General features: G+C 69.3%; 50 protein-coding genes, 1 pseudogene and 1 riboswitch (1 of these 52 only partly in view). Of the genes and pseudogenes, 26 read left to right on the top strand and 25 right to left on the bottom strand.

The features are described 5' to 3' along the window. Window positions 1-378 carry the 5' end (the start) of a DUF6801 domain-containing protein gene (locus tag ACLJRL_RS40275; RefSeq protein WP_410661676.1) on the bottom strand. The gene continues 1,173 nt to the left of window position 1, outside the view, so 378 of the gene's 1,551 nt are visible here — the first part of the coding sequence; it begins with the start codon at window positions 376-378; its stop codon lies off the left edge, out of view. Window positions 379-701: 323 nt separating this feature from the next. Here ACLJRL_RS40275 and ACLJRL_RS40270 point away from each other — a divergent pair, with 323 nt between their 5' ends. After that, entirely contained in the window at window positions 702-1,643 is a 942-nt protein-coding gene (locus tag ACLJRL_RS40270; protein ID WP_410661675.1) for an ATP-binding cassette domain-containing protein, read from the top strand. Then, complete coding sequence (locus ACLJRL_RS40265) at window positions 1,643-2,494, top strand: ABC transporter permease (protein WP_410661674.1); 852 nt, start codon at window positions 1,643-1,645, stop codon at window positions 2,492-2,494. Before ACLJRL_RS40270 ends, ACLJRL_RS40265 begins: the two co-directional genes overlap by 1 nt. A gap of 60 nt (window positions 2,495-2,554) precedes the next feature. Here the strand turns inward: ACLJRL_RS40265 and ACLJRL_RS40260 are convergent, their stop codons facing one another. Genes ACLJRL_RS40260 through ACLJRL_RS40240 form a run of 5 tightly spaced genes read right to left on the bottom strand, consistent with a single transcriptional unit; the run spans window position 2,555 to window position 15,220 of the window. After that, window positions 2,555-3,703 carry a glycosyltransferase gene (locus ACLJRL_RS40260; RefSeq protein ID WP_410661673.1) on the bottom strand — a complete coding sequence of 383 codons (1,149 nt, stop codon included), beginning with the start codon at window positions 3,701-3,703 and terminating at the stop codon, window positions 2,555-2,557. Beyond that, the gene (locus tag ACLJRL_RS40255; RefSeq protein ID WP_410661672.1) at window positions 3,700-4,485 is read right to left on the bottom strand and encodes an alpha/beta fold hydrolase; all 786 of its coding nucleotides are present in this window, start codon (window positions 4,483-4,485) and stop codon (window positions 3,700-3,702) included. The genes ACLJRL_RS40260 and ACLJRL_RS40255 overlap by 4 nt, the downstream gene beginning before the upstream one ends. 4 nt (window positions 4,486-4,489) lie before the next feature. After that, window positions 4,490-4,789, bottom strand: a complete 300-nt coding sequence (locus tag ACLJRL_RS40250; protein WP_410661671.1) for an acyl carrier protein — start codon at window positions 4,787-4,789, stop codon at window positions 4,490-4,492. Window positions 4,790-4,805: 16 nt separating this feature from the next. Then, window positions 4,806-8,876, bottom strand: coding sequence for a beta-ketoacyl synthase N-terminal-like domain-containing protein (locus ACLJRL_RS40245; RefSeq protein WP_410661670.1), 4,071 nt, complete (start codon window positions 8,874-8,876; stop codon window positions 4,806-4,808). Beyond that, window positions 8,873-15,220, bottom strand: a complete 6,348-nt coding sequence (locus ACLJRL_RS40240) for an SDR family NAD(P)-dependent oxidoreductase (protein WP_410661669.1) — start codon at window positions 15,218-15,220, stop codon at window positions 8,873-8,875. Before ACLJRL_RS40240 ends, ACLJRL_RS40245 begins: the two co-directional genes overlap by 4 nt. A gap of 303 nt (window positions 15,221-15,523) precedes the next feature. Here ACLJRL_RS40240 and ACLJRL_RS40235 point away from each other — a divergent pair, with 303 nt between their 5' ends. Both ACLJRL_RS40235 and ACLJRL_RS40230 read left to right on the top strand, forming a co-directional pair. After that, window positions 15,524-16,324 (top strand): SDR family oxidoreductase, encoded by an 801-nt coding sequence (locus ACLJRL_RS40235; RefSeq protein ID WP_410661668.1) that lies wholly within the window; start codon window positions 15,524-15,526, stop codon window positions 16,322-16,324. A gap of 2 nt (window positions 16,325-16,326) precedes the next feature. Then, window positions 16,327-17,304, top strand: coding sequence for an aldo/keto reductase (locus ACLJRL_RS40230; protein WP_410661667.1), 978 nt, complete (start codon window positions 16,327-16,329; stop codon window positions 17,302-17,304). Between the two features lie 32 nt (window positions 17,305-17,336). Here the strand turns inward: ACLJRL_RS40230 and ACLJRL_RS40225 are convergent, their stop codons facing one another. From ACLJRL_RS40225 to ACLJRL_RS40215, 3 genes are all read right to left on the bottom strand, one after another. Beyond that, the gene (locus tag ACLJRL_RS40225) at window positions 17,337-17,903 is read right to left on the bottom strand and encodes a TetR/AcrR family transcriptional regulator (RefSeq protein ID WP_410661666.1); all 567 of its coding nucleotides are present in this window, start codon (window positions 17,901-17,903) and stop codon (window positions 17,337-17,339) included. Continuing rightward, the gene (locus tag ACLJRL_RS40220; protein ID WP_410661665.1) at window positions 17,897-19,108 is read right to left on the bottom strand and encodes an MFS transporter; all 1,212 of its coding nucleotides are present in this window, start codon (window positions 19,106-19,108) and stop codon (window positions 17,897-17,899) included. The genes ACLJRL_RS40225 and ACLJRL_RS40220 overlap by 7 nt, the downstream gene beginning before the upstream one ends. Before the next feature lie 68 nt (window positions 19,109-19,176). Then, window positions 19,177-19,806: a TetR/AcrR family transcriptional regulator gene (locus ACLJRL_RS40215; RefSeq protein ID WP_410661664.1), complete on the bottom strand. Its 630-nt coding sequence runs from the start codon at window positions 19,804-19,806 to the stop codon at window positions 19,177-19,179. Between the two features lie 115 nt (window positions 19,807-19,921). Between ACLJRL_RS40215 and ACLJRL_RS40210 the strand changes: the two genes are divergently transcribed. Then, a complete protein-coding gene (locus ACLJRL_RS40210; protein ID WP_410661663.1) occupies window positions 19,922-21,121 on the top strand; it encodes an oxygenase MpaB family protein in 1,200 nt (399 codons plus the stop codon). 76 nt (window positions 21,122-21,197) lie between these two features. On the opposite strand, the gene ACLJRL_RS40205 is transcribed toward ACLJRL_RS40210, so the two are convergent. Further along, window positions 21,198-23,786 carry a glycoside hydrolase family 3 protein gene (locus ACLJRL_RS40205; protein ID WP_410661690.1) on the bottom strand — a complete coding sequence of 863 codons (2,589 nt, stop codon included), beginning with the start codon at window positions 23,784-23,786 and terminating at the stop codon, window positions 21,198-21,200. 335 nt (window positions 23,787-24,121) lie between these two features. Between ACLJRL_RS40205 and ACLJRL_RS40200 the strand changes: the two genes are divergently transcribed. Further along, window positions 24,122-24,922 (top strand): NmrA family NAD(P)-binding protein, encoded by an 801-nt coding sequence (locus ACLJRL_RS40200; RefSeq protein ID WP_410661662.1) that lies wholly within the window; start codon window positions 24,122-24,124, stop codon window positions 24,920-24,922. 6 nt (window positions 24,923-24,928) lie between these two features. Here ACLJRL_RS40200 and ACLJRL_RS40195 read toward each other — a convergent pair whose 3' ends face one another. Further along, entirely contained in the window at window positions 24,929-25,405 is a 477-nt protein-coding gene (locus tag ACLJRL_RS40195) for an RrF2 family transcriptional regulator (RefSeq protein WP_410661689.1), read from the bottom strand. Between the two features lie 112 nt (window positions 25,406-25,517). Here ACLJRL_RS40195 and ACLJRL_RS40190 point away from each other — a divergent pair, with 112 nt between their 5' ends. Further along, window positions 25,518-26,252 carry an SDR family oxidoreductase gene (locus tag ACLJRL_RS40190; RefSeq protein WP_410661661.1) on the top strand — a complete coding sequence of 245 codons (735 nt, stop codon included), beginning with the start codon at window positions 25,518-25,520 and terminating at the stop codon, window positions 26,250-26,252. After that, window positions 26,249-26,680, top strand: coding sequence for a cupin domain-containing protein (locus tag ACLJRL_RS40185; protein WP_410661660.1), 432 nt, complete (start codon window positions 26,249-26,251; stop codon window positions 26,678-26,680). The genes ACLJRL_RS40190 and ACLJRL_RS40185 overlap by 4 nt, the downstream gene beginning before the upstream one ends. Before the next feature lie 40 nt (window positions 26,681-26,720). Here the strand turns inward: ACLJRL_RS40185 and glpD are convergent, their stop codons facing one another. The 3 genes from glpD to ACLJRL_RS40170 are packed head-to-tail and all read right to left on the bottom strand — an operon-like array spanning window position 26,721 to window position 30,799. Continuing rightward, window positions 26,721-28,436, bottom strand: a complete 1,716-nt coding sequence (gene glpD / locus ACLJRL_RS40180) for a glycerol-3-phosphate dehydrogenase (RefSeq protein WP_410661659.1) — start codon at window positions 28,434-28,436, stop codon at window positions 26,721-26,723. A 4-nt stretch (window positions 28,437-28,440) separates the two neighbouring features. After that, the gene (glpK, locus tag ACLJRL_RS40175; RefSeq protein WP_410661658.1) at window positions 28,441-29,958 is read right to left on the bottom strand and encodes a glycerol kinase GlpK; all 1,518 of its coding nucleotides are present in this window, start codon (window positions 29,956-29,958) and stop codon (window positions 28,441-28,443) included. 25 nt (window positions 29,959-29,983) lie between these two features. After that, the gene (locus tag ACLJRL_RS40170) at window positions 29,984-30,799 is read right to left on the bottom strand and encodes an MIP/aquaporin family protein (RefSeq protein WP_410661657.1); all 816 of its coding nucleotides are present in this window, start codon (window positions 30,797-30,799) and stop codon (window positions 29,984-29,986) included. 151 nt (window positions 30,800-30,950) lie between these two features. On the opposite strand from ACLJRL_RS40170, the gene ACLJRL_RS40165 reads away from it, so the two are divergent. The 5 genes from ACLJRL_RS40165 to ACLJRL_RS40145 all read left to right on the top strand — a co-directional run bounded on the left by ACLJRL_RS40165 (window position 30,951) and on the right by ACLJRL_RS40145 (window position 37,161). Then, on the top strand, window positions 30,951-31,718 hold the full coding sequence (locus ACLJRL_RS40165) for an IclR family transcriptional regulator (protein ID WP_410661656.1): 768 nt from the start codon (window positions 30,951-30,953) through the stop codon (window positions 31,716-31,718). 13 nt (window positions 31,719-31,731) lie between these two features. Next, entirely contained in the window at window positions 31,732-33,684 is a 1,953-nt protein-coding gene (glpK, locus tag ACLJRL_RS40160) for a glycerol kinase GlpK (RefSeq protein WP_410661655.1), read from the top strand. Window positions 33,685-33,851: 167 nt separating this feature from the next. Beyond that, entirely contained in the window at window positions 33,852-34,121 is a 270-nt protein-coding gene (locus ACLJRL_RS40155) for a hypothetical protein (protein WP_410661654.1), read from the top strand. A gap of 480 nt (window positions 34,122-34,601) precedes the next feature. Beyond that, complete coding sequence (locus ACLJRL_RS40150) at window positions 34,602-36,197, top strand: purple acid phosphatase family protein (protein WP_410661653.1); 1,596 nt, start codon at window positions 34,602-34,604, stop codon at window positions 36,195-36,197. A 226-nt stretch (window positions 36,198-36,423) separates the two neighbouring features. After that, window positions 36,424-37,161, top strand: coding sequence for a serine hydrolase (locus ACLJRL_RS40145; protein WP_410661652.1), 738 nt, complete (start codon window positions 36,424-36,426; stop codon window positions 37,159-37,161). Here ACLJRL_RS40145 and ACLJRL_RS40140 read toward each other — a convergent pair. After that, the gene (locus tag ACLJRL_RS40140; protein ID WP_410661651.1) at window positions 37,118-37,756 is read right to left on the bottom strand and encodes a MerR family transcriptional regulator; all 639 of its coding nucleotides are present in this window, start codon (window positions 37,754-37,756) and stop codon (window positions 37,118-37,120) included. The two genes, ACLJRL_RS40145 and ACLJRL_RS40140, sit on opposite strands and share 44 nt — an antisense overlap. Window positions 37,757-38,007: 251 nt before the next feature. Between ACLJRL_RS40140 and ACLJRL_RS40135 the strand changes: the two genes are divergently transcribed. The 4 genes from ACLJRL_RS40135 (at window position 38,008) to ACLJRL_RS40120 (ending at window position 41,748) form a co-directional block, all read left to right on the top strand. Continuing rightward, window positions 38,008-38,871 (top strand): alkaline phosphatase family protein, encoded by an 864-nt coding sequence (locus tag ACLJRL_RS40135; protein WP_410661650.1) that lies wholly within the window; start codon window positions 38,008-38,010, stop codon window positions 38,869-38,871. A 68-nt stretch (window positions 38,872-38,939) separates the two neighbouring features. Further along, window positions 38,940-40,199: an MFS transporter gene (locus tag ACLJRL_RS40130; RefSeq protein WP_410661649.1), complete on the top strand. Its 1,260-nt coding sequence runs from the start codon at window positions 38,940-38,942 to the stop codon at window positions 40,197-40,199. Continuing rightward, window positions 40,196-41,185 (top strand): hypothetical protein, encoded by a 990-nt coding sequence (locus tag ACLJRL_RS40125; RefSeq protein ID WP_410661648.1) that lies wholly within the window; start codon window positions 40,196-40,198, stop codon window positions 41,183-41,185. Before ACLJRL_RS40130 ends, ACLJRL_RS40125 begins: the two co-directional genes overlap by 4 nt. Window positions 41,186-41,235: 50 nt before the next feature. Next, window positions 41,236-41,748, top strand: coding sequence for a VanZ family protein (locus tag ACLJRL_RS40120; RefSeq protein WP_410661647.1), 513 nt, complete (start codon window positions 41,236-41,238; stop codon window positions 41,746-41,748). On the opposite strand, the gene ACLJRL_RS40115 is transcribed toward ACLJRL_RS40120, so the two are convergent. The 4 genes from ACLJRL_RS40115 to ACLJRL_RS40100 all read right to left on the bottom strand — a co-directional run bounded on the left by ACLJRL_RS40115 (window position 41,712) and on the right by ACLJRL_RS40100 (window position 45,133). Continuing rightward, window positions 41,712-43,403: a flavin monoamine oxidase family protein gene (locus ACLJRL_RS40115; protein ID WP_410661646.1), complete on the bottom strand. Its 1,692-nt coding sequence runs from the start codon at window positions 43,401-43,403 to the stop codon at window positions 41,712-41,714. The genes ACLJRL_RS40120 and ACLJRL_RS40115 overlap by 37 nt on opposite strands. Then, complete coding sequence (locus ACLJRL_RS40110; protein WP_410661645.1) at window positions 43,400-44,170, bottom strand: carbon-nitrogen hydrolase family protein; 771 nt, start codon at window positions 44,168-44,170, stop codon at window positions 43,400-43,402. The genes ACLJRL_RS40115 and ACLJRL_RS40110 overlap by 4 nt, the downstream gene beginning before the upstream one ends. A gap of 202 nt (window positions 44,171-44,372) precedes the next feature. Further along, window positions 44,373-44,495, bottom strand: coding sequence for a hypothetical protein (locus ACLJRL_RS40105; RefSeq protein WP_410661691.1), 123 nt, complete (start codon window positions 44,493-44,495; stop codon window positions 44,373-44,375). A 74-nt stretch (window positions 44,496-44,569) separates the two neighbouring features. After that, window positions 44,570-45,133 (bottom strand): DinB family protein, encoded by a 564-nt coding sequence (locus ACLJRL_RS40100; protein WP_410661688.1) that lies wholly within the window; start codon window positions 45,131-45,133, stop codon window positions 44,570-44,572. Window positions 45,134-45,226: 93 nt separating this feature from the next. Here ACLJRL_RS40100 and ACLJRL_RS40095 point away from each other — a divergent pair, with 93 nt between their 5' ends. The 4 genes and pseudogenes from ACLJRL_RS40095 (at window position 45,227) to ACLJRL_RS40080 (ending at window position 48,196) form a co-directional block, all read left to right on the top strand. Then, window positions 45,227-46,201, top strand: a complete 975-nt coding sequence (locus ACLJRL_RS40095) for a helix-turn-helix transcriptional regulator (protein ID WP_410661644.1) — start codon at window positions 45,227-45,229, stop codon at window positions 46,199-46,201. Window positions 46,202-46,267: 66 nt separating this feature from the next. Then, window positions 46,268-46,663 (top strand): VOC family protein, encoded by a 396-nt coding sequence (locus ACLJRL_RS40090; RefSeq protein ID WP_410661643.1) that lies wholly within the window; start codon window positions 46,268-46,270, stop codon window positions 46,661-46,663. A gap of 107 nt (window positions 46,664-46,770) precedes the next feature. Continuing rightward, window positions 46,771-46,896 (top strand): annotated as a pseudogene (locus ACLJRL_RS40085) (transcriptional regulator); the annotation flags it as partial. Window positions 46,897-46,945: 49 nt separating this feature from the next. Continuing rightward, the gene (locus ACLJRL_RS40080; RefSeq protein ID WP_410661642.1) at window positions 46,946-48,196 is read left to right on the top strand and encodes a cation:proton antiporter; all 1,251 of its coding nucleotides are present in this window, start codon (window positions 46,946-46,948) and stop codon (window positions 48,194-48,196) included. Here the strand turns inward: ACLJRL_RS40080 and ACLJRL_RS40075 are convergent. After that, window positions 48,185-48,703 carry an SRPBCC family protein gene (locus tag ACLJRL_RS40075; RefSeq protein ID WP_410661641.1) on the bottom strand — a complete coding sequence of 173 codons (519 nt, stop codon included), beginning with the start codon at window positions 48,701-48,703 and terminating at the stop codon, window positions 48,185-48,187. The two genes, ACLJRL_RS40080 and ACLJRL_RS40075, sit on opposite strands and share 12 nt — an antisense overlap. 102 nt (window positions 48,704-48,805) lie before the next feature. Beyond that, window positions 48,806-49,441: a DUF4230 domain-containing protein gene (locus ACLJRL_RS40070; protein WP_410661640.1), complete on the bottom strand. Its 636-nt coding sequence runs from the start codon at window positions 49,439-49,441 to the stop codon at window positions 48,806-48,808. A 109-nt stretch (window positions 49,442-49,550) separates the two neighbouring features. On the opposite strand from ACLJRL_RS40070, the gene mptB reads away from it, so the two are divergent. Then, window positions 49,551-50,999 carry a polyprenol phosphomannose-dependent alpha 1,6 mannosyltransferase MptB gene (gene mptB, locus ACLJRL_RS40065; protein ID WP_410661639.1) on the top strand — a complete coding sequence of 483 codons (1,449 nt, stop codon included), beginning with the start codon at window positions 49,551-49,553 and terminating at the stop codon, window positions 50,997-50,999. On the opposite strand, the gene ACLJRL_RS40060 is transcribed toward mptB, so the two are convergent. Then, window positions 50,903-51,448 carry an SRPBCC family protein gene (locus ACLJRL_RS40060; protein WP_410661638.1) on the bottom strand — a complete coding sequence of 182 codons (546 nt, stop codon included), beginning with the start codon at window positions 51,446-51,448 and terminating at the stop codon, window positions 50,903-50,905. The genes mptB and ACLJRL_RS40060 overlap by 97 nt on opposite strands. A 59-nt stretch (window positions 51,449-51,507) precedes the next feature. On the opposite strand from ACLJRL_RS40060, the gene ACLJRL_RS40055 reads away from it, so the two are divergent. Together ACLJRL_RS40055 and ACLJRL_RS40050 are read left to right on the top strand one after the other, a co-directional pair. Continuing rightward, complete coding sequence (locus tag ACLJRL_RS40055; protein ID WP_410661637.1) at window positions 51,508-52,095, top strand: TetR/AcrR family transcriptional regulator; 588 nt, start codon at window positions 51,508-51,510, stop codon at window positions 52,093-52,095. A 49-nt stretch (window positions 52,096-52,144) separates the two neighbouring features. After that, window positions 52,145-52,213, top strand: a riboswitch (guanidine-III (ykkC-III) riboswitch). A gap of 11 nt (window positions 52,214-52,224) precedes the next feature. Next, entirely contained in the window at window positions 52,225-52,536 is a 312-nt protein-coding gene (locus ACLJRL_RS40050; protein ID WP_410661636.1) for a DMT family transporter, read from the top strand. An 88-nt stretch (window positions 52,537-52,624) separates the two neighbouring features. On the opposite strand, the gene ACLJRL_RS40045 is transcribed toward ACLJRL_RS40050, so the two are convergent. Together ACLJRL_RS40045 and ACLJRL_RS40040 are read right to left on the bottom strand one after the other, a co-directional pair. Next, entirely contained in the window at window positions 52,625-53,977 is a 1,353-nt protein-coding gene (locus ACLJRL_RS40045) for an alpha-lytic protease prodomain-containing protein (protein ID WP_410661635.1), read from the bottom strand. 95 nt (window positions 53,978-54,072) lie between these two features. Continuing rightward, window positions 54,073-55,056, bottom strand: a complete 984-nt coding sequence (locus ACLJRL_RS40040; RefSeq protein WP_410661634.1) for a LysR substrate-binding domain-containing protein — start codon at window positions 55,054-55,056, stop codon at window positions 54,073-54,075. Between the two features lie 168 nt (window positions 55,057-55,224). Here ACLJRL_RS40040 and ACLJRL_RS40035 point away from each other — a divergent pair, with 168 nt between their 5' ends. After that, window positions 55,225-56,532, top strand: coding sequence for a hypothetical protein (locus tag ACLJRL_RS40035; protein ID WP_410661633.1), 1,308 nt, complete (start codon window positions 55,225-55,227; stop codon window positions 56,530-56,532). A gap of 35 nt (window positions 56,533-56,567) precedes the next feature. Here ACLJRL_RS40035 and ACLJRL_RS40030 read toward each other — a convergent pair whose 3' ends face one another. Beyond that, entirely contained in the window at window positions 56,568-56,795 is a 228-nt protein-coding gene (locus ACLJRL_RS40030; protein WP_410661632.1) for a hypothetical protein, read from the bottom strand. Window positions 56,796-56,847: 52 nt separating this feature from the next. On the opposite strand from ACLJRL_RS40030, the gene ACLJRL_RS40025 reads away from it, so the two are divergent. After that, a partial coding sequence (locus ACLJRL_RS40025; protein WP_410659361.1) for a transposase occupies window positions 56,848-57,048 on the top strand: 201 nt, incomplete at its 3' end.

Below are 57,048 nucleotides of genomic sequence, written 5' to 3'. Positions count from 1 at the left end.
CGACTCCGGCACCGGGGTCACCGGGATCGCCAGCGGCAGGCCGAGGTTCAGCGTCTTGTCGACCGGATACTTCAGGACCGCGGCGGCCTTCGCGCTGCCTTCGATCGTGGTGGCCCCGACCAGCGAAAGTCCCGCGGTCGCGTCCGCCGGCACGGTCACGTCGACGTCGAACGTGATCGGGGTGGACGTCTTCCCGGCCACCGCGTCATCGGGCAGCACCGTGTCGATCTTCACGGTCAGCGTCTGATCGCCGATCAGGGGGAACGGACAGGTGTATTTCAGGGTCAGCGACGCAGGCGCTGCCGTGCTCGAGCCTGCCCCGATGACACCCAGGGTGGCAGCGACGGCGGCCACCGTGCCGACGGCCAGAGCCTGCACGGATCTTTTCGATTTCAGTCGGAACTTCACAACGGTCACTCCCGGGGGAATCGGAGAATTGCGGAAGCACAGCCGAAACTCCTCGGCCACGAAAGCGGTAAATTACCTGTGCCCGAACACCCCGGCAAGGACACCGAAATCTCCCCGTTTCTTTTGTCACCCCCGTCATCATGGTCCGGCCCGGAACTGTCACTCGCGGTTCTTGTGACGCGCATGCGGAGAACACCGCCCGGAATTGTCACGCGCGTCCGGAGTCCGCGCGTATTCATTGCGGTCGCACCGAATCCCTCGGTAGGTTCGGCGAACTATCCCAGGGAGTGGCGATGGAGCAGGCTGCCATCGAGGTGACCGGCCTCGCCAAGCACTACGGTGACGTGACGGCGCTCGCCGACGTCAGCCTTCGCGTCGGCCGGGGAACCGTCCTCGCGGTGCTCGGGCACAACGGCGCCGGTAAGACGACACTGATCGACATCCTCAGCACCCGCGTCCGGCCGAGCGGCGGCACCGCGCGCGTATGCGGTCTCGACGTCGTCCGGGCCGGACGCCATGTCCGGAAACGGATCGGCGTCACCGGGCAGTTCGCCGCGGTCGACGACGCCTTGTCCGGCCGGGGAAACCTCGAACTCGTCGCCCGGCTGCTCGGCGCGAACCGGCACCAGGCCAGGGCCCGCTCCGCCGAACTGCTCGCCACGTTCGGGCTCGAAGACGCCGCGGACCGGCCCGCCCGGACGTACTCCGGCGGTATGCGGCGGAGACTCGATCTCGCCGCCGGTCTCGTCGGCGCTCCCGAAGTCCTCTTCCTCGACGAGCCGACGACAGGTCTCGATCCGCTCAGCCGCGCGGGACTCTGGGACGGCGTCGAACGGCTCGCCGCGCGCGGCACCACGGTCGTGCTCACCACGCAATACCTCGAGGAGGCCGACCGGTTGGCCGATCACATCATCGTGCTGGGACTGGGCCACGTCACGGTTTCCGGACGGCCGTCAGAACTGAAGGCCCGCCTCGGCGAACGGACCGCGACCCTGACCTTCGGCACCGACCTCGCCGCGCGGCGGGCACTGGGCGCGCTCCACCGGCTCGGAATGCCGTGCACGACGTCGGGCTCCGGGCTGGTGATCGGTGTCCCGCTGTCCGGCCCCTCGGACATCACGTCGCTGGTCCGCGCGCTCGACGCGGCGGGCGCGCCGATGAAGGACCTCACCGTCGCCGAGCCCACCCTCGACGACGTCTACCTTTCCCTGCACCGGAATCCGGCGGTGCCCTGATGACCGAGGCACGGCACCGCGCACCCGAACAGCTGGCGCCGGCCGAGCCGGCCACCTGGCCCCCGAGCACGTTCGCGACTCAGGTCCGGGTGCTCGCCGCACGTTCGCTGCGGACCGCGTTCGGCGACCGGCGGCTGGTGTTCTTCGGGCTCCTGCAGCCGATCGTGCTGCTCCTGCTGTTCAGCCAGGTCTTCACCGGCGTCAGCACGCTGCCCGGGGTCGCGGCCTACCAGGGCTATGTGAACTTCCTCGTCCCGGCCACGCTGGTGAACATCGCGATGACGACGGCGATGAGTTCGGGCGCCGGTCTGCTCGCGGAGATCTACAGTGGATTCACCGGTCGGCTGCGCTGTCTGCCCATCAGCCTCTCGGCCGTCCTGGTCGCCCGCACCATCTCCGACTCCGCGCGGCTCGCCGTCCAGTTGCTCGTGACCGCGCTGGCGAGTGTGGTGCTGCTCGGATTCCGGCCCACCGGCGGTGTCTTCGGCGTCACCGCGGCGCTTCTGCTCACGCTCGTCGTCGGCTGGTGCCTGAGCTGGATCTTCGTCGCCATCACGACTTGGCTGCGCAAGGCGGAAACCCTGCAGATGGCGTCCTTCGTGGTCATGTTCCCGCTGATGTTCTCGTCCAGCGCCTACATGCCCCTGGAGACCATGCCCACCTGGCTGCGGGTGGTCTCGGCGATGAACCCGCTGACCTACGCGATCGACGCGACGAGGGCGCTGGCGCTCGGGCGGCCATCCGGCTGGTCGATCCCGGTCTCGCTCGGGATCGCCGCGGTGGCGGCACTGGCCGGTGGCTTGATCTCGGCGCGGACCTTCCGGTCACCTCGCGATACGACACCGATGTGAGGTCACCGGCACGGTCCGTGAAGGCCTCCTTGAGGGACTCTGAGTTCCTCAAGGAGGCCTTCACGGACCTTTGGTCGCGAGTGGCAGCGACTCCAGGTGGTCCGCGGCGGCCAGGACACCCCCGGCCGCGGCGAACGAGGTCCGCACCCGTCCGGCGGCCGCCGCGTAACCGGGCACGGTCAGGACTTCGGTGATCGCGTCGCGGATGTCCGGCGCCTTCACCCGGTCGAAGCGCAGCCGCACACCGGCTCCCGCGGCCTCCACCTGCTGAGCCAGCATCGACTGGTCGTCGCGGATCGGGGCGATCAGCAACGGCAGCCCGGACGCGAGCGACTCGCTGACGGTGTTGTGCCCGCCGTGACAGATCACCGCCGCGGCTTTGCGCACCACTTCGGCCTGGGGAATCCTCTTGGCCAGCAACACTTCGTCGCTGAGCAGTCCCCCGCTCGGATCGACGACCAGCCCCTGGACGTCCGGCAGGCCGGCGAGGGCGTCGACGCATTCGGACAGGAAGCGGCGGCCGAGCGCGGCGTTGGCGGTGCCAAGGGTGACGAGCACGAGCGGGCGGCCGTCGAGCAGGTGCCACGGAAAGCCCACCGGTGGCGCCGGAGCCAGCGCCGGGCCGACGAACCGGACCGCGCCGCCGTTCGCCCTCGGCCCGGCCAGTGCCTCGGTGGTGAAGGCGAGCACGAGGTCCGGCGAAAAGCGCAGATCACCGCAGGAGACCTTGTTCCGCATCCGGAGGCCGTCCTGCAACCCGTCGATCCAGGCGGCGATCTTGGGCATCCCGCCCAGCGGGTCGCCGAGTTCGGTCGACGTCGAAGCCGAAGTCACCCAAGGCAAAGAGCGGCGGCTCGCCACCAAGGTGCCCGCGAAGGCCTGCTGATCGACGATCACGACGTCAGGACGGAAGGCGTCCACCGCCTTCTCGACCCCGGGGACCATCGCGTCGGCGAGCGGGACCAGGTACTGCTCCCACAGGAACTTCAGCGCCGCGAAGCCGCGCAAGCCTTCGGGACGCCGCTCGACGGCGAACTCGAGCGCATCGCCCGCCGCGAACACCCGCCCCGCCCTGGTCAGTTCGGACGTGATCGGCTCCGGGCCGCACCAGGCGACGTCGTGGCCGCGTTCCCCCAGTTCCGCGGCGACCGCGCGCAGCGGCGCCACATGCCCGGTGAGCGGCGGGACGACCAGCAGGAACCGGCTCATCCGCACGGACCGCCGTGCCGGGCGATCCAGTTCAGCAGCAATTCCCGTACTTCTCGGTGCTGCTCGACGAGGACCGAATGGCCTTGCCCTTCGAACACGTGCAGTTCACCCTTCGGCAGCAAGGAAGTCAGCGCGTTCAGATCGTCCGCCTGGTACCCGTGACTGCCCAGGATGGACAGTACGGGGCAGTCGATCGCCGCCACCTGGTCGAGCGTCAGCAGCGGGCCGAGCGGGACCTCTTCGGCCATCGTCGTCGACATGATCCGTTCCGCCGCCATCCGCGCGAGCCGCCGGTGATGGGCGCTGTAGTTGGCCTCGATCCAGTCGAAGCTCTCCTCGACCTTGAGGAACCGCACGGTGTGTTCGAGGATCTGCGCCATCTTGTCCGACCACAGCGCGGTCGCGGGCTCGGACTCGATGCACACGATGCTGCGCACCCGATCCGGTTTCGCCACCGCGTAGCTGTAGGCCAGCGTGCCGCCGAAACTGTTGCCCACCAGGTGAACCGGCCGATCCAGGTCGAGCTGGGCCAGAAGGTCGTCGAGGTCGGCGACGAAGTCCGCGATCGTGTACCCGCGTTCGGGGCGTTCGGTCTTGCCGTGCCCCCGCAGGTCGTAGCTGATCACGTCGACACCGGCGGCGGCGACCGGCGGGGCCAGCGTGAGATAGAAACTGGCCAGGCTGTCGGTACCCATCCCGTGCAGGAACACCACGGTCTCGGTACCCCCGCCGGGGACGAGATGCACGTTCGTGCGCAGCCCGTTGACGGTCATCGTCGGCACCCGCTCAGCCCCGTTCGCCGAGGCGCTGGGCCACGTACTCGGCGATGTCGCCGACTCGCAGTTCGATCACGTCGTCGAGGTCCTTCTCTGCCAGGAACTCCGCGAGATTGACGTCGGCCCCGAAGAACTCGGCGAGGATGCTCGCGAAGGTCACCAGGTCGATGCTCTCCAGCTGGAGGTCTTCGTGGAACGTGGTCTCCGGGGTGATTTCGATGCCCAGCACCTCGATGTCGCCGACGAGTTCTCTGAGCAACTCGGCCACGGTGCCGAAGACGGAGGCCGGGCTCTGCTGTTGGACGGTCATGCTCTGCTCCCTTTTCCTACCCTCGGTTCCAGGCCACGATGTGCCCGGATATCCCGGCGAACTCCACCTCGGGACCGATCTCTTCGGCCAGCCCGGCCCGATCGCCCTCCGCCCGGACCGCGATCCGGGGTGCCGGTCCGTTCGCGTCGCGAACGAGGGCGACCGCGAGGTCCCCGGTCTTGGCGACCGCGACGGCCACGGCGAGAGGCGGCAAGATTCTTCCGTGCCGTCCGGACACCGAGGTCCCGTCGGCGCTCACGCGGATCTCGGCCGGATACACCGCCCGCACGCCGTCGGCGGCGAGCCGCGCGCGGACCGCGTCCTTGATCGCGATCCGTTCCAGCAACCAGCCGCGCTGCCGTCTCGGCTCGCACGCCGCGAACTCGGCGCGCTCTTCCGAACCGAGATAGACGCCGGCGTAGATGTCCCGGGCGGCGGGGCTCGGCCACCGGTCGGTGACCACCGTCCAGGAACCCTCGTGGTCCTCGGAAAGCCGGTACCGGTCCGGAAAGGCGTAGACGCGGTGGGCGGCGCGGTCGCACGGGAACCGGATATCCCGCCACTGCTCGATCCGCGCCAGCACCACGCCGTCACGCACCAGTTCGGCGTCCATCTCCAGCACGTCCGGCCGCGGCAGGCGGACCCGGACCAGGCATTCCACCCGGGCCCCCGGCGGGGGTTCGGGGGCGTACCAGGTGATCCGGCCCATCGACGTCGGGAACGCGAGCAGCGCGTCCGTCCGGGTGCCCATCAGCCAGCAGCCCAGCAGCTGCCCGACGTTGTCCAGCAGCGCGCCGGGCGCGGCCGGCACCACGAGGTCGCCGCGGATATGCCGTTCACCGAGCCCGGTCAGCCGGGCGAGGCCCTGGTACGCCGGGCCGTGGAACATCTCCCGGCGTGAATAGATCTCGGCGGCGGTCAGCGGCGGTGTGGTCTCCGGTCCGGGCAGCGGCGACCGCCGTGGTGCCGTCGGGAAACCCTGTGCCAGCAGGACGTCCATGCTGGCGTGCGGTCCTATCTGGACACTGATCCGGTCGCCCTCGCGGGTCATCGACAGCGGCACCCGTTGGGCGGGCGCGGCGACGAGCCAGCGGGAGAAGGCCGCGTTGCTCACCCCGGTCGCGATCGTGCCCGGCCAGGCCTCCTCGGCCGCGCGGCAGGCCAGGTCGATGAGCGTCGTCGCCGGCACGGTGGGACGGGAATCCGCCTCTTCCGGCCAGTTCTCGCGCTGGCGGAAGAACCGGTGATCCACCAGATACGGCATGGCCTCCACCGAGAAGTCCACAGTGGATCGCACAGTGGACTGGACGGCGGACGGCGCTTCCCGCCGCGCCGCGTCGACGACGCTCGCCGCGGCCTGCCGGGTCTCGGCGAGCAACGCGGTGAACTCCGCGACGATCGCGTCCGGCACCCCGCCGTCGAGCTCCGGGATCTCTTCGGCTTGTTGCCTGCCTTCGAGCATTCCCCTGGCGTCCTCGGCGACCGAAAGCAGCGTGCCCGCCGTGTCGATCCGGGTCCGGCGCGGTTCCAGCGCCTCGAAGGCCGGCTGACCGCCTTCCACCCACACCGCGGTGGCGACCCGGCGCAGTTGACCGAGGCCGGGCCGAAGCCCTGACGCCGCAGCGACGACCAGATGCGGCCGGTCTCCCAGCGTGTCCGTGACGAACGAGCCGACCTGCCCGGCGCCCGCCTGCACGAACACCCTCGCGCCGTCGGCGTAGAGCGCGTCGACGAGTTCCCGGAACCGGACCTTGCGCACCAGATGGGCCAGGTACAGCTCACGGACCTCCACCGGGGAGGCGGGATACGGCCGCGCGGTGGTCGCCGACCACACCGGGACCCGCGGCGCCTTGAGTTCCAGTTCCGCCGCGAGCAGGGTGAACGGGCCGAGCCGGGAACGCAGCAGCGGGGTATGGAACCCGGACCGGAACGGCAGTGTCCTGGCGACGATGCCGTGCTGGGTGCACAGGCGCTGGAGCCGGGCCGCGGCCGCCGGATCGCCGCAGACGATCGTCTGCCGCGGCGCGTTCTCGTGGGAGATCATCAGTTCCGGCTCGGCGACGAGCAGCCCGGCCGCTCGTTCCGCGGAACAGCCGAGCACCAGGAACTCGGCGTCGGGCAGGGTGAAACCCTGCGGCCAGTACCGGCTCAGCAGGTCCTCTGTGGACTGCCGTGGGTACATTCCGGCGGCCTGCATCGCGGTCCACTCGCCGACGCTGTGCCCGGCGAGCAGGTCCGGGGCGATGGCGAGCCGCCGCAGCGCGGTGTCGAGCAGCAGCCCGACCTGGGACACGCTCGACGCCCTGGCCAGCACGCTCGCGGTCGACCAGTCCGGTCGGTCCAGGCCGAAATGCCGGGCGACGTCGGCGCACCGCGGTTCCGCGTCCGCCTCCAGACCCGGGTAGACGAACGCGGTCTTCGCGCCCTTCTGCCCCAGCAACGGCGCCACGCCGCACCAGATGTCGTTGGGCCCGTGCCAGGACTTGCCTTCGGCGGCGACCTTCGCGAGCACCCTGCGCGCGACCTCGAGCCGTTTCTCGTTCGGCCCGACGATCCCGATGCGGCACGGTCCGGTCCCTTCCCCGTCCCGGTCCGGCCGGTCGAGCAGGAAGCGGAGTTCGTCCGGAGTGGACGCGGCGAGGCGCAGGACCTGTTCCGGCTCCCCGGTCACCTTGGCCCGGTGCGATCGCACCGGCGCGGGATCGGCTTCCTCCAGCACGATATGCGCGTTGACCCCGCCGAAACCGAACGCGTTGACCGCGGCCCGGCGCGGCACTTCCCCCGCCTTCCAGCGCTCGGCCTCGGTCAAGGTGCGGAACCGGGTCTTGTCCAGCAACGGATGCGGATCCGTGCAGTTCAGGGTCGGCGGCAGAACGGCGTGATGCAGCGCGAGCGCGGCCTTGATCAGCCCGGCGGCCCCGGCGGTGGGCATGGTGTGCCCGATCATCGATTTGACCGTCCCGGCCACGGCGCGCGGGCCTTCGGGCGGGCCGAACACCTCGGCGAGGGTCGCCAGTTCGGCCGCGTCCCCGGTCGGCGTCGCGGTCCCGTGCGCCTCCAGCAGGCCGAGCGAGCCGGGCGCTGCCGGGTCGAGGCCCGCCGACGCCCACGCCCGGCGCAGCGCCAGGGTCTGGCCCGCGACGGCGGGGCTGAGCAGGCTCGCGCCCTTGCCGTCACTGGAAGTCCCCGATCCCCGCAGCACGGCGTAGACCCGGTCGCCGTCGCGGCGCGCGTCGTAGAACCGTTTGAGCACCACGATCGCGGTGCCCTCGCCGATCAGCAGCCCGTCCGCGTCGCGTGAGAACGGGCTGATCCGCTGGCTCGGCGAAAGCGCGCCGAGCTGGGTGAACATCGACCAGAGCGTGTCATCGTGGCAGTGGTGCACCCCGCCGGCCAGCACGACGTCGCACCGGCGCCGGGCGAGTTCACCGATCGCCTGGTCCACCGCGAGCAGTGACGAAGCGCAGGCGGCGTCCACTGTGTACGCCGGTCCGCCGAAATCGAGCCGGTTGGCGACCCGGGACGCGGCCAGGTTCGGCACCAGGCCGATCGCGGTGTCGGGCCGGAACTCGCCGAGTGGTTCCAGCAGCGCGTCGCGGAGCCTGTCGAGCATTCCCGGGCTCGCGGACGGCAGCAGTTCGCGGACCGTGCCGGTGATCTGCCGGATCGACCGGACACGCTGCTCGAACCGCTGGAGCCCGGGCGAAAGGTAGCCGCCGCGGCCGAGGATGACGCCGACGCGTTCGAGGTCGCCCAGCCGCTTCAGCCCGCCAGCGTCGTCGACCGCCGACGCGGCCACGGCCAGCGCGATCAGCTGGTCCGGCTCCATCCCGGCGATCGAGCTGGGCGCGATGCCGAGCGCGGCCGCGTCGAACTCCAGGCTTTCCGCGACGAACCCGCCGCGCCGTGCGTAGGTACCGTCGGGTGTCCGGCCGTCGCCGGCGTGGAAACTCGGATCCCACCTGTTCTTCGGGATCTCGGTGATCGCGTCCGCGCCGGAAACGATGTTGTGCCAATACTCGTCCACAGTGGACGCGCCGGGCAGGAAGACTCCCATGCCGACGATCGCGACGGGCTCTTGGTTCACCACAGCGAGGCCGTGTAGAGCACCGAGCGGACGTCGGACGAGCCGTAGGCCAGCTCACGCAGGAGGGCGGCGGTACCTTCGGCCGGGTCGATCAGCTCGACCTCGCGGCGTTCGTACTCCCGCGCCAGCTCGGGGGACACCATGCCGGCGTGGTCGTCCGAGGGCGCCCACGGTCCCCAATGGACGGTCAGCGCCCGGCAGCCGGTTCGGTCCGCCCACTGCTCGCCGAGGCTCTCCAGCGCGTCGTTCGCCGCCGCGTAGTCGGTCTGGCCACGGTTGCCGAGCACGGCGGCGATGCTGCCGAAGAACGTGACGAAACCGGGCCGTATCCCGAAATGCTCCAGGGCGTCGAGCAGCGCTCGCGCACCGTCCACTTTGGTCCCGTAGACCGTCCGGAAGGAGTGTTCGTCCTTGTCCGCCATGAGTTTGTCGTCGATCACCCCCGCCGCGTGGACGACGCCGTCGATCCGGCCGTAGCGGGCGTGCAGGTCCTTCACCACCTGCCGGACGGCCGCGCCGTCCCGGATGTCGAGCGAGCGATAGGCCGCGGTACCCCCGGCGGCCTGGATTTCGCCGAGCGTCCTGGCTATCTCGCGCTGGGCCGCCACCGTCCTCGCACGACGTTCGATCTCGGCGACGGAGCCGCCTCGGGCGGCCAGCGCCGAACGCATTCCCTGGGCATCGCCGGGCAGGTCTTCGTCACCGGGCTCGGCGGGCCACTGCGTACGCCCGGCCAGTTCGATCCGGCATCCGCTCGCCGCCAGCGCGATCGCCGCCCGTGCGGTGATCCCGCGGGCGCCGCCGATCAGCAGCAGTACCGAGTCCCCGTCGAGCCCGAGCGCCTTGGTCTCGCCACCGTCGGGACCGGCTCCCGCGTAGGCGAGGGAACCGAGAGGGTCGGCCAGCGGTTCGAAGGTCGCCCGGCCGGCGGAGTCGTACCGCACCGTCGCCGGGCCCTCACCGACGACTTCCTCCAGCACGATCCGGCCGAGGTCCACTGTGGAGTCCAGCTCCACCAGCCTGGTCGGCTCGGTCCGTTCCCGGGCGGCGGCCCGGACCAGGCCGCGGAGCCCGGCGGTGTGCCCGGCACCCGGCCGGGCCACCACGACCACCGTGCCCTTGGCGCCCTTGAGCAACCCGAAGATCTGCGCCGCGACCGGTTCCTCGGACTCCGACAACGGGTTCAGCGCGACGACGATGTCCGCCTCGCCCCGCTCCCCCGGCGCCGCACCGGCCTCGGTGAACACCGCCTGGACCGACTCGGCCAGCTCCTCCTGCCCGGGTTCGAAGGTCACCGCGATCGTCTTGCCGCCCACCCGAGCGGTGTCCGGCCGCCCGAGCGGCGCGGCGAGGCGGGTGAGCAGGTACCGGCCGGGCGCGCGGCCCGCCGGTGTCTCCGCGGGCGTCGCGGCCGTGACGACCGGGGCCGCGGGTTCGAGCCACTTCCGCAGCCGGGTGGCCAGCGCGCTCGCCGTGCGATCCCGGCTCAGCTGGTCCTGGCCGTCGTCCTGGACCCGTCCGGACAGGCCGAGCTTCGCCAGCAGCGAGCCCGCGATTTCGGTGCGCTTGATCGAGTCGATGGAAAGATCCGCTTCGAGGTCGAGATCGGCGTCGATCATTTCGGCCGGATAGCCGGTGCGTTCGCTGATCGCGCCGATCACCGTGGCGAGGACGTCGACTTCGGCGGCGGCGACCGGTTCGGGCAGGGGCTCCACGACAACGGGAACCGACACCACCGGCGCCTCGACCGGCCGCTGCAGCACCGGCACCACCGGGGCAGGGGCCGGGGTGATCGAAGCGGCGCCGAGGTAACCCAGCATCACGTCCCGCTGTGCCGCCAGCAGTTCGCGACTGGTGCGGAGGTACTCGACGACGGCCTGGTCACGACCGGGCGTGGGCTGGTTCATGGTCGTCCTCGGGATTCGTCGGGCGGGCACGAGCCCATGGGCGGGGACCTCACCGCCGGGCGCGCGGACGAGCGCGCCGTCCACGGTCCAGGCGGGTACGGGGAGCGGGCCGACGCGGACGCGGACGCGGCCGCGGAAGAGCCGTTCGGTGCGGACTTCGGTTCCGGTGAGGGCGAGCCGTGCGAGCGCGGTGAGGAAGCCCCGCAGCCCGGGACCGCCGGGGTCGCAGGCGATCACGGTGTGCGGGCGGTCGCCGAGGATCTCCTTGGCGAGACGCGAAAGCACCTGACCCGGCCCGGCCTCGACGAACGTCCGCGCGCCCGCCGCGTACATGTCCTCGATCAGGTCGACGAACCGCACCGGCGCACCGATCTGGGCGGCGAGTTCGGAACGGACCTTCCCGGGCGCGTACCGGCGTGAGGTGCGGTTCGACCACACCGGAAGACCCGGGTCGCCGATCTCGGCGTTGTCGAGGTCGACGGCGAACACGTCACTCGCACCGGCCACCAGCGGGCTGTGGAAGGCACACGCGACCGGGATGCGCTTGGCCGCGATGCCACGCTCCCGCAGTTCGCGGACGGTGTCCTCAACCGCGGCCGTCGGTCCGGAAAGGACGGTCTGACCGGGTGCGTTGTGGTTGGCCAGCACGACGTCCGGGCGGTCGAGCGCGGACAAGAGGTCTTCACGGGAGGCCTTGACCGCGGCCATCGCACCCGGGTCGGCACCGGTGACCTCGGCGATCGAGCGGGCCCTCGCCCGGCTGAGCGCCACCAAGGTCGTGGTGTCGAAGGCGCCGGCGACCGACAGGGCGGACAGTTCGCCGTAACTGTGCCCGGCCACCAGATCCGGCCGGACACCGAGGTCGGCCAGCAGCCTGCACACGGCCGATTCGACAAGGCCGAGCGCCGGCTGTGCGACACGGGTGTCCCTGAGCGCCTCGTCCTGCGCCGCCCGGGTCTCCTCGCCGAAGGCACGCGGCGGGAACGTGGTCGCGGCGACGTCGGGTGCGAGCCGCAGGACGTCGGCCAGCTCCGGGAAGTGCACGAACAGCTCCGCCAGCATGCCGGTCCGCTGGCTGCCCTGGCCGGGGAACAGGAACGCGACCTGGCCGGGTTCGGTGACCTCGCCGGTCAACCCGCCCGTGCCCTCGGCGGCCTCGCGCAGTTCCGCGAGATCACCCGCGACGACCGCGAGCCGCACCGGCCCGGAGCCACCGCGTTCGGCGGCGAGGGCGGCGAGTTCCCGGAGCGGGCGCCCTTCGTTCGCCGACAGCAGGTCGCGCAGCGTGGCCCGGGCGCCCTTTGGGTCGGAGCCCCGGAGCAGGAACAGTTCGGCGTCCCAGTCCCGGGGCCCGTGCCGCCGGTCGGGCGGGACCCCGGGGGCGGCCAGCACCGCGTGGAAATTGGTCCCACCGAACCCGAACGCGCTCACGCCGGCGAACTCGCGTCCGCGCGGAAGCGGCGTCGGCCGGGCGCCGGTGGAGAAGGTGAAGGGACTGCTTTGCGCGTCCCAGGCGGGATTCGGCCTGCTCAGGTGCAGCGTGGGCGGCACGACCTCGTGCCACAGCGCCAGCGCCGCCTTCATCAGCCCGGCCAGCCCCGCGGCACATTTCGTGTGCCCGATCTGGCTCTTGACCGAACCCAGCGCGCAGCCGCCCGCCGCGGCTCCCGCGTCGAGGAAGAACTCGGTGAGGGTGGTCAGTTCGGTGGCGTCGCCGACGACCGTGCCGGTGCCGTGCGCCTCCACCAGCGAGACGTCCGCAGGTGACACTCCGGCGTCGCGGTAGGCGCGCATCAGCGCTCGCCGCTGCCCCTCGGGGCGGGGCGCGGTCAGCCCGAGCGCCTTGCCGTCGCTGGCGGCGCCGACGCCCTTGACCACGGCGTAGACCCGGTCGCCGTCGCGTTCGGCGTCGGCCCGCCGCTTCAGCACGAGGCAGGCGACGCCCTCGCCGAGCGCGATCCCGTCCGCCGCCGCGTCGAACGGACGGCACCGCCCGGTCGGCGAGAGCGCGCCCGCGGAGGTGAACATGAGGTAGTCGTTGATGCCGTTGTGCAGATCGACCGCGCCGCACAGGACCATCGCGCTGGTGCCCGCCCGCAGTTCCTTCACCGCGAGGTCCAGCGCCGCCAGCGACGAACCGCATGCGGCGTCGACGGTGTAGTTGGTGCCACCGAGGTCGAGCCGGTTGGCGATCCGGCCCGAGATGACGTTGGCGAGGGTGCCGGGGAACGAGTCCTCGGTCAGTTCCGGCAATTGTGCGAGCAGTTCCTCCGGCACCTCTTCGAGGTAGCTGGGCAGCAACGCGCGCAGGACCCCGGCGTTCGCCAGATCTCCCCCGGCCTCGGCGCCGAAGATGACGCTGGTGCGCTCGCGGTCGAAGCTCCCGTCGCCGTAACCGGCGTCTTCGAGCGCGCGGCGCGCCGTCTGCAACGACACCAGCTGGGCCGGGTCGATGCTGCCCATCGACGACGGCGGGATCCCGTAGGACAGCGGGTCGAAGTCCACCGCGGGCAGGAAGCCACCCCACTTCGACGTCGACTGCCCGGCGTAGGTTTCCTTGTCCCAGCGCTGATCCGGCACCTCGGTGACGGCGTCGGCACCGTGCAGGACGTTGGACCAGAACGCGGGCAGATCCGGTGCGCCGGGGAACACGCACGCCATCCCGACGATGGCGATGTCACCGTCCATAGAGGACTCCTGAGTTCGCGGCACAGGGGCGCTGAGCAGTTCTGCCGCGCCTTCGGTGACTTCACGGTGCAAGGCGGCGATCCCCGTGCGCTCCTCACGCAGGACCGTGACCTGGCCCGCCATGTACATGCCCTCGACGAGTTGCGCCCCTTCGTCCACCTCGACGAGCGCGGCGCCCTCACGCCGGATCCCCTTGCTCGCGATGCGCAGCCGTCCGGTGTTCAGCTCCTCCAGCCGCTGCCAGCTTTCCTGCGGCGCGACCCCGTCCGCGCGGAGCCCGGCCTTCAGCGAAGCGAACTCGTCGGTGTACGGGCTGGGGAGGCACCGGGTGAGGTGCCCCGGCGCGGTCTCCAAGGTGACCGTGGACCGGGCATCGATCACCCGGTCCTGGAAGGTCCCGGTGATGGCACCGTGCGTGACGGCCTCTTCGGTGAACAGGTACGCGGTGCCCATCAGCACGCCGATCCCGGCACCCCGCGCCGCGAGCGGCTCCGCCATCGCAGCGACCATCGCGGCGGAACGGGCGTCGTGCACACCGCCCGCGAACAGCACTTCGACGTCCTTGGCACCGTGCTCACGGAGGACGTCCAACTGCTGTTCCCACAGCACGAAACTCGACCGCGGGCCGATGTGGCCGCCGCATTCGGCGCCCTCGAAGACGAACCTGCGGATCCCGGCGTCGAGGAACTGCCTCAGGAGGATCGGCGAGGGCACGTGGAGGAAGGTCGCGATCCCGTCGGCTTCGAGTGCCTTGGCCTGCACCGGTTTCCCGCCCGCGATCAGCACACAGCGGGGGCCCGCGGCCCGCACCGCGGCGATTTGTTCGGTGCGCAGTGCTTCCGGGACGAACCCGAGGATGCCCGCGCCCCAGGGCCGGTCGCCGAGCGATTCGGCGGTGCGGCCGAGCAGTTCGGTGGTCTTGACGCCGTTCGCGGTGGCCACGGCGACGAACGGGAAGCCGTCGTGCGCGGCGACCGCGGCGGCGAATCCGGGCTGGTCGCTCACCCGCGTCATCGGCCCCTGCACGACCGGAAGGGCCGTCCCCAGTGTGCGGCACAGCCGTGTGCCCTGCTCGGCGGGACTCACCGAAGCCGGTGACGTCAGCGACCGGACCACCGCGCGGACGGCGCTTTCCGCGTCACCGAAGCGATTCGCGAACAGTGCGGAGAGCCCGTCGTCGGCGCGGGCCAGTTCGTTCCGGCGCGAGGACGGCACATCGGCCTCGGGGAACAGGCCGAGGCCGTCGAGCACCACCCCGGCCGCACCGCCGGCGATCGCGGCCACCGCCGTCCGCGGCCCGATGCCGCCGTACGCCCACACCGGGACGTCGTCGCCGAAGCGCTCCAGCAGCCGCTGCAGCAGAACGAACGTGGTGAGGTCCGAGCCGCCCGCCTCGGCTCCTCGCGCCACCAGACCGGAGGCGCCGGTGCCGAGCATCCGGACGGCCTGCTCGACACCGGTCACCTCGGCCAGCACGGGAAAGTCGCCCTTGCCCGGCCAAACTGCCCCTTCGGCCAGCAGAACGAGACCCGCACCGCTTTCCCGTACCTCTTCGGGCCGCACCTGGCGGCCGGCCGGGATCCGGACCCCGAACGGGAACTTATAGTCCACTATGGACCCGAGATCGCCGTCCCCGAGATCGAGGACGCCGAGCCCGCCACCCCGGGCGACGGCCGCCGCCAGCCCCGGATCCGGACGTCCGAGAGGGTTGACCCCGAGTACCCGCGTGCGCGCCGTCGCATGACTCACCGGCGGACCTCCTGTTCGGCTGTGGCTGGTCGAACCTCGCCGAGGCTCGGCGATCTTCAGCGGGATTCCCAAGAAATAACCTACTTGCCGCAGAGAGCGCAATAGTCCCGCACGAAAACTCGGAAAACAAGAGAACGCATGCTAAAGTCCGGCGCCGAGAACAAATATGTCGACACGTCCAGAACGAGCCTCTGACCTGCACTTTTATCACTCGCATTCCACTTCTGGACAACGGTTTGCTCACCGGCGTCACAAAGAATAAGAATTGTCATCGAAAGCAGCTAAATAGCCCCTGGAGCACATGTGGAAGTGACAGGACGAGTAGTCGCGCTGACCGGTGCGGCGCACGGTATCGGCGCCGCCATGGCCCGGCGGTTCGCCGCCGAAGGCGCGGCCGGAGTGGTGGTCTCCGACCTCGACCTCGACGCGGCCGAAGCCGTCGCCGCCGGGATCGTCGCCGCGGGTGGGGCCGCGATCGCGCGGCGCGCCGACGCGGCGTCCAAACAGGACTTGAAGATGCTGGTGAGCGAGGCGCGCACGGAATTCGGCCCGGTCGATCTGTTCTGCTCCAACGCCGGTGCCGCGTTCGGCACCGGTGTCCACGCGGCCGACGAGCAGTGGACGCGGTCGTGGGCGGTCAACGTCATGCAGCATGTGCACGCCGCGCAGGTCGCGCTGCCCGCGATGCTGAGCCGGGGACAGGGCTATTTGCTGATCACGGCTTCGGGCGCGGGGCTGCTCGGTACACCCGGCGACGCACCGTATTCGGTGACCAAGCACGCCGCCGTCGGGCTCGCCGAATGGCTGGCCATCACCTACCGCCCGCGCGGGGTACGGGTCAGCGCGCTGTGCCCGCTCGGCGTGCGGACCGCGCTGCTGGAACCGGGGATCGCCGCCGGGCATCCCGCCGCGCTCGCGATCGCGGCCGCCGCACCGCTGCTGGAACCGGAGGACGTCGCGGAATCCGTGATCCACGGCCTGGCGTCGGAGGAATTCCTGATCCTGCCGCACGAATCGGTGCGGGAGACGTACGCGGAGAAGGCACGCGGCCTCGACGAATGGATCGACCGCACCATCCTCGAAACCAGCGCGCGGAGGGGGTGAGCATGGAATACCGCAGGCTCGGCGCGAGCGGGCTGTCCGTCAGCGAGATCTCCCACGGCAACTGGCTCACCCACGCCGGCGGCGCGGCCTGCGTCGAAGCGGCGCTCGACGCGGGCATCACGACGTTCCACACCGCGGCGGCCTGGGACGGTGGTGCCGCCGAGGAGAACCTCGCCGCGGCCTTGGCCCACGCCCGCCGCGACGATCTCGTGGTGTGCACCGGGATTTTCTGGCCCGAAGGCCCCGGCCCCAACGAAGCCGGGCTCAGCCGCAAGCACCTGAGAACGTCACTGCACGGCTCGCTCCGGCGCCTGCGCACCGACTACATCGACGTCTACCAGTTGCTGCGCTTCGACTACCGCACCCCGCTCGACGAAACGTTCCTCGCGCTGTCGGATCTGGTGCGGCAAGGGAAGATCCTCTACGCCGGGACAGCGGAGTGGACGGCCGAGCAGTTGCTGGAGGCGAAGCCGATCGCCGAACGGCACGGCGTCCCGCTCGTCGCCAACCAGCCGCACTATTCGATGCTCTGGCGCGTCGCCGAGGCGCAGGTGATGCCGGTGTGCGAGCGCGCCGGGATCGGCCAGTTCGCGTCCGTCGCCCTCGCGCAGGGGGTGCTGACCGGCAAATACCGGCCCGGCCATATCCCGCCGGATTCGCGGGCGGCGGTGCCGGGCGAGGCCCGGAAAGCGGTGTGGCCGCTGCTGATGCCGGATCTGATCGAACGCGTCGGCATGCTGCGCGGCGTTGCCGACGAGGCCGGGCTGACCATGGCCCAGCTGGCGCTCGCCTGGGCACTGCAGCACGCCACCGTCGCTTCGGTGGTCACCGGGGCGAGTAACCCCGCGCAGGTCACCGAGAACGCGAAGGCGTCCGGGATCACGCTGGACCTCGACGTGCTGACGCAGATCGACCAGCTGCTGGGCAGTTTCGTGCAGACCGATCCGCGGCTGACCTGGTCACCACCCGCGTCCGGCTGACGTCATGAGTGCGTCGGGCCGCAAGTAGTCCTCTACTTGCGGCCCAGGGCGGTCCGCAGGATGGCCTCGAACCGGTCCACCGTCAGCTGATCGTCGCGCAGGAGCCCTTGCAGCAGCAGTCCGTCCACGAGCCCCACCAGCATCTCGATCCGCACCGGATCGTCGGTGTACCGGCGGGCGAAGTCCGCCAGGGCCTCCATCCAGCGATGGGTCGACTCCCGGAGCTCGGGGTCCCGCACGGCCAGCAGGTACAGCTCGTATTCCGCCAGCAGATGCCCGGGCTTCGCGACGACGTCGGCCATCAGGACGGCGAGTTTGCGCAGCGTGTCCGCGCCGCCGTCGGCTTCCTCCGCGAGCGCCCGCATCCGCTCGGCGTCCTCGTCCATGCACCGGGTCAGCGCCGCGGTCAGCAGGTCTTCGATGCCACGGAAGTGGTACGCGGCCGCCGTCGCGGGCAGTCCCGCCTCACGCGCGACCGTACGGTGGCTGACCCCGGATACGCCGTCCCTCGCGACGATCCGCAGGGTCGCCTCGATCAGTTCCCGTTTGCGTTGCTCACCCTTGGCGAGACGGCCGTCGGTGGTCGGCTCGTTCAGCACGGCACTTCCCTTCCGGCGCGGACCTCGGTCTTCCTGCTCAGCAGAGGATACGAGAGCGACGCGATCAGGATCATCGAGCCGCCCGCGACGACCGCGACGACGAATCCGCCGTCCGGCCCGAATCGCTCGACGGCCCCGCCCGCCACCGCGGCGCCGAGTGCGACCCCGATGCTGAGGCCGGTGATCGCCCAGGTCATCCCCTCGGTGAGTTTCTCCGCCGGGACGATCTTCTCGATCATGCCCATGACGACGATCATCGTGGGAGAGAAGAACAATCCGGCTATGAAGACCACCACGCTCAAGTTCACGATGCCGTCCACGGCCAGCAACGGGACCGCGCTCGCGGCCGTTCCGGCGGTGCCGATCAAGAGCAGGCGCGGTGGCGAAAGAGACGCCTTGAGCGTCCCGAAGACCAGCCCGGAGATCGCGGATCCCACCGCGTAGACCGAGACGACGATGCCGGCGGCCGCGGGATTCCCCAGGTGCTGGGCGAACGCGACGCTGACGACGTCGACCGTGCCGACGATGACGCCCCCCGCCACCAGCGTCAGGACGAGTACCCGCACCGCGCCCAGCCGGATCGCGGAACCGCCCGCCGAATCGCTCGCCGGCAGGACGGGCGGTTCCGTCTCGCGCCGCGCCACGAACAGCAGCACGCCCAGAGCGAGGAACACCACCGCGACGAGCGGCCCGGCCTCGGGGAAAACGGTGGTGCACAACGCCACCGACAGCGCGGGCCCGACGACGAACGTCAGCTCGTCGACCACCGCCTCCAGCGAGAACGCGGTGTGCAGCCGCGGCGAATCGCGGTACAGCAGCGACCACCGGGCCCGGACCATCGCCGCCATGCTGGGCATGAACCCGGCCAGGACCGCGAACAGGTAGAGCGTCCACACCGGCGCCTCGAACCGGGCGCAGAGCAGGAGCGCGCCGAGCGACATCACGCTGATCCCGGTCACCGGCAGGAGGATCCGGCTCTGCCCCCGGCGGTCCACCAGCCGCGAGACCTGCGGCCCGAGCAGCGCCATGGACAGCGTGAACGCCGCCGAGACCAGCCCGGCGAGGCCGTAGTCACCGCGCATCTGCGCCAGCATGGTGATGATCCCGATCCCCATCATGGGGACGGGGATCCTGGCGACCAGGCCCGCCGCGGAGAAGGCGATCGAGCCCTTCACGGAGAACAACTCGCGATAGCTGCTGGCCACGGCACGCTCCACAACTTGAACAAATCGACAACTTGAACACTCGTTACATTTTGAACACTCGTTTCACTTTATACCAGACGCCGCGGCTGCAGCATCGGGACGAGGAAGCGCCTAGCCACCTCGCGGACCTGCTCGTCGTCGTCCAGATCGATGACGTGGCTGGGGGTGACCAGGAACGAGGCCGAAACCCGGGTCATGAGTTCGGCGACGAGTTCGACGTCGACGTCCGCCGAGACCTGGCCCGCGTGCTGCTCGCGGCGCAGCTGTCCCGCGACGAAGCGTTGCACCGTCGCCAGGGTGTTGCCGCCGTCGCTGACCATCGACGGGATGAGCACGTCCGGTTCGGCCGTCATCAGCCCGCCGATCAACGGGTTGTGCCGGATCGCCCGCAGAGCGCTGGCGAACCCCAGCACCACCCGGTCCGCGGCGGATTCGGCGTGCTGGATGTCGAGCAGGAACCGGTCGAAGTAGCGCCGGAATTCGCGGCGCACGACCTGCTCGACCAAGGCGTCCTTGGTGGCGAAGCGGCGGTAGGCCGTGATCCGGGAGACCCCGGCCCGGCGGGCGACGTCCTCCATGGTGGACCGGCGGATCCCCATCCGGCAGAACTGTTCGTAGGCGGCGTCGAGGAGCCGGAGCGCGATTTCGTCGCCCTCCTCGGCGCGTTCGAGCGCGTCGAAGAGCGCGCGCTCCAGCAAGGAATCCGGGTCTGGCGTCTTCGCGGCGATTGTGCTCTCCTAGAGATACGCGGTTGCACTACTTGTATCACAGTATCAATCCGCAGGTCCGGGACTCAAGGAGGAGTACTGGCGCATGACCGAACTCAATCGACGCAAGATGTTGATCGTCAGTGGCGGAGCGACCCTTTTGGGGGCCATGGGAGTGGCCACACCCGCCTGGGCATGGAGTCCGAGCGGTTCGGTGGCCGGAGCGGGGGCGGGCACCGATCCGAAATGGGTGTGGGATCGCGACGCCGATCCGGTGGTCGCCGCGATGCTCGACCGAGGCCAGGTCGCGGAGGTCAACCGCGCGCTGCGGACGTGGACCCGCAACGACCAGCCGACACCCGCCGGGCTGCCCGCGGACCTGCGGGAGTTCGTCGACCACGCCCGGCAGCTCCCACCGTGGGCCTCCCAGGCGAAACTCGACCAGGCCGCGGATTTCATGGTGGCGAAGGGGAGGTTCGTCAACCTTCTCAACGGGCTCGGCGGCGGGATGCTGAGCACGGCCATCCCCAACGAGGCCCGCGCGGTGTACTACTCCAAGGGCGGCGCGGACATGAAGGACCGCGTCGCGAAGACCGCCAAACTCGGCTACGACGTCGGCGCGCAGAACGCCTACCGGCCCGACGGCCAGATGATCGTCTCTGCGGTGAAGACGCGGCTGGTGCACGCCGCCGTACGGCATCTGCTGCCGCAATCACCGCACTGGCAGCAGGGAATCCCGATCAGCCAGAACGACATGCTGGTCACCTGGCACACGTTGCCGACCTACACGATGCGGAAGCTGACCGACTGGCGCGTCGCGGTCTCCCCCACGCATTCCCAGGCCTACCTGCACAGCTGGCAGGTGACCGGACACATGCTCGGCATCGGCGACGAATACCTCCCGGCGACGTGGGACGCGGCCCACGCGCAGTCCAAGCAGGTCCTGGACCCGGCCATGGGCCCGACCCGCGAAGGCGTCGAACTCACCGACATCCTGCTCGACATGCTCGCTGACCAGACCAGCCCCGGCGGCGCCGACCGGCCGATGGTCAACGCGCTGGCCCGCTACATCATCGGCGACCGGTACTCCGGCTGGAACGGGATCCCGCGGGAGCCGATCTGGGATCCCTTGATCGGCACGGCCTTCCCGGCGCTGGTGGCGTTCCACGAGAAGCTCATCCCACTGCCGCTGGTACCGCAGATCGCGTGGGTGCTGGACGAGGCGATCCGGCAGTACATCAAGCTGTGGCTCTCGGGAGGGCGGCCGGTGCACATCGAGATCCCGGACATGAACCGGCCTTCGTGAGCCCCGCCCCGATGCTATGAACGGGCCTTTCCTTGCAAATTTTGCAAGGAAAGGCCCGTTCATAGCACGCTTGGGGTCAGCTCAAACTCGAGCAAGGTCGCGCATCAGGATCCTGCGCTCCCTTCGGCACCCACCGCACGTTCGCGATCGAAGCCGAGAACTGTCCCTCGGTGTACACGAGGAACGGCGTGTTGATGTTCTCCAGATCCAGCCCGTTGGCGAAGCAGGACACCGGGATCTTCACCGTCGACTTCGCGCCGCCCGCCAGGTCGGTGAACAGCTTGGTCGCGTTCACCTCGGAGAAGCACGGGTAGACGCAGTGCATGCTGATCACCGTCCGCGCGGACGGTGCCTGATGCACGATGGTGTCGAATTCCAGCGCCGCGTCGGCGTTGAGGTAGCCGCGAAGGTCGTTCGTGCCCGCCGGGTTCTGGAAGTAGAGCTGAGCCGGGCCGGTGCCGGTCCAGGTCGCCTTCAGCCCGTCCTGCTGGACGTTGACGTCGGTCTGGACGACGTCGATCTCGGCGTGCGACGCGGCACCGTCGGGGCCGATCTCGGTGCCGCCCCAGTTCTGCGCGGAGCCGATGAAGCCCTTGTACGGCGCCACATCGGTGCGGTTGAAGACCTCGAGGTCCTCGGTCGCGGTGCCGCCGCCACCGGTCGACCCGCAGCTCACCGGGCCGGCGGTCTCGTCCAGCTGCCCGACCGTGACCCGCTGCCCGGTCTTGAGGCCGTAGCCGAGCTTGAACAGCGGGTCGTACTCGGCCGACCCCGCGTTCAGCGGCGTCTGGCAGGCGCTCTTCGGCCACGAGTAGGGCAGGCTGCCCTTGAACCCGGTGCCGTCCTTGCCCTTGACGAGCATGTCGGCGACGCCGCCGCCCTCGGTGCCGGGCAGCCAGGCCGCCACGAACGCGTCTGAGCGGTTGATCTCCTTGTTCATGTACAGCGGGCGGCCGCCGACGTAGACGGTGGCGACCGGGGTGCCCTTGCCGCTGACCTTGTCCAGCACGGCCAGGTCCTCGGGGTAGAGCTTCGAGGCCTCCAGCGTCTTGCGGGTCAGATCGCCGACGCCTTCCGCGTACGGTGTTTCACCGATGACGGCGATGACGGCGTCGTAGCCCTTCGGGTCGGCGTCGCCCTTCTCGTCGAAGGTGACGTTGACGTCGCCGAGGTTCTGCTTCAGTCCACTGAGGATCGAAGTGGCGTTCGGGAAGTCCGCGTTGGTGTTGCCGGTGCCCTGCCAGCTCAGCGTCCAGCCGCCGGTCTGGTTCTGGATGCTGTCCGCGCTTTTGCCGACCACCAGCACCTTCGACTTCGGCTTCAGCGGGAGCACGTTGCCGTTGTTCTTCAGCAGGGTCTGCGAACCGCGGGCGGCGTCGCGCGCCAGCCAGGTCTCCTTCAGCGCGTCGTCGGAGTTGGCGTAGGAGCGGTCGGACGGCTTCTGCAACTCGTACAGCCCGGCGCGCAGCTTGACGCGCAGGATGCGGGTCACCGCGTCGTCGATCCGCGACATCGCGATCTGGCCGTTGTTGACCTGCGCGACGGTGTTGGTGATGAACGCCTTCCAGTCGGCCGGGACCATCACGATGTCGATGCCGGCGTTGATCGCCTGCGGGCAGGAGGCGTTGGTGCAGCCGGGAACCTGGCCGATCCCGTTCCAGTCGGACACGACGAGACCGTCGAAGCCCATCTTGCCCTTGAGGATCTGGTTCAACGCCTTGTCGCTGCCGTGCAGCTTGCCCTCGTCGATGCCGAGTTCGGCGTTGGTCCAGCTGTTGAACGACACCATCACGGTCTGGGAGCCGGCGGCGAGCGCGCCGTAGTAGCCCTGGCCGTGGACGTTGATCATCTCAGCCTCGGACACCGGGGTGACGCCCTGGTCCTGGCCCTTGAGGGTGCCGCCGTCACCGATGAAGTGCTTGGCGGTGCCGATCACGCCGTTGTAGCCGATGCGCTTGGTCGAACGGTCCTGGAGGCCGTTGAGCGCCTCGTACCCGTAGGCCCGGGTGATCCGCGGGTCCTCGGAGAACCCTTCGTAGGTGCGGCCCCAGCGGTCGTCCTGGACGACGGCCAGCGTCGGCGCGAAGGCCCAGTCCTGGCCGGTGGCGCGGATCTGCCGGGCCGTCGCCGCGGAGATGTCGCGCACCAGGCACGGGTCGTGGGCCGCGCCGAGGCCGATGTTGTGCGGGAAGACGGTGGCGCCGTACACGTTGTTGTTGCCGTGCACCGCGTCGATGCCCCAGATCACGGGGATCTTCGTCCGGCTGGCCTGTCCGGCGTCCCAGTAGGAGTCGGCGAGCTTCAGCCAGTCCTGCTGGGAAGCGTGCTTGTCCTTGTTCGGCCACGAGCCGCCGCCGTTGAGGACCGAACCGATGGTGTACTGCCGGACCTCATCGGGGGTGATCGCGGCGATCTCGGGCTGCGTCATCTGCCCGACCTTCTCCTCGAGGGTCAGTCCCGCGAGGATCTGGGCGATCCGCTGCTCGTCACCGGCCTTGCCCTTGAACCGGCTGTCGACCTGGGGCCAGTCCGCGAGCGTCGACAGGCTCTTCTCGATCCGGGCGCAGCCGTCCTTGCCGAGCACGGGCTTCCCGATCACCGGCTGCTCGGCCGCACCCGCCGACGGCGCGGCCGTCACGACCCCGCCGAGCAGGGTGAGGCTCATCAACGTGACGAGCGAACTTCGACGCGCACGTGACCACGCGCGGGAACGTCTGGCCATGGTCTGGTCCATTCTGCGGGAGGCGGGGACCGGCCGATCCTCACCGGACCGGACGACGGCGTCAAGGGTTTCGGCGAGGTACGCCGTCAGTTATTTTTTGGCATAAAATAAGACTTGACACGTCACTCGGCCACCAGGGCTCCTTCGCCCGTCGCCACCCGCCTCCGGCTGCGCCACTTGGCGGACTCGGCCGGGCTTCTCGATTCCTGGCCGTCTCCTCTTGACCTCCACCTTGCTGGAACTTCTACCGTCGCGGAAGACGAAGGGAAATCCACAAAATGACCGTCTTGGTAACAGGGGCCACCGGGAACACCGGCCGCCATGTCGTCGCCGAACTCGTCCGCCGCGGCGAGCACGTCCGGGCCCTCACCCGAAATCCCGCCGAAGCCAGGCTTCCGGCGGGCGTCGAACTGGTCGAGGGCACGCACACCGCGCCCGAAACCCTGACCGGCGCGCTGGACGGCGTCACGCGGCTGCACATCACCGTGACGGCGGGCCTCGCCGACGTCGGCGCCGATCTGGTCAAACGCGCCGTCGACGCGGGCGTGCGCCGGATGACCGTCGTCTGGGGCGGGTACGTCGGGCCGACGGAACAGGCCATGGCCGAGTCCGGAGTGGAATGGACGCGCCTGGAACCCCAGGAATTCATGTCCAACGCTCTGACGTGGGTCGACTCGGTCCGCGCCGAGAACGTGATCCGCGAGCCCTTCGACCTTCCCAGCGCGGTGGTGCACGAGGCCGACATCGGCGCAGTCGCCGCCACCGCGCTCGTGGAGGACGGGCACTCGGGGCAGGTCTACAACCTGACCGGCCCGGAGCCACTGACCACGAGCGAACGGATCGCGATCCTCGCCGGGGCTCTCGGCCGCGACATCGAACTGACGCGGATCACGCGGCAGCAGGCGATCGACCGGCTGCTGGCCGACGGCGTCTCGGTGGCGGACGCCGAGTACGTCGTCGGCTGGCACGCCGATCCGCCGGTGGAGGCGCGGACCGTGGTCGACACCGTCGAGAGGGTGACCGGGCGCCCGGCCCGCACCTTCGCGCAATGGGTGAGCGAGCACTCCGACCGCTTCTGACAGCGCCTAGCCGTCGGTCGCCTTGAACCAGCCACCGATGCCGGCCAGCGCGCCGGGACCGTAGTCGCCCCTGACGTCATCGGCCAGGTCCGCGATGGAGACCGCGCGCAGCGCCGCTCGCCACTGGGTCTCGGCGTTGGCCATCGCGCGACTGATGGCACAGGGTGCGGTGCACGCTTCGGGCGGCGTGGCCATCGGGCCGCGCTGGCGGATCTCGGTGCAGATGAAGGCTGGACCGACACCGTCGATGGCCTCGACGACGTCGAGCACCGTGATATCCGAAGGCGGGCGGGTGAGCACGTACCCGCCCGCTTTCCCTTGCACCGACCGGATCAGCTCGGCGCGCGAAAGCGCCTGAAGCTGCTTGGCGAGATAACTCGGCGAGACGTCGTGCAGCTGCGCCAGCCGCGCGGCGGGCGCGGGCTCGTCGACCGCGGTCAGCACGACGCAGCAATGCAGCGCCCACTCGACCCCGCCCGACATCTTCACCCGGATGACTCTAACCCGCCCCTTGACTCGGACACAATATGTCTGAGTATTATCTCGGACATGAGGTGTCCGAGTTAGCGGATGCCACCGGCGAAGGGCAAGGGTCATGAAATTCGCGATCATCGGCGGGACCGGGCTGATCGGCTCCCAGGTCGTGCGGAACCTGAACGCGGCCGGGCACGAAGCGGTGCCGCATTCGCCGTCCACCGGGGTCGACATCCTCAGCGGCAAGGGCTTGGACGCGGCTCTCGAAGGCGCCGGCGTGGTCGTCAACCTGACCAACTCGCCGACCTTCGACGAGGCCTCCCCCACGTTCTTCCAGAACTCGATGGACACCCTGGTGGCCGCGGCGAAGAAGGCGGGCACCGGGCACTTCGTGATCCTGTCGATCGTCGGGGTCGACCAGGTCCCGGACCTCGATTACTACCGCGCGAAGACGCTGCAGGAGGACATCCTCAAGACGAGCGGCCTGCCGTACTCCATCGTCCGGGCCACCCAGTTCATGGAGTTCGTCGACTCGGTCCTGTCCTGGACGGCCGACGACGAGACCGTCCGCCTGCCGAGCACGCCGATCCAGCCGATCGCCGCCGCGGACGTGGCCGCCGCCGTCTCCGAGGTCTCGGCGGGAACCCCGCTCAACGGCACCCTCGACGTGGGCGGCCCCGACGTCTACCCGCTGGACGAACTGGGCCGGATCACCTTGTCCGCCAAGGGTGACAAGCGTTCCGTGACCACCGACGAGAACGCGGGCATGTTCTCCGCCGTCCGCGGCGGCGTCCTCACCACCCAGGACGGCGCCCGCATCGCCGCGACCCGCTACCTCGACTGGATCAAGTCATGACCACAGACCACGCTCACCACTTGGAAAACCCCCACTCGACCGCGCCACCCCCGAAGATCGAAATGCTCTCGTCGGTACCGGCGCCACCGATGCCGGAGCACGCGGAGGCGATGACGATCCTGATCACCTTGCCGCCGGGATGCGAAGGGGCGCCCCCGCATCGGCACACCGGCCCGGCGTTCGGGTACGTCGTCAAGGGCGCGATCGTCTTCGAGCTGGAAGGCGAAGCGGAGCGGGTCGTCAAGGCGGGCGAAACGTTCTGGGAACCGGGTGGCGACGTCATCCACTACCAGGACGGCAACCACTTCGCCGACGCCGAAAGTGCTTTCGTCGTCACGATGTTCGGCGCGCCGGGGCAGCCGATGCTCATCCCGGTCTCCGCCGAAGAACTCGAAGAGCGGCGCGACCGGCGGGCACCGCGCCCGTGATCCAGGGGCCGCACCGGAAATCCGGTGCGGCCCTAGAGGATCAGCTCGGCAGCAAGGCCGGGGCGGCGAGACGGCTGGCGTTCGCCGCCTCGTCGTCCGGCTGGGCCTGGGCGGAGCGTTCCGCCTCGACCCTGGCCAGGTAGTTGGCCACTTCGCGCTCCTGCCGGTGCGAATCCCAGCCCAGCAGCGGCGCCATCAGCGCGGCCACCACCGGCGCCGCCGTCACCCCGCGGTTCCGCTCCTCGATCGAGATCCGCGTCCGGCGGGTGAGGACGTCCTCCAGGTGCAGCGCGCCCTCGTGCGAGACCGCGTACACGGCCTCCGCCTTCAGGTACTCCGCCGTGCCCGGGATCGGCTCGCCCAGTTCGGGACGCTCCGCGATCGACGCCAGGATGTCCTCGATCGCGGTGCCGTAGCGCTGGAGCAGGTGCTCGACCCGGGCCAGTGGCAGCCCGGCCCGCTGGGCCAGCGAGTGCCGCCCGTCCCACAGTTCGTGGTAACCCGCCGCACCGACGATCGGCAGGCGTTCGGTCCACGACGACGGCGCCGGACGGCCGAGGTCCTCCACCGCGACGTCCACCGCGTCCGCCGCCATCACCCGGTAGGTCGTGTACTTGCCGCCGGCGACGATCACCAGACCCGGCACCGGATGCGCCACCGCGTGCTCCCGCGACAGCTTCGTCGTCGCAGCCGCCTTCGCCGCCAGAAGCGGGCGGAGACCGGCGTACACGCCTTCGATGTCGTCGGCGGTGATCGGCGTCCGCAACACGGCGTTGAGGTGGCCGAGCACGTAGTCGACGTCGGCCTGGCTGGCCGCCGGGTGCTCGCGGTCCAGGTCCCATTCGGTGTCGGTGGTGCCGACGATCCAGTGCCGTCCCCACGGGATCACGAAGAGCACGCTCTTCTCGGTGCGCAGGATCAGCCCGGTGTCCAGGTCGATCTTTTCGCGCGGCACCACCAGGTGGACGCCCTTCGACGCGCGCACGGTGAAGGGCGCCGGAATTCCCGCAGCCTCCGCCATGTCGTCGCTCCAGACGCCGGTCGCCGCGACGACCGTCTTCGCCCGGACCTCGATCTCCGCACCGCTCTCGCGGTCGGTGACCTTGGCGCCGACGACGCGCTCGCCGTCACGGATCAGCGACGTCACCCTGGCCCGGGTCAGCACCGAGGCGCCTTGTTCGGCCGCGGTCCGCGCGATCGTCATCGTGTGGCGGGCGTCGTCGACCTGGGCGTCGTAGTACTGGATGGCGCCGATCAGGGCGTCATCGGCCAGCCCGGGCGCCACCTTCGCGGCGCCGCGCTTGGACAGGTGCCGGTGCCTCGGCAGCGCGCGAGCCCCGCCGAGGGTGTCGTAGAGCGCGACGCCTGCGCCGATGTAACCGCGTTCCCAGACGTGGTGTTTGAGCGGCACCAGGAACTTCACCGGCCGCACCAGGTGCGGGGCCAGCGTCTGCAGCAGCAGGCCGCGTTCCTTGAGCGCTTCGCGCACCAGCTTGAAGTCCAGCTGTTCCAGGTAGCGCAGGCCGCCGTGGATCAGTTTGCTGGACCGGCTCGACGTCCCGGAGGCGAAATCGCGGGCCTCGACGAGCGCGACGGAGAGCCCGCGCGACGCCGCGTCGAGCGCGACGCCGGCACCGGTCACTCCCCCGCCGACGACGAGCACGTCGACCTCTTCACGAGCGAGCTTGCGCAGCGTCTCGGCACGGTAGACCGGGGAAAGCGGTACGGATGTCACAGTGCTTCTCCTTGAGTTCATCGGCTCACTCGACCTCGACCCAGTCGAGCGTGCGGCCGACGGCCTTCTGCCAGCCCGCGTAGCCCTCGGCGCGCTGCTCGTCCGTCCACGACGGACCCCAGCGCTTGTCCTCGTTCCAGTTCTGTTCGAGCTCGTCGGTGGACTTCCAGAACCCGACGGCCAGCCCGGCCGCGTAGGCGGCTCCGAGCGCGGTGGTCTCGGCGACGACCGGCTTCGAGACCTCCACACCGAGGATGTCGGCCTGGAGCTGCATGCACAGCTCGTTCGCGGTCACCCCACCGTCCACACGCAACACATCGAGCGTGACACCGGAGTCGTTCTGCATGGCCTCGACGACGTCGCGGGTCTGGTAGCAGATCGCTTCCAGCGTCGCCCGCGCCAGATGCGCGTTGGTGGTGGCGCGGGTGAGCCCGACGATCGCGCCCCGCGCGTCCGAACGCCAGTAGGGCGCGAACAGACCCGAGAACGCGGGAACGAAGTAGACGCCGCCGTTGTCCTCGACCTGCCGGGCGAGGTTCTCGCTCTGCGACGCGCCGCTGATGATGCCCAGCTGGTCGCGCAGCCACTGCACCGCGGAACCGGTGACGGCGATCGAACCTTCCAGCGCGTACACCGGCTTCTCGTCGCCGAACTGGTAGCACAGCGTCGTGAGCAGGCCGTGCTTCGACCGCACCAGCTCGTGGCCGGTGTTGAGCAGCAGGAAATTGCCGGTGCCGTAGGTGTTCTTCGCCTCGCCGGGCCGGAAGCACACCTGGCCGACGGTCGCCGCCTGCTGGTCGCCGAGGACGCCGGCGATCGCCACCTCGCCGCCGAACGGGCCGTCCGCGCGGGTGGTGCCGAAGAAACCGGGATCCGACGACGGCCGGATCGAAGGCAGCATCTGCTTCGGGACGTTGAAGAACGACAGCAGTTCGTCGTCCCACTCCAGCGTTTCGAGGTCCATCAGCATCGTGCGCGACGCGTTGGTCGGGTCGGTCACGTGCACGCCGCCGTCGGGCCCGCCGGTGAGGTTCCAGATGAGCCAGGAGTCGGTGGTACCGAAGAGCGCGTCGCCCTTCTCCGCGTCTTCGCGGACGCCGTCGACGTTCTCCAGGATCCACTGCAGCTTGCCGCCGGAGAAGTACGTCGCGGGCGGCAGACCGGCCTTGCGGCGGATGATGTCGCCCTTGCCCGCACGTTCCAGCGCCGAGGCGATCCGGTCGGTGCGGGTGTCCTGCCACACGATGGCGTTGCAGTAGGGGCGCCCGGTGCGGCGGTTCCACACGACGGTGGTCTCGCGCTGGTTGGTGATCCCGAGCGAGGCGAGGTCGGCGGCGGTGAGCTTCGCCTTGTTGAGCGCGGTGGCGATGACCGAACGGGTCCGCTCCCAGATCTCGGTCGGATCGTGCTCGACCCAGCCCGGCTTGGGCAGGATCTGCTCGTGCTCCAGCTGGTGGCGGGCGATTTCGTTGCCGCCGTGGTCGAAGATCATGAACCGGGTGCTGGTGGTGCCTTGGTCCACGGCGCCGATGTAGTCGGGCATAGCTGCTCTCTCCTTTGAGGACGGCTCAGGCGGCGGGCTCGAGATCCTTGGCCGGCAAGGATTCCGGGGCCGCGGGCAGGTAGCGCTCGATGAAGTACTTGTAGATCGCACCACCGATGACGGCGCCGAGCACGGGAGCCACGATCGGGATCCACCAATACGGGTAGCCGTATTGGTCGGTGAACGCCGTGTCGTAACCGGTGAGCCAGGACATCAGCCGCGGGCCGAAATCACGGGCGGGATTGATCGCGTACCCGGCGTTGGTACCCCAGGCCATCCCGATCGCGACCACGAGAAACCCGACGACGACCGGGGCCAGGTTCGCGGCGGGCGCGGTGTTGCGCAGATCGGAGATCGCGAAGATCACCAGGGCGAGGATCGCCGTGCCGATGATCTGGTCGCGGAACGCGCCCCAGTCACCCACTGGAAGGGTTCCGTTACCCGGAAGGGTGGAGAACACGCCCTGGGTCTTGATCGTCAGGCCGGGGTCGGCCGCGTTGAGCACCTCGGTGTAGTTCCAGCGCACGAGCAGCGCCGCGACGAACGCGCCGGCGGTCTGCGCCAAGGCGTACGGCGCGACCTTGCGCCACGAAAAGCCTTTGAACACCGCGAGAGCCACCGTGATGGCCGGGTTCAGGTGTGCGCCGCTGACTCGCGAAGCCACGTAGATACCCAGCGTGACACCGATGCCCCAGGCCCACGCGATGCTGTCATGGTCCCCGATGCCCGCGGCGACGACCTGCGCCACCACCCCGCATCCGAACAGGATGAGGATCATCGTCCCCACGAACTCGGCGGCAAGTTCACCGACGAGCCCGCGGGCCTTGAGGTTTCGCACCATTGCTTCCTCCACAAAGGACACCGTCCCCCTACTGAGGCAGAAGTTAAGTTCAGGAAAACCCCGGGTCAACGGACACCGGTCGGCATTGTCGAACGCCGGAAGACGATGTTCGACATTGTCGAATCAGGGCCGGTCGGGCTAGGGTCGAGCCGTGCCCGGTCCGATCCAGTCCATCGAGCGCGCCGCCGCGATCCTGCGGCTGCTGGCGCGCGGCTCAGGCCGTCTCGGCGTCGGCGAGATCGCCGATTCCCTCGAACTCGCGAAGGGCACGGCGCACGGAATCCTGCGCACGCTGCAGGGTGTCGGCTTCGTCGAACAAGACCGCGATACCGGGAAATACCAGCTCGGCGCCGCGTTGCTGCACCTCGGCACGAGCTACCTCGACGTCAACGAACTCCGGTCCCGGGCGATCAACTGGGCCGACGCGCTGGCCGCGCGCAGCGGCGAGGCCGTCCGGATCGGTTCCCCGCTGGAGGGCCGGGTCCTGGTGGTGCACCACGTTTTCCGGCCGGACGACAGCCTGCAGACCCTCGACGTCGGCACGCTTCTGCCGTTGCACGCGACAGCGCTCGGAAAAGTCCTGCTGGCCTACGACACCGGTCTCGTGGCATCGTTGCGCACCGGCGAGCCGGAGGCCTACACCCGCCGGACCCTGGTCACCCAGACCGCGATCAAACGCGCCTGCGGCAAGGTGCGCGAGGCGGGCTGGGCGAGCGAACACGGCGAGATGATCCCGGGCGAAGCCGGTATCGCCGCACCGATCCGCGGCCACGGCGGCATCGTGGTCGGCGCGATCGGCGTGTCCGGCGCGGCGGAACGGATCTGCGAGGCCGACGGCAGCCCGCTCCCGCGGCTGCTCGGCCACGTGCGCGACGCGGCCCGAGCGGTGTCGCGCGATCTCGGCGCGTCCCGAGGGTGATGGAGGTGCTCCAGTGGTCCAGCGCTATGTGATGTCGATCGATCAGGGCACCACCTCGACGCGGTGCATCCTGTTCGACGCGCGCGGCAGGCTGGTCTCGGTCGCGCAGCGCGAGCACCAGCAGCACTTCCCCCGGCCGGGCTGGGTGGAGCACGACGCGACGGAGATCTGGCGCAACGTCGGCCGGATCGTGCCGCAGGCGCTGGCCGACGCCGGCGCCGATCCGGGGCAGGTGGCCGGCCTCGGCATCGCGAACCAGCGTGAGACCACCGTGCTGTGGGACCGGCACACCGGCAACCCGATCGGACGCGCGATCGTCTGGCAGGACACCCGCACCGACGCCATGCTCGAACACCTCGCCCGCGAGCCGGGTGTCGACCGGGTACGGCAGCTGTGCGGCCTGCCGCTGGCGACGTACTTCTCCGCGCCCCGGATCCGCTGGCTGCTCGAACGCACCCCCGGCCTGCGGGAACGCGCCGAGCGCGGCGACGTGCTGTTCGGGACGATCGAGAGCTGGCTGATCTGGAACCTCACCGGCGGCACCGAGGGCGGCGTCCACATCACCGACGTCACCAACGCCTCGCGCACCATGCTGATGAACCTGCGCACGCTCTCCTGGGACGACGAACTGCTGGAGTTCTTCGACGTCCCCCGCGCGATGCTGCCGGAGATCCGGCCCTCGGCCGAGGTATACGGGACGACGTCGAGGGTCGTGCCCGGGATCCGGATCGCGGCGGCGCTCGGCGATCAGCAGGCGGCGTTGTTCGGCCAGACCTGCTTCGCGCCCGGCGAGGCGAAATGCACGTACGGCACCGGCAGCTTCCTCCTGCTCAACACCGGGCCGACGCCGGTGCTCTCGACGCACGGCATGCTGACCACCGTCGGGTTCAAGATCGGCGACGAACCCGCCGTCTACGCGCTGGAAGGTTCGATCGCGGTCACCGGATCGCTGGTGCAGTGGTTCCGGGACGGTCTCGAACTGATCGGCAGCGCGCCCGAGATCGAGACGCTCGCCCGCACGGTCGAGGACAACGGCGGCTGCTATATCGTGCCCGCGTTCTCGGGGCTGTTCGCGCCGCACTGGCACAGCGAGGCCCGCGGCGTGATCGCCGGGCTGACGTCGTACATCACGAAGGGCCATCTCGCCCGCGCGGTGCTGGAGGCCACCGGCTGGCAGACGCGCGAGGTCGTCGACGCGATGAACGCCGATTCGGGGCTCGCGCTGACGACACTCAAAGTGGACGGCGGGATGACCGCGGACAACCTGCTGATGCAGTTCGTCGCCGACGTGCTCGACGTGCCGGTGGTCCGCCCGATGGTCGCCGAGACGGTGTCGCTGGGCGCGGCGTACGCGGCGGGATTGGCGGTCGGCTACTGGCCGGATCTGGAAGGCCTGCGCCGTAACTGGCACCGCGCCGGCCAATGGCTGCCGTCGATGAACCCCGCTCGCCGCGACAGCGAATACGCGCATTGGCGGCAGGCCGTCGAGCTGACCTTCGGCTGGATGCGGCCCGGACCGACGGCCGCCCCGCCCGGCTCGGATCTGGTCGAGGTCGTGCTGGCCGACCACCGCCGGTTCGAACAGCTGTTCCGCGACCTCCGCAACGACGAAGCCGACCGCCCGGCACTGATCGCCGAGCTGTCGGCGTTACTGGTCGCGCACGCCACGGCGACCGAACGGATCGTCCGTCCGGAAGCGACGGACAGCGGCCTCGCCGCCGAGCTGCTGGCCGTACTGGTCTCCACCGACTCCGAGAAAGCGTTGACAGCGCTGGAGAATTCCGTCGACGCGCATATCCGTGCGGAAGAACGCGGCCTGCTGAACGAACTCCGGCGCACGATGTCCACTTCGGACCGGACGGGCCTCGGCCGGGCCTTCGTCGCCGAACGGCAACGACAACTGGACCTCGACTGTGGCTCGGCCGCGCATATCCGCGAACAGGGCGACCGGCTCCGGCTCTCGTGACTCGCCAGTAGGTCGTGTTAGCCTGTCGCCGTGCAGCGCTGGTCTCGACTCGTAGTCAAGCGCGCCGGCTGAAACCAGGTCGCCGGCGCGCAGTTCGGCGACCCCGTGGCCTCTCCCGGGACCTGGCCCTTCTTGGCCCTCCCGCTGCTCATTCTTGGAGACCCACGATGTCCCTCACCACTTTCCAGGTTCCCGCCCCGCGCACGTCCCTGATGGTCCGCCGCCGGATCGCCACCTACTTCGTCGGCGGCGTCGAGCAGATCCCCGGCCTGGTCGACGCGCTCGCGTGCCTCGTCCACGAGCTGTCGGTCGACGTCCGTGACGGAGTCCGGGAGAGCACCATGACCTGCGCCGTCCTGGTCGGCGAAGACTCGGTCGACCAGCTGCTGGAGCGGCTGCGCCGCCTGCCGTCGGTCGTCTCTTCCGAACTCGCCTGACGCCGCCGAGCCCCGCAATTAGTCCTCTAATGGCGGGAGCGGGTGGAGCGGACGCTCATTTGTGTACTCACACCAAGGCCAGAGCGCGTGAGGGCCACCTTCAGGGACTCTGAGTCCCTGAAGGTGGCCCTCACGACATCGCCCACCACCACAACGACCCCACCGACCTCACCCTGCACAATCGTGGCGCGTGAAGGACCCCTTCCCTCGGCTCAGCGAAGGAAACTCGACCTTCACACACCAGCCGAAGCCACCCTTGATCAAGACCGGGAGGGTGATCCGACCCCTGACTGCGCCCTAGCGGCTACACGAATCAAGGTCCACCAGAACGACCCGTTTGCCCGAGCCCCGCAATTAGTCCCCTAATGGCGGGAGCCCTGTCCTCTATGACCGAAGTCACTTGCACGGTTCCATGCAGCCCGCGACCCCAGGCGGGCCCGCCTCTTGACTTAGTTAGGAAGCCTTCTTAACTTCAGTTTCATGTCTGAGACTCACCGAAACCGCAGGTCTCAAGCCGACCACCGACTCAGTCTCGCCGAGAAGCACGAAAAGTACCTGAACCAGTACTCACGACGGACCTTGTTCCGGGTGGGCGCGATGAGCGGCGCGACACTCGCCGGTGGCGTGCTGCTGCCCGGTTCCGCCTCGGCCTCCCCCGGCCCGACCGTGCTGCTCAACTCCGACAAGGTCGCGGGCTCGGCGCTGCGGCCCTTCGGCAGGCATATCGCCTACGGGGCCGACCCGTCCCAGCAGGTCGTGGTCTCCTGGCAGGTACCCGCCGCGGTGACCTCGCCGTTCCTCCGCATCGGCACGGTCCCCGGCGACTTCAGCCCGCCCATCACGGCCGAAGTACGCGCCCTGACCAGCCAGATGTCCTGGCAGCACCCGGTCGAGGAGGTCCCGCCGAACAGCCCGAGTTCGATCACGCAGTACTACCTGCACGCCAGGATCGACCGCCTGCTGCCCAACACCACCTACTACTACGTCGTGGGCCATCAGGGCTACGACCCCGCCGGCCGGCTCAGCGAAATGGCGAGTTTCCGCACCGCGCCGGCACCCGGCGGCGACGGCACGTTCTCCTTCACCGCCTTCGGCGACCAGGGTGTCGGCTACAACGCCCTCGCGACCAGCAGCCTGATCGCCGGGCTCGACCCGGCCTTCCACCTCGCCATGGGCGACTTGAGCTACGCCCTCGAAGGCGAAGGCGGTCATCCCGAAGAAGACCAGTACGACGCGCGACTCTGGGACTCCTTCTTCGTGCAGAACGAGCCTGTCACCGCGGGGATCCCGTGGATGATGGCGCTCGGCAACCACGAGATGGAGGGCTGGTACTCCGCGGACGGCTACGGCGGCGTTCGGGCGCGCTTCACCATGCCGGACAACGCCTGGGCGGGCTCCACCTGCATCTACTCGTGGCGCTACCAGAACGTCGGCATGATCAGCCTGGACGGCAACGACATCTGCTACAACAGCCCGTCGAACCTGAACTACACCAAGGGAAAACAGCTCAAGTGGCTCGGGAAGACGCTGGCCGCCTTCCGCGCCGATCCCACGATCGACTTCATCGTCGTCTACTGCCACCAGTGCACGTACTCGACGTGTCATTCCAACGGCGCCGAACTCGGCGCGCAGACCGACTGGGCCCCGCTGTTCGACAAGTACCAGGTGGACCTGGTGCTCAACGGCCACAACCACATCTACGAACGCACCGACCCGATCAGGGCGGGCAAGGCCGCCAAGAAGGTACCGTCGCGGGGAACCGTCAATCCGGTCAAGGACGGCACGACCTACATCACCGCGGGCGGCGGCGGGGGCAGCGTTTCGGAGTTCCCGGCTCCCGACACCTACCTGGGTCACGAGACCAGCAACGACTCCCCCGTCCCGATGAAGTACTCGGAGAAGGACGGGCACAGCCTGACCAAGAAGGTCACCTGGTCCCGCGTCCGCTTCCGCGGCTACAGCCTGGTCGCGGTCGACGTCATCCCGGCCACCGGCACCACCCCGGCCAAGATGGACGTCCGCGCGATCAGCGCGGACGGCACGCTGGTCGATCAGATCATCGTGCAACGCGCCTGAACCCGGCGCGCATCGGCCGGAAAGTCATTCCGCCTCGGCCGATCGGCCGATGTTTCCGGAAAAGAAAAGAACAATTCAGCGCCCGGTACCGCTGTTACAGATTCATGACATGAACGAGACACGATCACGATGATCGTCTCTGACCATCGGAATGATGTTCGACGAACGAACCAGGCCGATCGCCGTTCCCGGCGCGAAACGCCGAGTGAGCCTTCGGGTAAGGGTCGTGGCCGCCGTTCTCATTGCCGTCGGCGGCCTCGGATTCGCGATTTTCCAGAACACCGCGGAAAGCCGTTCGGCGCCGGAGAAGCGCGCGGCCACCGTGGTCCTGGACCGTACGTCCGGAAAGCAGGTGGTGAGCAGCCGGGGCGGAGAACAGTTCCGCACCGCGTCCGTGGTGAAACTGCTCATCGCGCTGGACGTCGTCACCAAAGGCGCGCTGAAGAAGGCCGACGAGATGCAGATCCGGCAGATGCTTTCGAAGAGCGACGACGGCATCGCCAACACTCTCTGGAGCAGGAACGGCGGCCCCGCGATCGTCACCAGGACCGCGGCGGCCCTCGGCCTGAAGAACACCGTGCCGGCCCCGGACGCGGGACGCTGGGGCGACACACTGTCCACAGCGGACGACATCGTGGCGATCTACCAGCACGTCCTCAAGCTGCCGAAGGCCAAACGCGACCAGCTCCTGAAGCCGTTGCGCGAGGCGGGCAAGACCGCGGCCGACGGGTTCGACCAGCACTTCGGCATCCCGTCGGCCTTTCACGACCGGCCGTGGGCGGTGAAGCAGGGCTGGGCGGCCGGGCGCGGCGGCGTGGACGTGCACACGACCGGGCTCGTCGGCAAGAACGACCGCTACATCGTGGTCATCCTGTCCAGTTTCGCGGCGGGTACCGACCTCACCGTGGCGACCGCGACGGCTACCTCGACCGCCGCATCCCTGGTTCCACGCCTGGTGAAGTGACCTCGGCCGCATTCTCGACGGCCGTTCTGAAAGCGCTTACAAGAAGCTCGGCCAGGCAGGACCTCGGGGCAGGCGAAGGGCCTCCGGTCCGGGCCTTCAGCGCGGCCATCTGTTCCCCGGCCACGGGTGCGCACCGGTCCATGAACTGGCCGAGGAACCGCAGGGCTTCGGCGGGCGGGATCCCCGCCACGGCCAGATCCGCCACCGCCCGGGACACCGACGGGCGCGCGATCGCGGGCCTCCCCGCTTCGTCCCGGCCGAGAAGCCCGTGGCGTTCCAGGGAATGGAAGAGCATCGGGTGCTCGCGGGCGATGTCGGCCAGCGCCGCACCCAGCCTGTCACCGCCACTGTCCGATGTGGTCGTTCCGAGCATCGCGGCGATGGAGACCAGGTTGAAGCCCTGTTTCTGCAGCGTCGTGATGCGTTCCAGCCGCCGGAGATGGGCGGAACCGTAATAGGCGGACCGCCCGTGCCGCACCGGAGGCGGCACCAGACCCCTCGTCTGGTGCGCCCGGATATTGCGCGCGGACATGCCGACGACCGCGGAAAGTTCCTCGATCGTGTATCCGGCCGGTCGCGGCGAAAAGGGCGTCACACCGTCGAGCATAACCAATGGTCGGATGAGTACCTCACCGAACCGGGTTTGCATCATTCCGTGTCACCCAGTGCCGGTTTTGGGGTGTTCTCCACCAACTGATTGGTCCAGTCAGGCGATCTTGGTGGGCTCACGAGTTCCGCACCGTTTAAATGCAACCGAGACATCCGATGTCTTACTCTGTCGCCGCCCGCGGAGCGCCGTTGAACCCGATGGTTGGTCGTCAAAGTTCAACCTTTTCAGGAGGTTTCATGCTCTGGAAACGGATCGCGGTCGCGGCCGTCGCGGCGGCCGGCGTGGCCGCGACCCTGGTCGTGTCCCATCAGGACACCTCTACCGCCGCGGTACAGCCCGCGGCCGCGAAAGTGCCCGCCTTCGATCACATCGTGCTGGTGATGTTCGAGAACAAGGACTACAAGGAGATCAGCGGCAGCTCCAAGGCGCCCTATTTCAACAAGCTCGCTTCCCAGGGCGCCAAGTTCACCAAGGCGTACGGGACGACGCACCCGAGCCAGCCGAACTACATCGCCCAGTTCGCGGGCTCGACGCACGGTGTCGACAGCAACAAATGCCAGGACCTGGGGAACAAGGAGAACATCGCCTCCCAGCTGTACGGAATCGGCAAGACGTTCACCGGCTACGCGGAGAGCATGCCCTCCGACGGCTACACGGGCTGCACGAAGGACAAGTACGCCCGCAAGCACAACAGCTGGGTGAGCTTCGGCAACGTCCCGGCGTCGGACAACAAAAGGTTCTCCGCCTTCCCCAGCGACTTCACGAAGCTTCCGCACATCGCTTTCGTGACCCCCGACCTCTGCAGCGACATGCACGACTGCTCGGTCGACACGGGTGACAAGTGGCTGAAGAAGAACCTGGACGCCTACGCCCAGTGGGCCAAGACGCACAACAGCCTGCTGATCGTCAACTTCGACGAGGACAGCGGAACCTCGGTGAACCAGATCTTCACCACCTTCGTCGGCGCCCACGTGAAGCCGGGCAGTTACAGCGAATCCATCAACCACTACTCGATCCTGCGCACGATGGAGGCGGCGTTCGGCTTGCCGGGCATCGCCAACGCGGCGAACAAGCCGCCGATCACGAGCGTGTGGCAGTAACCGGCTGAACCCCGCGGGCGCGTCCACTGTGGACGCGCCCGCGGGCCGCGGAAAAGGTGGTCGAAAGCGTGTACCTGTCCACGATCGGCCGCCGGGAACATCCCGGCGGCGTGTCCAGACGTTCGTTCGGCCTGCTGGGCGGCAACGTCTTCGCCCTCGGCACCGTCAGCCTGGTCACGGACATCTCGTCGGAGATGGTGACGGCCGTGCTGCCGGTGTACCTGGTGCTGGGGTTGCACCTGGGCCCGGCGGCGTACGGCGTGGTGGACGGCCTGTACACCGGCGCGACCGCGCTGCTGCGGCTGGTGGGCGGCTACGTCGCCGACCGGGTGCGACGCCGCAAGGCTGTCGCGGGGCTGGGTTACGCGATGTCGGCGGTGGCGAAGCTGGGCTTGGTGGCGGCGGGCTCCTCGGCGGGCGCGATCGGCGTGGTGCTGACCGCGGACCGCACGGGCAAGGGCCTGCGGACGGCGCCCCGGGACGCGCTGATCACGTTGTCCGCGCCGGAAGAGATGCTGGGCCGCGCGTTCGGGGTGCACCGGGCGATGGACAGCGTCGGCGCGTTCCTCGGCCCGCTCGTCGCGGTCGCGGTGCTGGCCGTGGTCGGGACGTCGACCGGTATCGAGGGCTTCGACGCGGTGTTCGTCACCAGTTTCTGCATCGCCTCGTGCGGGGTGCTGCTGCTGGCGCTGTTCGTCCGCGACCACCGCTCTCCCCGGCCGCCGTCGGGAACGGTGTCGCTGCGGAAGGCCGCCGGGTTGCTGCGGGGCAACGGCGTGCGGCGGCTGCTGATCGCCGCTTGTGTCCTGGGCATGGCCACGATCGGCGACGGCTTCGTGTACCTGCTGCTGCAGGACAAGGAGGACATCGCCACCGGCTGGTTCCCGCTGCTGGCCGTCGGGACGAACCTGGGGTACCTGCTACTGGCCGCGCCGCTCGGGGCGCTGGCCGACCGGGTGGGCCGGTTGCCGGTGATGCTCGCCGGCTACGGCGCCCTCATCGCCGTCTACCTGCTGCTGCTCAGCCCGCTGACCGGATGGGCGCTCTTCGTGCTCACGCTCGGCCTGTACGGCGTGTTCTACGCCTCCACCGACGGTGTGCTGATGGCGCTGGCCGGGCCGTTGCTGCCGAAGGAACTGCGCACCACGGGGATCGCGATCGTGCAGAGCGGGCAGGCTCTCGCCTATTTCGTCTCGTCCGTCCTTTTCGGACTCTCCTGGCAGTTCTGGGGCGCCACCACGGCGATCTCGATCGCCGCCGGAACGGTGTTCGTCGCCGTCGCCGCCACGTTCGTTCTCTTGGCTCCCCGCAGGAAGGCACAACCGTGAACACCCGAACCCGCGTCCTGATCGCCGTCACCGGAGTCCTCACGCTGGCCGCGGCCGCCGTGATCTACGTCGGGGTGGCCGGCGCGCGCAACCAGGACACGGCCTCGGCGGGCACCAGCGGAGCGGTCACCCTGGATGGGCCGCGCCTGCTGTTCCGCAGCACCGCCGACGCCGACCGCGGGCACGTCTCCAGCGTCGCCGCGGCAGATCCCGGTGGCGCGCGGGCGGTGTCGACGGTGTCCTGCAGCCGCGTGTACGCGGCGGGCGGCACCGGGATCTGCCTGCGCCCGGAGACCGGGCTGACCACGTACCAGCTCGCCGTCCTCGACAGCCGTCTCACGGTCACGCAGGAGATCCCCTTGGTGGGGCTGCCCAACCGGGCCCGCGTCTCGCCCGACGGACGCCGCCTCGCCTGGACGGTGTTCGTCACCGGGGACTCCTACAACGGCGGCCGGTTCTCCACCCGCGCCGGAACCCTCGACCTCACCACCGGCGACGTCGAGGGCACTCTCGAGGACTTCGCCGTCACAGTGGACGGCAAGCCGTACAAGGCGGCGGACTTCAACTTCTGGGGCGTCACCTTCACCAGGCAACCGAACCGGTTCTACGCCACCATGTCCACCGGCTCCCACCGCTACCTCGTCGAAGGCGACTCCGCCGCGCACACGATCCGGACACTGCGGGACAACGTCGAGTGCCCGTCGCTCTCCCCCGACGAAACCCGCATCGCCTACAAGTCCGCCATCGACGGCGATCCCGCCAAGGGCTGGCGGGTCTCAGCGCTCGACCTCGCGACCGGCGCCACCACGCCGCTGGCCGAGACCCGGACCGTCGACGACCAGCCCGCCTGGCTCGACGACCGCACCGTCGCCTATGGCCTCCCCCGATCGCAAGGACATTCCGACGTCTGGGCCGTCTCCGCCGATGGGTCCGGAGCGCCGCGCCTGCTCATCTCCGAGGCCGAATCGCCCGCCGCGCTGCCCTAGGCTGACGTACCTGAGGGGCGCGCTGCTGATCGTCATAGGATCGGCCCGCCATGATCACGAACGTCCTCCTGGACCACTCCGAGCTCGTGCCGGTCGCACTGCTCCTGGTCGCGCTCATCTGTGCCGGAACGGGCTATCTGCTGTCGGCCAGGCCCCGAATCCTGTGGGCACTCACCGGCTTGTCCCTGATCCCGGTCGTCGCGCTCACCCTGGTGCCCACGCGCTACCCGGCGGACGCCGTCTTCTGCACGGTCCAGTTCGCCCTCCCGACGCTCGGCACGGTGGAGCTCCTGGCCAACGTGGCGCTGCTCCTCCCGCCGGTCTGCTTCGCCTCGCTCGCCACCCGGCGCCCGCTGGCGATGCTCGCCGCGGGCTCCGGATCATCGGTGGTGATCGAGGCGCTGCAGGCTTTCGTGCCCGCGATCGGCCGCGCCTGCGACACCAACGACTGGCTGATGAACACCCTCGGCACCCTTGCCGGAGCGCTCATCGCCCTCGGCACGATCTGGCTGGCGAAGCGCCGTTCTCAGTCCGGCAGCGCGACGGGCGCGATGTCGTCGTAGACGTCGCCAGGCCCCGGGTTCGCCGGGTCCGTCTCGCCGCCGAAGTGGTGCAGCACGCCCCACACCGCGTTCAGCGCCGTCTGGACGGCGCCCTCGGCCCAGCCCGCCGTCCACGACACGTCGTCGCCCGCCAGGAAAAGGCCGCGGTGGCGCTCCTGGAGCGTGTCCTGCATGAAGTGCGTGAACAGCCGGTGCTGATAGCGGTAGTGCCCGGGCAGGTTGGCCTTGAACGCGCCCATGAAATGCGGCTCGGCCTCCCACGACACGGTCACCGGGTCGCCGATGATGTGCCGCCGGACGTCGACGCCCGGGTAGATCTCCCGCAGCGACTGCAGCATCACCTCGACCCGCTCGGACACCGAGAGCGGCAGCCACTTCAGCGAATCGTCGGCCCAGGTGTAGGACAGGCAGATCACCGCGGGCGCGTCCGGGTCGTCGCCGAGCAGATAGGTGCCGCGCGGCATCCGGTCGGTGAGCGTCATGCTCATCGTGTCGCGTCCGGTCACCGGGTCGCGGTCCAGCCAGAACGGGCGGTCCACCGGGACGAAGACCTTCGAGGACTCCATGTAGTGCGTGCGCTCGATCGCGGTCCAGTGGTCGATCGGGAACAGTGCCTCGTCGCATTCGATCTTCGACAGCAGCATCCAGCTCTGCGCGGTGAACACCGCCGCGGGGTAGGTGCGGATGCGGCCGTCGGTGCCGGTCACGGTGACGTTGTTCGGCGCGGTGCGGTGCAGCCGGGCGACGCCGGGGTTCGGCGCTCCGCCGTGCAGCGAGCTCAAACTCGTTCCGGCGGGCCAGAACGCGAGCTCCTCCGGCGCGTGTTCCCACAGCCGCAAGGGAAGTTGCCTGCTGCCGCCGGCGATGCTGCGGTGTTCGTCGTCGGCGCCGGTGTAGACGACGCGCAGGATCTCCAGGATGGAGTTCGGGAAGTCGGTGTCCCAGCCGCCGGTGCCGAAGCCGACCTGGCCGAAGATCTCGCGGTCGCGGAACGAGGCGAACGCGGGCGAGTCGCAGAGGAACCCGTAGAACGTCTGGTCGTCCAGCCGCGGCACGAGTGCGTTCCACAGCCGTTTGATCGTCTTGGTGTCGCGTTCGCGGATCGCGGTCTGCATCTCGGTGAAGGCGGCCTTCTCGGCCAGTGTGCTGTCCCAGGCCGCGGCGACTTTGCCGAACACCGCGGGCAATTCGTCCGGTGTCCGCGCGTAGTGGCTCTCTCCCTTGAGGTCGACGACGGTGCTCGACGTCCCCGGCGCCAGCGGGTTCGGGAACGGCGTCGTCTCCAGGCCGACCTTGTCGATGTAGTGGAAGAGCGCGGTCGAGGCGGGCGGGAAGCGCATCGCGCCCATCTCGGCGACGACGTCGTCCGGGCAGCCCGGGAAGCGGACGGTGCGCAGGCGGCCACCGATCTCGGCGATCTCGTAGACGACGGGGCGCAGGCCGAGCTTCATCAGTTCGTACGCGGTGACGATGCCGGAGAGCCCGCCACCGATCACGGCCACTTCGGTGCCGTGCCGCTCGGCGGGGATCGAGCCGAGACCGGCCGGGTGGGCGAGGAAATCGTCGTAGGCGAACGGGAAATCGGGGCCGAACATGGTGATCGGGCGGCCGGCGGGTTCGTCGTGATGGATCGCGGTCGGGACGGCGGAGGTCATACGGAAAGTCCCTGTTCGGTCAGTGCTGAATACAGTTCGGGCCGCCGGTCGGCCAGGTGGGTGTTCTCGGTGCGGGAGGCCAGCAGCGCGGCGCGGCCGACGTCGGCGCTGATCAGCCCGGGCCCGGCGCCCGCGCGGGCGAGGACCTCGCCGGTCGGCGCGACGACGCAGGACCGGCCGCAGTAGGTCAGTTCCTGTTCGGTGTCGCAGCGGTTGGCGTAGGCGACGAACAGCTGGCTTTCGTAGGCGCGGGCGGGCACCAGCGTGTCGGCGACCAGTTCGTACGGGCTCATCAGCGCCGTCGGCACCACGAGCAGTTCGGTCCCGGCCAGCGCGTGCGCCCGGACCAGCTCGGGGAACTCGACGTCGTAGCAGATCAGCAGGCCGATCCGGAGGCCGCCGAGGTCGGCTTGGACGACCGCTTCGGTGCCCGCGGCGAACCACGACCGGTCGAGGTCGCCGAACAGATGCGTCTTGCGGTAGTTCGCCGCACGACGCCCGTCCGGGCCGATCAGCTGGACGCTGTTGTAGACCCGCGAGCCGTCCGACTCGGGGTAGCCGTAGACCAGCGCGACGCCGGTTTCCTTGGCCAGCGCGGACATCCGCGCCGCCGTGGGCCCGTCGGCCGGTTCGGCGAGCTCGTGGGAACGGGCGCCGATGTGGTAGCCGGTGGTGATCATCTCGGCGGCGATCACGAGGTCGGCACCGGACGCGGCGACGGCGTCGGGCAGTTCGACGAACGGTCCTTGATGGACTGCGACCTTCATACCAGCGACGATATCGATCGTTTCGATGCACCGATAAGACCGAATTATTGCCCGTTCGGCGTCTAGATCAGTGATTCACATCGAGATGCAGAGATCTCACGCAACGATTCGCTGCTGGGCTGATCAGCCGCCGAGCGGCGGTTCCTCCACGTTCTCGTCGGCTTGAGCAGCACGGTGAGCGCGGCCGGGAAGAGCCGTTTGATCATCCGGCCCCGCCGGAGATCCGGCCGAGCCACACGTGGTAGACGACGACCAGCACACACGCCAGCGCCCGCAATCCCTGGATCTCCGGGCGGAACCGCCGCTCCGCCGAACTCTCGCGCACCCCACCACCATGATCACCGACGCCGACGGGCGGGGACCCTACGGCAGGAAGCTGTGAGCGAGCTTAGGTCCGGGTCAGGTCGACTTCCGGCCGTCGATGGTCTCGCGCACGATGTCGGCATGGCCCGCGTGCTGGGCGGTCTCGGCGATGACGTGCGCCAGCACCCGGCGCACGCTGCGCACCGCGCCCGGCTCGTTCCAAGGCGCTTCCGGCAGCGGATGCGTCGCGGACAGGTCGGGGATTTCGGCGACGATCTCCGCGGTGCGGGCGGCGACCTGCTCGTAGCGCTCGAGGATTCCGGCGAGCGTGTCACCCGGCAGCATCCGGAAGTTGTTCTGGTGATCGATGGCCCACTGCGGGAACTCGCGGGCGGTCCCGGCGCCGATATCGGCCCACGTGACGCCCTCGGGCAGGTCGTAGGTCATCGCGGACGGGCCTTCGATCGCGAAGCGCAGCCACAGCTCTTCGATGGAGGCGACGTGCTTGATCAGGCCACCCAGACAGAGCTCACTGGCTGCCGGGCTTTCGCCGAGTTGTCCGTCGGTGAGCCCTTGGGCGGTGGCGGTCAGCGCGGCGCGGACGGTGGCGAGGGCTTCGAGCAGGTCGGCGCGCTCGGCGTCGAGGATGGTGGCGGTCATCAGGCCCTCCGGGTTGTCGTTTTCTGGCACAGGACCCACTCTCGCAGGGGTAGAGGACAGGGTGTGGCCTCTATTACGGGCATCATGGAGGCCATGCCGAAGACCTCCGCGCGACTGCTGTCGATGCTCTCGCTGCTGCAGGCCCGCCGGGACTGGCCGGGGGCACTGCTGGCCGAGCGGCTGGACATCAGCCCGCGCACCGTGCGCCGCGACGTCGACCGGCTCCGCGAACTCGGCTATCCCATCGCCACCGTCAAGGGTCCCGACGGCGGATACCGGCTGGACGCGGGCTCCGAACTGCCGCCGTTGCTGTTCGACGACGACCAGGCCGTCGCGCTCGCCGTCGCACTCCAGATCGCCACCACCAGCGGCGCCGGCATCGAAGAAGCCGCGATGCGCGCGCTGCACACCGTCCGGCAGGTCATGCCGGCGCGGCTGCGGAACCGGATCGACACCCTGCGGGTCACCGCCGTCGAGTCGCCCGCCGTCCGGCCGGATCCCCGGGTCGGCGGCGACGTCCTCCTGGCGCTCGGCGCCGCCGTCCATGCCCGTGAGGTGCTGCGTTTCGGCTACGGGGACAGTGACGCTCCGCCGCGCCGAGCCGAACCTCACCACCTCGTCACCTGGCACGGCCGCTGGTACCTCGTCGCTTGGGACCTCGATCGGGAGGATTGGCGCACCTTCCGGGCCGACCGGATCACCCCGCGCACGCCCACCGGCCCGCGTTTCAGCCCGCGCGACCTGCCCGCCGCCGACGTCGCGACCTTTGTGGCGAACAGGTTCCGGGGCGCGGACTCTTCCGGCGACTGGCCGTGCCACGGCGAGGTGATCCTGGATCTCCCCGCCGCCACCGTGTCCCAGTACGCCCGGGACGGCGTCGTCGAAGAACTCGGGCCGGACCGCTGCAGGCTCGTTACGGGCTCGTGGTCCTGGCCCGGGCTGGCGGCGAGCATCGGACGCTTCGACGCCGACATCGAGGTCGTCGGGCCGCCTGAACTCAAGGAGGCGTTCGCGCGTCTGGCACGCCGCTACGCGAAGGCCGCCGGCGGGACGCAAGTAGAGGACTAAAGGCGCGAAGACCACCGGTCAGGAATCGAGAAGCGACGCTGAACGGACCGTCCTAATCTGATCGACATGACCACAAAGTTGCAGGTGAACAGCATCATGTTGGGCGTCGAAGACCTCGACCGCGCCAAGAAGTTCTACGCCGAAGGCCTCGGCTGCGAGATCGAGCAGGACTTCCCCGGTTTCGTGAAATGCGGTCTGGGCGAAGGATCCCCGTCGCTGGTTCTCTACGAACGCGACGCGGCCGCGCAGGACGCCGGTGTCTCCGCGGAGGGCTCCGGGTTCCGCGGTTCCTCCTTCCACCACATCGCCGAATCGCGGGAGGACGTCGACGCGGTCGTGGAAGCCGCGGTGGCCGCCGGCGGGACCATCGTGAAGGAGGTCGCCGGCGCCGAATGGGGTGGCTACTCCGGCTACTTCGCCGACCCCGACGGCTATCTCTGGAAAGTCGCGACCGCTTCCTGAGCCGAGCGGCGGCATCGGCCACCACCGGCGCGTCGCATCCCGCGACCCACCCATGCGATTAGTCCTCTAATGGCGCGGGTCTCGGTGCACGCGCGTGACCTGGTCCGGACGCCGAGCACCTGGTCACCGTGCGTGCGGAGGTGTCCCGGCTGCGACGGCTGCTCGGGGCCATTGTGGACACTCGCCCGTACCGGCTCGCGCACGGCGTCAGCCTGGCGGTCCACAAAGGATAATTCGGCCTCATCCGGATTGCGCGGGCCGGTGGCCGGGTACCCCGGCGCCATGGAAGTACTGCTCGCCGGAGCCGGCGTTCTGGCGTTGTGCGCCGCGGTGTTGCCGAACCTGCTGCACGAGCGCGCGCTGTCGATGCCGCTGGTGCTGCTGGCCGGCGGGGTGCTCTTCGGCCTTCTGCCGTTGGGACCGCCTTACGGCGGGGGCGTCCTCGATCCGCGTCCGCATGGGGACGTCGTCGAGGTGATCGCCGAACTCGGCGTCCTGGTGTCCCTGGTCGGCGCCGGCCTGAAATCGGACCGCCTGCTCGGCTGGCGTTCGTGGAACTCGACCTGGCGGCTCCTGGTCATCACGCTGCCGCTGTCGATCTGCGCGGTGGCGTTCCTCGGCTGGTGGGCACTGGCCCTGTCCCCCGCCGCCGCGCTGCTGCTCGGCGCGGCGCTGGCGCCGACCGATCCGGTGCTGGCGGGCGACGTCCAGGTGCCCGCCCCGCACAACGAAGACGGGCGGGGCGCGGACAACGAGATCCGGTTCACCCTCACCACCGAAGCCGGGCTCAACGACGGGCTGGCGATGCCGTTCGTGCTGGTCGCGCTCGCCCTGGCCGGCACGGCGACCACCTCTGCCGTGCCCTGGCTGCTGACCGAGGTCGCCGGTCCGCTCGTGATCGCCGTCATCGTCGGCCTCGTCTGCGGATGGTTGCTCTCATGGCTCATGTTCCGGGTCCGGCACGAGCGGCTGCGGCTCGGCGAGTACTCCGACGGCCTGGTGGTGCTGGCCATCGCGTTCCTGCCCTACGCGCTGTGCCAGTGGCTGGGCGGGATCGGCTTCGTCGCGGTGTTCACCGCCGCCGCGACCATCCGCGCCAGCGAGCGCTCCCACGAGTACCACGGGGTGCTGCACGAATTCGGTGACCAGCTGGAACGGCTCTTCGTCGCGCTCGCGCTGCTCGTCCTGGGTGTCGCTCTGGGAGACGGGCTCCTGGCCGACCTGCGGCTCGTCGAAGTCCTCGTCGCCGTGGCCGCGGTGGTCGTCGTGCGCCCGCTGTTCGGCGCGCTGGCCCTGCTCGGCGGCACCACCACCCGGCCGTCGGCGAGAGCGATCGCGTTCTTCGGCATCCGCGGCATCGGCAGCCTGTACTACCTGGCCTACGCGCTGAACCACGGCGATTTCCCGATGGCCGACTCGCTCTGGCGCACCACGGCGCTCACGATCGCGGTATCGGTGCTCGTCCACGGCCTCCTGTCCGGGCCGGTGATGCGCAGGCTGGAGAAGCGAGAAGTACGGCAACTAGAGGACTAGGGTCCGCCACTCGCGACCCTCGACCCGGGCCTTCATCCGTTGCAACGTCGAGGCGATGTTGGCGCGGTTGGTCCCGGCACGGTCGGGCTGCCCGGTGATGAAGATGGCGAACGGGACGAACCAGGGCGGCACCCGCAGCCAGTTCGTCACGGTGACCCGGCAGCCTTCGCCTTCGGGCGTGATTTCGTACTCCCAGCGGGAGATGGGCACGAAGAACGGAGTCCGCACCCGGTAGGCGAACCGGCGCCCGGGTTCGGCCTCCGTGACCTCCGCGTGCGTCACCCAGCGACGCCATCCGTTGCGGTTGCTGCCGGAGAACCAGTTCCCGACGGCGGGCCCGGACGCGCCCCGGATCCAGCGGGCCTTGCGGAGTTCCTCGGCGCACTCGGCCATGGCGACAGGATCGCTCACGAGCAGATACACCATTTCCGCCGGAGCGTCGACAGCGATCTCGCCGGTGGCGAGCGGTTCGCTGTAAGTCAGGTTCCCCCTCGGCTTCATCGCCATCGGCCCGCACCTCCCAGTGACTCCCGCCAGCCCATCAGTGTGGGGGGCCACCGTCAAGGCCCGCCGCGAAAGCGCGCACATTCGCGCAAATCGCCGACGTGCTCAGGTGGCCGGTTCCGCCGGGAACGTCACCCGGAAACCGAGGGCCTGGAACATCCCGGTGAGCATCGCCTTGGTGTTGGCCTTGGCCCGCTCGATCAGCCCGGAGCGCTGCGCGGACTCGGCGATCCGCTTCTCGGCGGCGACGTAGAACTGCTGCTGTTGCGGCACGGACACCAACGCGCCGAGGGTGTCGATCAGCCCGCGTTCCTGACCGAAGACGTAGCTGCGTTCGTTGTCCAGGTTCGGTTTGGCCAGCTGCGGCTCCGGCAACCGGACCTCGACCGCCTGCCGGTCTTCCGACACGGTCAGTGAATTCTCCACGAGCGCGCCGAAGTCGATATAGGCGTCGACCGAGCCCGCCGCGACGAACAGGGTCCGCTCCCCGGCGATGGCCGCGGGTACCCACTTGACGTCCTTCTCGATGTCGACGACGACCTGGTAGTCGCCGACCGCCGCGTGGTACTGGCTCAGGTCACGGACCGCCTGCAGCACCGCGGGCTGCGAACGGTCCACAGTGGACGTTCCGAACGGGTCGAGCTTCGGCAGCAGCCCGGTGATCTGCAGGGCCGCGGCGACGATCAGGAGCCCGACCAGGGCGAACGCACCGAGACGCACCCAGCGTTTCTTCACACCCACCACCGCCTTCCAGGCCAGGGGTACCCGCCGGACACGGGAGCGAAGCGTGCGAACCCGTTTCTCGGACGATCGGCGGAACCGGTTTTCGCACTTGGAGTAGTTTGGCCCCATGCAGAACGTCCTGCCCGCGCCGGGCAAAACCGGAACGAACACCTTGAACATCCGGACCCTGCACTGGGCGGGGTTCTCCGGGATCGTCGTTCTGGTGCTGGTCACGTCCGGGATCCCGCTGCCGTCGGTGCTGGTGGTGGCGCTGGGTGTGCTCGGGATCGGCATACTGGTGCTTTCGTGGCTGGGCATCGGACGGCTCGCCGCCGCGCTTCCGGAACGGCGGTTGCACTGGATCGCGGTCTCGTGGTGCGCGCCGCTGCTCGCCGCGCGCCCGCTGTTCAGCGGTGACATCCACAGTTACCTGGCGCAAGGTGTCATCGCGGCCAAGGGATTCGACACCTATCTCGTCGGCCCGGCCGAGGCGCTCGGCCCCGATTCGCCGGTGACCCTGGCGGTCAGCCACTACTGGCGTGACACCCCCGCACCGTACGGGCCGGCGTTCGTCGCGATGGCCCGCAGCATCGCCCATATCGCCGGGGAGAACCTGGTCCCGACGGTGCTGCTGCACCGGCTGGCCGGACTGATCGGCATCGCGCTGATGGCCTGGGCGATCCCCCGGCTCGCGCGCCGGGTCGGCGTTCCGCCGTCGATCGCGTTGTGGCTGGCCGTGCTCAACCCGCTGGTGCTGTGGCACATCGTCGCCGGCGTGCACAACGACGGGATCATGGTCGGCCTGATGGTCGCCGGCCTGGAACTCGTCCTCATGGGCGCGTCGAGGACAGGCGCGGCCAGGCCCGCGCTCATCACGGCTGGCGTGATCGCGGTGAGCGCCGCGGCGAACATCAAGATCGTGGCCGTCGCGGGACTCTTGTTCGTCGGGGTCGACCTGTTCCGCCGCGCGACCCCGGCCGGGCGGGTCGCGGTGGCGCTCGGGCTGCCCGCCGGATTCGCCGCGGTCACCGTCGCGATCTCGCTCGGCAGCGGGCTCGGCTTCGGCTGGGTCCGGGTGCTCTCCGGCGTTTCGGGGCAGGTCCACAGCTGGATGGCGCCGACCAACGAACTCGGCTTCCTGGTCGGCGGGATCGGCAAGATCTTCGGGCTGGACCTGACCGACGGCGCGATCAAGGTGTTCTCGCTCATCGGTGCGATCCTCGGCCTCGCCGTCGGCGCGAGGCTCTTGTGGCTCACCTACCGGGAGAAGCTGCACCCGCTGTACGCCGCCGGGCTGACCTTCGCGGCGATGCTGGTCCTCGGCCCGGTCGTGCAGCCGTGGTATCTACTGTGGACGGTCGCGTTGCTGGCGGTGAGCCTGACGACCGGCAAGGCGCGTTGGATCCTCGCCGGCGTCAGCGCGGTGTTCGCCGTCATGCTCCCGCCCGCCAACGGCGGAGTCGTCTCGCTGATCCTGGGCTACCTGATCGCCGTCGTCCTGCTCGGCGGCACTTTGGTGCTGCTGAAGCGGAAGGGCCACCTGCCGGAGATCACCCTCCGCAAGAGCCGCACGTAGAGGCTCCACCGGGCGGGCACCCGCACCGTTCCGGTGAGCTCACGTTCCGTCCGGTCGAGGGAGTCTTCCAGCAAGGCGTCGTGCATCGGCCGCCACAGTAAGGGATAGGTGCACCAAGCCGGGTGGCGGAGCCGGAGCACCATGAGGTGCACCAGTTCGGTCTCGTCGTCTTCCGTTGTGCGCAGGGTGAATTCGTGGAAGCCGTCGAAGCCGCGTGGCGCGCTGAACCGGAACCGCACGGACCTGCCGGGTTCGTAGGATTCGACGGAGTAGCGGACCGGCCCGTGCCCGCCGACGGCTCCCACGCCGAGCGGCCGGTCGAATCTCATCGCCGGCCACACTTCGCACGCCCACAGCCGGTCGTCCTCCCCGGCCAGCGTGTCGATCAGCGCACCTACTTTCTCTTGCGGTACCGCGAAAATCCTGGAGTGCCTGTTCCGTACGCGCATCGCGCCTCCCAGTTCTAGAGACCTTCCCCTAAAACCATAGTAGAGGATAGTCTCTGAAAATGGGCCGGCCACCGCAGCACACCACCGACGACTTCCTCGACGCCGCCGTCCGGATCTTCGCCGCCCAAGGGGTCGCCGGGGTGACCATGTCGGCCGTCGCCCGCGAGGTCGGGGCGCCGAGCGGGTCGATCTACCACCGTTTCCCCGGGCGCCCCGCCCTGCTGGCGGCCGTCTGGCTCCGCACTCTGACCGGTTTCCAGCAGGGCTATCTCGAAGCCCTGGACCGGGAACCGCCGGTGGAGGCCGCCATCGAGGCCGCCGCGCAGGTGGTCCGCTGGTGCCGGGTCCATCCCGCCGAGGGAAAACTGCTCTACGAAGGCAACCGAGCCCTCGGCGTCGACGACTGGTCCCCGGACGACCGGGCCCGCGCCGACGCGGCCAACCACCTTCTCGAAGCGGCGATCACCAAGGTCGTCCGCCGGCTGCGCCCGCTGACCGGTCGGAGCACCGACGAACTCATGCTGGCACTGGTCGATCTTCCTTACGCGGCGGTCCGGCGGCATCTCGACCGCGGCGAGGCACCGCCCCCGCGCACTGTCGACCTCGTGACCAGAACCACCCGCACCCTGCTCTCGGACTCCCGGTGATCTCCGTCAACCTCCCGGCTCCCGGCGCGGACCGTGTGCGATGCTGGAAAAGGAACCTCTTGAACGAGGTCCCCGGACGAGTGGGTGCCGTACCCGGCCAGCGACAAGACGGCGCTCTGGGAGCGCACCATGTCCTGGCTTGTCCTGATCGTTTCGGGTTTCCTGGAAGCCGTATGGGCCACCGCCCTCGGCAGGTCCGAGGGCCTTTCCAAACCGACTCCGTCCGTGATCTTCGGCGTGACGCTGGTGGCCAGCATGGTGGGCCTCGCCTACGCGATGAAGGACCTCCCCGTCGGCACCGCCTACGCGGTCTGGGTGGGGATCGGAGCGTCGCTCACCGTCGGCTACGGCATGGTGTCGGGCGTGGAAACCGTTTCACTGGCCAAGATCCTGCTGATCGTGGGAATCGTGGCCTGCGTCGTGGGGCTGAAAGTCCTCTGAGCACAGGGAACCGCCCCCGACGCACGGACGACGTCGGGGGCGGTCGAGTCCGGGCGCACCCCTGCGTGTGTCCCGGACGGCTCGGCGGCTAGGCGCGCGCCCAGAGGGCGGGGACGTTCGGCGGCTCCCAGCCGGTCTGCGAAGTGTGCGACTGGATCGCCCGGTACGAACCACCGTTGTAGGTGGCCGTCACACCCGCGGCGTAGTAGGTGTTCGGCGCCCAGGAACCGGTGGGCGGGTTGGACGTCGTCGGGGTGCTCGTCGTACTGGTCGGAGCGGTCGGGGTCGTCGTGGTGCTCGACGGCGGGTTCGACCCGGACGTCACCAGCCGCAGGCTGTAAACGCTCAGGATCTCCGAAATCGGCTGGAAGTAGAACGTTCCGCCGGAGCTGCAGTTACCGGAGCCACCGGAAGTGACACCCTGCGCCTGGTCTCCCGCGAGCCACGAACCGCCGGAGTCACCAGGCTCGGCGCACGCGTTGGTCCGGGTGAGGCCGGAGACGGTGCCCTGCGGGTAATTCACGGAGGCGTTCTTCTGCTGGATGGTGCCGCAGTGCCAGCCGGTCGTCGAACCGGAACGGCAGACCGAGGCGCCGATCGCGGCCTCCTGCGAACCCGCCACCGGCACGGTGCCCGGGTAGCGGTTGACCAGCGGCCGCGGCGTGTTGCCCGCGTCCACGCGAACCCACCCGTAGTCGTTGCCGGGGAAGCTCGAACCGGCGACCGCGCCGCTCGGGTTCGAGGTGCGCGTACCCGTGGTGCCACAGTGGCCCGCGGTCACGAAGCCGCCCTCGACCGAGAACCCGATCGAACAGCGCCCGGAACCGAAGGTGTAGGCGTTGCCGCCGATGACGTCGATCAGCGGTACCGGCGTCTCCAGGCTGGTCTCGACCCGCACCAGATCGCCGCGCACGCCGGACGTGCTCGCCCACGACATCGCCGCGGCCTCGCCACCCGCGTTGGCCTGCACGACGACCGAGTTGGTGACGACGTCGACGTACCAGCCGGGGACGGTCGCCGGCGCCTGGGAAGCCCTGGCGTCCAACGACAATTTCGCGGCCTCGAGCTGGGCCGCGCTGCGGGTGACCGCCTTCGGGGTCGCACCGGCGGCGCGAACGTCGCCGGCCAGCGCCTGGTCGGTGACCGCGACGGTCAGCATGGCGCCGCTCGCGTCGAGCCAAGACCCGGCGTATGCCGAACCGAGCCGGGTCTTGAGAACACTGTCGGCCAGCGCCGCCCGCTGCTCACCGGCGAGGCGGTTCCTGGCCTGATCCGGGCTGATCTTCAGATCGCGGGACAGGGCGGCGACGATCTCCGACTGGACCTGGTCGGCCGCGGACACGGCCTGCCCGGCGCTGGCACTCGGCGTCAACGCCAAGGCTGTGACCAGCCCGGCACCGGTGAGGGCCGCCGCGGCGGCCGCTACGATCTTTCGGTTCATCGTCCGAACCGTACGAGGCACCTGACGTGAATGGTACATACCATTTAGGTCATATCCACCCAGTGGACCGGACCTCTTGGTGAACTTTTCGCAGGTCAGCTCACGCCGGCGTCCGTGTAGTCCACGCCGTAACCCGGGTTCAACTCCAGGTACTTCGAATAGGTCGGCCGCCGGTCGATGAGTTCCCCGTAGACCACGCGGGACAGCGCGATCATCTCCGCGGCGAAGGCGCCCATCTCCCCTCGCTCCGACCAGCCGACGAGATTCCGCCAGCTCAACGGGTTTCCGGCGATCGGGACCGCGACAATGCCCGGGATCTCATGGAAGAGCGGCTGACACAACACGACCGCGTGTCCCGACTCGACCATCTCGATGCAGGTCAGCACATCGGTCTCGTACAGCGAACGCGGCGTGAACCCCGAACGCGCACACGCGGAGGCGAAACAATCGCCGAAACATCCATCACCCGGCGTGGCGCACCATCGTTCGTCCGCCAGCTCACCGAGTTCCACCTCGTCCTGCTGCGCGCGCTCGTCGCGAGCCGACATCAGCACGAACACCGGGTGATGCGCGAGCGTCCGCCAGCGGAGGCCGGGCTCGGGTGGCGGCGCGGCGTCACCGCAGACGCCGACGAAGGCGAAATCCAGCGCGCCTTCGGCGGTCATGTCCGCCAGTTTGTTGGACGACCACAGCGTCTGCGTGGCGACATGAATGTCGGGGTGAGTGGTGCCGAGGCGCTGAAGGAGCGCCCCGAGCATCGGCCCCGTCGCCGACCCGAGCCGCAGCGTCACCGGCGCACCCGTACCGGCGTGCTGCGCGAGGCGCGCCGCCTCGTCGTGCAGGGACGACACGGCCGGGAGCACCATCTTGGCCCGGTCGAGGACCAGATTGCCGAGCGCCGTCGGCCGGGTCCCGGTGTGATCACGTAAGAACAGCTTCCCGCCGAGCGTCCGTTCGATGCGCTTCAGCTGGGCGGTCAATGCGGGCTGCGCCATCCCGAGCGTGTTCGCCGCCTTGGTGATGCTTCCCAGTTCGGCGATCGCGCACATGATACGCAGGTGGCGCAGTTCCAGCTCCATCCCTCTACGTTAGGGCCGTAGGTGGACTAGACCAAGCAAAGTCATGACTCTCTTCCAGGGAATCGCCCCATCATCCCCATGCCATCGATGTCACCCAGCGACTTGATGACAATCCAGCCGTGATGGGAATGTAAGCGCCGACGGTGTGTCGGATTCTGAGGGGGTTTCGTGCAGGACAAGCGTGGGCGGATCCGGCGGTCACTCGCTCGGTTGATCACCGATGACAACCTGGATCTGTACGTCCTGGGCGTGGTCGCGCTGGTGTTCACCGTCCTGGGGGCCACCGGGATTTCGGACGTCAAAACGCTCTCGTCGGTGGTCACGGCGTTGCTGGCCCTGCTCGCCTTCTCTCAGATCAGATCCCGGCGGCTGACCGAACAGGTTCGGGACTCGAACCGAGGCGGCCTCGCCGCGGTGTTCGCGCCACAGTTCCCGGATGACCTGATCTCCCGGCGCGCCGCCTCGTTCGACATCCTGCTCATCGGCCACTCGATGACCAGAACCGTGCAGGGCATGCGCAGCGACATACGGTCCATCCTGGATGCAGGCGGCCGTATCCGGGTTCTGGTGCTGGACCCGACCGACGAAGCGCTCATCGAGGTCGCCGACCGCCGGATCTCTCAGAGCCTCGAACCTGGACGGCTGCGACAGCGGATCCTCGCCACGCTGGACGAGCTGACGTCACTGCGGAGCCGGACGAGTGGCAGGCTCGAGATCCGCGTGTCTTCCCGCATCTCGTCCGCGGGCTTCAACTGCCTCGACGTTTCGAGCCCGCGTGGCCTGATCTGCGTCCAACACTACGAATACCGCCCGTCCGGTGAGGCCGCGCCGGTGTTCGCGATGGAGCCGAAGGACACCCCTTGGTATCAGCATTTCGCGGCCGAAGCGGATCGACTCTGGGAAGACGGCACACCCTGGCCCCTGTCCCCGGCGGACCAGATCGCCCGCGCGCGCCGGCCGGTCTTCAGCGAGGGATTCGGCCCCGAACTCAACGTGGCGATCGACGACGCGACGGACCTGCTCGTCACCGGCATGGCCCGCAACACGTTGGTGAACAACAACTACGGCAAACTCGAGGAGCGGCTGAGGAAAAAGGCCCGGATCCGGTTCGTGCTGATCGACCCGCACTCCTCTGCGATCGACACCGCCGCATCCCGCTACTACGCCGTGCGCTCACCGGAAAGCGCGCGGGAACGCGTCCTCCACACCCTGCGGGTACTGGCGGAGCTGAAACGATCGACCGGCGGCGACCTGTCCGTCCGGCTCGTCATGCATCCGATCGCTGTGGGCCTCATCGGGACCGGCACCGCCCTGTTTGCGGAGTACTACACCTACCAGGCCGCGGGTGAACCCCAATTCGTCCTGCAGCCCGGGGACGGCCCGGCTTACCGGACGTTCCTCGGCGAAGCGGAGGCGTTGTGGAACAACGCCGAACCCTACGATCTGACTACGGATTCCAGAACAGAAGCCGGTTGACCGTCGTCTTTCCATATTGGCCGGGTTGATTCCGATCAACAGCGCATCCACGCCAGACGCCGATCCATCAGCTTCAGCGGACAGACGATCACGATCAAGGCCGCCATCAAGGGACTCGGCACCAGGAAACACACCTTCAGCGTCCGCAAGATCACGGGCATCGAGAACATCCCACCGGCGGTGTTCAACGCCGGGATGCTCGTCTTCCAGGTTTCCGGGGCTTCCCCGGCTGTCGTCGAAGCGGTCCAGAAGGCAAGGAGCAACTAGGGCGTGTCCTGCGGATCTTGTTCATGATCGTGTGCTGACAATTGGGTTGTGGTTGGTCGTGGTGAGCTGACGGATAAGGCGTGGGCGGTGATCGCGCCGTTGTTGCCTGCGGAGACGGGCCGGCGGGGTGGGCGGTGGCGTAGTCACCGTCAGGTGATCAACGCGATTCTGTGGCATGAGCGCACAGGTGCGCCGTGGCGTGATCTGCCTGAACGGTATGGGCCGTGGAAGACCGCGCATGAGCGGTTG

Source organism: Amycolatopsis sp. lyj-112 (genome assembly GCF_046549055.1).
In the GTDB taxonomy this organism is placed as follows: domain Bacteria; phylum Actinomycetota; class Actinomycetes; order Mycobacteriales; family Pseudonocardiaceae; genus Amycolatopsis.
This window is presented reverse-complemented; position numbering and strand designations above follow the sequence as displayed.

Excerpts from the sequence above, each read along its gene's own strand:
- ACLJRL_RS40270 (WP_410661675.1), top strand. The coding sequence starts at position 702 with ATGGAGCAGGCTGCCATCGAGGTGACCGGCCTCGCCAAGCACTACGGT.
- ACLJRL_RS40265 (WP_410661674.1), top strand. The coding sequence starts at position 1,643 with ATGACCGAGGCACGGCACCGCGCACCCGAACAGCTGGCGCCGGCCGAG.
- ACLJRL_RS40260 (WP_410661673.1), bottom strand. The coding sequence starts at position 3,703 with ATGAGCCGGTTCCTGCTGGTCGTCCCGCCGCTCACCGGGCATGTGGCG.
- ACLJRL_RS40250 (WP_410661671.1), bottom strand. The coding sequence starts at position 4,789 with ATGACCGTCCAACAGCAGAGCCCGGCCTCCGTCTTCGGCACCGTGGCC.
- ACLJRL_RS40230 (WP_410661667.1), top strand. The coding sequence starts at position 16,327 with ATGGAATACCGCAGGCTCGGCGCGAGCGGGCTGTCCGTCAGCGAGATC.
- ACLJRL_RS40210 (WP_410661663.1), top strand. The coding sequence starts at position 19,922 with ATGACCGAACTCAATCGACGCAAGATGTTGATCGTCAGTGGCGGAGCG.
- ACLJRL_RS40205 (WP_410661690.1), bottom strand. The coding sequence starts at position 23,786 with ATGAGCCTCACCCTGCTCGGCGGGGTCGTGACGGCCGCGCCGTCGGCG.
- ACLJRL_RS40200 (WP_410661662.1), top strand. The coding sequence starts at position 24,122 with ATGACCGTCTTGGTAACAGGGGCCACCGGGAACACCGGCCGCCATGTC.
- ACLJRL_RS40195 (WP_410661689.1), bottom strand. The coding sequence starts at position 25,405 with ATGTCGGGCGGGGTCGAGTGGGCGCTGCATTGCTGCGTCGTGCTGACC.
- ACLJRL_RS40190 (WP_410661661.1), top strand. The coding sequence starts at position 25,518 with ATGAAATTCGCGATCATCGGCGGGACCGGGCTGATCGGCTCCCAGGTC.
- ACLJRL_RS40185 (WP_410661660.1), top strand. The coding sequence starts at position 26,249 with ATGACCACAGACCACGCTCACCACTTGGAAAACCCCCACTCGACCGCG.
- glpD (WP_410661659.1), bottom strand. The coding sequence starts at position 28,436 with ATGAACTCAAGGAGAAGCACTGTGACATCCGTACCGCTTTCCCCGGTC.
- glpK (WP_410661658.1), bottom strand. The coding sequence starts at position 29,958 with ATGCCCGACTACATCGGCGCCGTGGACCAAGGCACCACCAGCACCCGG.
- ACLJRL_RS40170 (WP_410661657.1), bottom strand. The coding sequence starts at position 30,799 with ATGGTGCGAAACCTCAAGGCCCGCGGGCTCGTCGGTGAACTTGCCGCC.
- ACLJRL_RS40155 (WP_410661654.1), top strand. The coding sequence starts at position 33,852 with ATGTCCCTCACCACTTTCCAGGTTCCCGCCCCGCGCACGTCCCTGATG.
- ACLJRL_RS40150 (WP_410661653.1), top strand. The coding sequence starts at position 34,602 with ATGTCTGAGACTCACCGAAACCGCAGGTCTCAAGCCGACCACCGACTC.
- ACLJRL_RS40135 (WP_410661650.1), top strand. The coding sequence starts at position 38,008 with ATGCTCTGGAAACGGATCGCGGTCGCGGCCGTCGCGGCGGCCGGCGTG.
- ACLJRL_RS40120 (WP_410661647.1), top strand. The coding sequence starts at position 41,236 with ATGATCACGAACGTCCTCCTGGACCACTCCGAGCTCGTGCCGGTCGCA.
- ACLJRL_RS40115 (WP_410661646.1), bottom strand. The coding sequence starts at position 43,403 with ATGACCTCCGCCGTCCCGACCGCGATCCATCACGACGAACCCGCCGGC.
- ACLJRL_RS40110 (WP_410661645.1), bottom strand. The coding sequence starts at position 44,170 with ATGAAGGTCGCAGTCCATCAAGGACCGTTCGTCGAACTGCCCGACGCC.
- ACLJRL_RS40100 (WP_410661688.1), bottom strand. The coding sequence starts at position 45,133 with ATGACCGCCACCATCCTCGACGCCGAGCGCGCCGACCTGCTCGAAGCC.
- ACLJRL_RS40095 (WP_410661644.1), top strand. The coding sequence starts at position 45,227 with ATGCCGAAGACCTCCGCGCGACTGCTGTCGATGCTCTCGCTGCTGCAG.
- ACLJRL_RS40090 (WP_410661643.1), top strand. The coding sequence starts at position 46,268 with ATGACCACAAAGTTGCAGGTGAACAGCATCATGTTGGGCGTCGAAGAC.
- ACLJRL_RS40080 (WP_410661642.1), top strand. The coding sequence starts at position 46,946 with ATGGAAGTACTGCTCGCCGGAGCCGGCGTTCTGGCGTTGTGCGCCGCG.
- ACLJRL_RS40075 (WP_410661641.1), bottom strand. The coding sequence starts at position 48,703 with ATGGCGATGAAGCCGAGGGGGAACCTGACTTACAGCGAACCGCTCGCC.
- mptB (WP_410661639.1), top strand. The coding sequence starts at position 49,551 with ATGCAGAACGTCCTGCCCGCGCCGGGCAAAACCGGAACGAACACCTTG.
- ACLJRL_RS40060 (WP_410661638.1), bottom strand. The coding sequence starts at position 51,448 with ATGCGCGTACGGAACAGGCACTCCAGGATTTTCGCGGTACCGCAAGAG.
- ACLJRL_RS40055 (WP_410661637.1), top strand. The coding sequence starts at position 51,508 with ATGGGCCGGCCACCGCAGCACACCACCGACGACTTCCTCGACGCCGCC.
- ACLJRL_RS40050 (WP_410661636.1), top strand. The coding sequence starts at position 52,225 with ATGTCCTGGCTTGTCCTGATCGTTTCGGGTTTCCTGGAAGCCGTATGG.
- ACLJRL_RS40045 (WP_410661635.1), bottom strand. The coding sequence starts at position 53,977 with ATGAACCGAAAGATCGTAGCGGCCGCCGCGGCGGCCCTCACCGGTGCC.
- ACLJRL_RS40040 (WP_410661634.1), bottom strand. The coding sequence starts at position 55,056 with ATGGAGCTGGAACTGCGCCACCTGCGTATCATGTGCGCGATCGCCGAA.